The sequence below is a fragment of the Myxococcus sp. XM-1-1-1 genome (assembly GCF_020037095.1).
Lineage (GTDB): Bacteria > Myxococcota > Myxococcia > Myxococcales > Myxococcaceae > Myxococcus > Myxococcus fulvus.
This window is the reverse complement of the sequence record NZ_JAIQDH010000021.1, coordinates 1-56779: the sequence shown is the minus strand read 5'-3', so window position 1 is coordinate 56779 and position 56779 is coordinate 1. Positions and strand designations below refer to the sequence as shown.

53 protein-coding genes, 1 tRNA gene and 2 pseudogenes (1 of these 56 cut by a window edge) are annotated in these 56779 nt (G+C 68.5%); 29 read left to right on the top strand and 27 right to left on the bottom strand.

The features are described 5' to 3' along the window. The 10 genes from K8640_RS32005 to K8640_RS31960 form a co-directional block, all read left to right on the top strand. Positions 1-698, top strand: partial view of a tetratricopeptide repeat protein gene (locus K8640_RS32005; RefSeq protein WP_223750550.1) — the 3' portion only. It extends 784 nt beyond the left edge of the window; 698 of the gene's 1482 nt are visible here — the last part of the coding sequence; its start codon lies off the left edge, out of view; its stop codon occupies positions 696-698. 7 nt (positions 699-705) lie between these two features. Beyond that, complete coding sequence (locus tag K8640_RS32000; protein ID WP_074957907.1) at positions 706-1005, top strand: hypothetical protein; 300 nt, start codon at positions 706-708, stop codon at positions 1003-1005. Between the two features lie 3 nt (positions 1006-1008). Next, positions 1009-2349 carry an AgmX/PglI C-terminal domain-containing protein gene (locus K8640_RS31995; RefSeq protein WP_223750549.1) on the top strand — a complete coding sequence of 447 codons (1341 nt, stop codon included), beginning with the start codon at positions 1009-1011 and terminating at the stop codon, positions 2347-2349. Positions 2350-2383: 34 nt separating this feature from the next. Continuing rightward, on the top strand, positions 2384-2830 hold the full coding sequence (locus tag K8640_RS31990) for a cyclic nucleotide-binding domain-containing protein (protein WP_223750548.1): 447 nt from the start codon (positions 2384-2386) through the stop codon (positions 2828-2830). A gap of 87 nt (positions 2831-2917) precedes the next feature. After that, positions 2918-3478 (top strand): hypothetical protein, encoded by a 561-nt coding sequence (locus K8640_RS31985; RefSeq protein ID WP_141332047.1) that lies wholly within the window; start codon positions 2918-2920, stop codon positions 3476-3478. A gap of 115 nt (positions 3479-3593) precedes the next feature. Further along, a complete protein-coding gene (locus tag K8640_RS31980) occupies positions 3594-4859 on the top strand; it encodes a hypothetical protein (RefSeq protein ID WP_223750547.1) in 1266 nt (421 codons plus the stop codon). Positions 4860-4905: 46 nt separating this feature from the next. Beyond that, positions 4906-5520 (top strand): polysaccharide biosynthesis/export family protein, encoded by a 615-nt coding sequence (locus K8640_RS31975; RefSeq protein ID WP_141332045.1) that lies wholly within the window; start codon positions 4906-4908, stop codon positions 5518-5520. Positions 5521-5642: 122 nt separating this feature from the next. Further along, a complete protein-coding gene (locus K8640_RS31970; protein ID WP_223750546.1) occupies positions 5643-6488 on the top strand; it encodes a hypothetical protein in 846 nt (281 codons plus the stop codon). Continuing rightward, the gene (locus K8640_RS31965) at positions 6485-7429 is read left to right on the top strand and encodes a RimK family alpha-L-glutamate ligase (RefSeq protein WP_223750545.1); all 945 of its coding nucleotides are present in this window, start codon (positions 6485-6487) and stop codon (positions 7427-7429) included. The genes K8640_RS31970 and K8640_RS31965 overlap by 4 nt, the downstream gene beginning before the upstream one ends. Positions 7430-7486: 57 nt before the next feature. Further along, the gene (locus K8640_RS31960; RefSeq protein ID WP_223750544.1) at positions 7487-7876 is read left to right on the top strand and encodes a hypothetical protein; all 390 of its coding nucleotides are present in this window, start codon (positions 7487-7489) and stop codon (positions 7874-7876) included. Between the two features lie 3 nt (positions 7877-7879). On the opposite strand, the gene K8640_RS31955 is transcribed toward K8640_RS31960, so the two are convergent. The 6 genes from K8640_RS31955 to K8640_RS31930 all read right to left on the bottom strand — a co-directional run bounded on the left by K8640_RS31955 (position 7880) and on the right by K8640_RS31930 (position 13097). Further along, the gene (locus K8640_RS31955; RefSeq protein WP_223750543.1) at positions 7880-8698 is read right to left on the bottom strand and encodes an inositol monophosphatase family protein; all 819 of its coding nucleotides are present in this window, start codon (positions 8696-8698) and stop codon (positions 7880-7882) included. Between the two features lie 15 nt (positions 8699-8713). Continuing rightward, entirely contained in the window at positions 8714-9271 is a 558-nt protein-coding gene (locus K8640_RS31950; RefSeq protein ID WP_141332040.1) for a TlpA disulfide reductase family protein, read from the bottom strand. Between the two features lies 1 nt (position 9272). Continuing rightward, positions 9273-10745, bottom strand: coding sequence for a UDP-N-acetylmuramate:L-alanyl-gamma-D-glutamyl-meso-diaminopimelate ligase (gene mpl, locus K8640_RS31945; protein ID WP_223750542.1), 1473 nt, complete (start codon positions 10743-10745; stop codon positions 9273-9275). Beyond that, positions 10738-11928 carry a serine hydrolase gene (locus tag K8640_RS31940; protein WP_223750541.1) on the bottom strand — a complete coding sequence of 397 codons (1191 nt, stop codon included), beginning with the start codon at positions 11926-11928 and terminating at the stop codon, positions 10738-10740. Before K8640_RS31940 ends, mpl begins: the two co-directional genes overlap by 8 nt. Further along, positions 11925-12824, bottom strand: a complete 900-nt coding sequence (locus tag K8640_RS31935) for an LD-carboxypeptidase (RefSeq protein WP_223750540.1) — start codon at positions 12822-12824, stop codon at positions 11925-11927. Before K8640_RS31935 ends, K8640_RS31940 begins: the two co-directional genes overlap by 4 nt. Before the next feature lie 200 nt (positions 12825-13024). Continuing rightward, positions 13025-13097 (bottom strand) — tRNA-Asn (locus K8640_RS31930). A gap of 193 nt (positions 13098-13290) precedes the next feature. On the opposite strand from K8640_RS31930, the gene K8640_RS31925 reads away from it, so the two are divergent. Continuing rightward, entirely contained in the window at positions 13291-14439 is a 1149-nt protein-coding gene (locus K8640_RS31925; protein ID WP_370640421.1) for an RsmB/NOP family class I SAM-dependent RNA methyltransferase, read from the top strand. Between the two features lie 132 nt (positions 14440-14571). Further along, positions 14572-14961: a hypothetical protein gene (locus K8640_RS31920; protein ID WP_223750539.1), complete on the top strand. Its 390-nt coding sequence runs from the start codon at positions 14572-14574 to the stop codon at positions 14959-14961. Positions 14962-14983: 22 nt separating this feature from the next. On the opposite strand, the gene K8640_RS31915 is transcribed toward K8640_RS31920, so the two are convergent. Further along, positions 14984-15805, bottom strand: a complete 822-nt coding sequence (locus K8640_RS31915) for a transposase (RefSeq protein ID WP_223750639.1) — start codon at positions 15803-15805, stop codon at positions 14984-14986. Between the two features lie 64 nt (positions 15806-15869). Here K8640_RS31915 and K8640_RS31910 point away from each other — a divergent pair, with 64 nt between their 5' ends. From K8640_RS31910 to K8640_RS31890, 5 genes and pseudogenes are all read left to right on the top strand, one after another. Continuing rightward, positions 15870-16265 (top strand): hypothetical protein, encoded by a 396-nt coding sequence (locus K8640_RS31910; RefSeq protein ID WP_223750538.1) that lies wholly within the window; start codon positions 15870-15872, stop codon positions 16263-16265. 175 nt (positions 16266-16440) lie between these two features. Then, positions 16441-16629 (top strand): annotated as a pseudogene (locus K8640_RS43310) (hypothetical protein); the annotation flags it as partial. 174 nt (positions 16630-16803) lie between these two features. Then, entirely contained in the window at positions 16804-17202 is a 399-nt protein-coding gene (locus K8640_RS31900) for a hypothetical protein (protein WP_223750648.1), read from the top strand. Between the two features lie 148 nt (positions 17203-17350). Beyond that, positions 17351-17630, top strand: a pseudogene (locus K8640_RS31895) (DDE-type integrase/transposase/recombinase); the annotation flags it as partial. A 357-nt stretch (positions 17631-17987) separates the two neighbouring features. Beyond that, on the top strand, positions 17988-20903 hold the full coding sequence (locus K8640_RS31890; protein ID WP_223750537.1) for a cell wall anchor protein: 2916 nt from the start codon (positions 17988-17990) through the stop codon (positions 20901-20903). 639 nt (positions 20904-21542) lie between these two features. Here the strand turns inward: K8640_RS31890 and K8640_RS31885 are convergent. Next, entirely contained in the window at positions 21543-22289 is a 747-nt protein-coding gene (locus K8640_RS31885; RefSeq protein WP_223750638.1) for an SDR family oxidoreductase, read from the bottom strand. A gap of 41 nt (positions 22290-22330) precedes the next feature. After that, entirely contained in the window at positions 22331-22636 is a 306-nt protein-coding gene (locus tag K8640_RS31880; protein ID WP_223750536.1) for a nuclear transport factor 2 family protein, read from the bottom strand. Positions 22637-22722: 86 nt separating this feature from the next. On the opposite strand from K8640_RS31880, the gene K8640_RS31875 reads away from it, so the two are divergent. Both K8640_RS31875 and K8640_RS31870 read left to right on the top strand, forming a co-directional pair. Further along, the gene (locus K8640_RS31875) at positions 22723-23625 is read left to right on the top strand and encodes a LysR family transcriptional regulator (protein ID WP_223750535.1); all 903 of its coding nucleotides are present in this window, start codon (positions 22723-22725) and stop codon (positions 23623-23625) included. Positions 23626-23836: 211 nt separating this feature from the next. Continuing rightward, the gene (locus tag K8640_RS31870; RefSeq protein WP_223750534.1) at positions 23837-24745 is read left to right on the top strand and encodes a PHB depolymerase family esterase; all 909 of its coding nucleotides are present in this window, start codon (positions 23837-23839) and stop codon (positions 24743-24745) included. A 69-nt stretch (positions 24746-24814) separates the two neighbouring features. On the opposite strand, the gene K8640_RS31865 is transcribed toward K8640_RS31870, so the two are convergent. Together K8640_RS31865 and K8640_RS31860 are read right to left on the bottom strand one after the other, a co-directional pair. Further along, positions 24815-26071 carry a hypothetical protein gene (locus tag K8640_RS31865; RefSeq protein WP_223750533.1) on the bottom strand — a complete coding sequence of 419 codons (1257 nt, stop codon included), beginning with the start codon at positions 26069-26071 and terminating at the stop codon, positions 24815-24817. A 45-nt stretch (positions 26072-26116) separates the two neighbouring features. Continuing rightward, positions 26117-27160, bottom strand: coding sequence for a helix-turn-helix transcriptional regulator (locus tag K8640_RS31860; RefSeq protein WP_223750532.1), 1044 nt, complete (start codon positions 27158-27160; stop codon positions 26117-26119). A gap of 76 nt (positions 27161-27236) precedes the next feature. Here K8640_RS31860 and K8640_RS31855 point away from each other — a divergent pair, with 76 nt between their 5' ends. Further along, positions 27237-28373 (top strand): serine hydrolase, encoded by a 1137-nt coding sequence (locus tag K8640_RS31855; protein WP_223750531.1) that lies wholly within the window; start codon positions 27237-27239, stop codon positions 28371-28373. A gap of 699 nt (positions 28374-29072) precedes the next feature. On the opposite strand, the gene K8640_RS31850 is transcribed toward K8640_RS31855, so the two are convergent. The 6 genes from K8640_RS31850 to K8640_RS31825 all read right to left on the bottom strand — a co-directional run bounded on the left by K8640_RS31850 (position 29073) and on the right by K8640_RS31825 (position 33991). Beyond that, the gene (locus tag K8640_RS31850; RefSeq protein WP_223750530.1) at positions 29073-29630 is read right to left on the bottom strand and encodes a hypothetical protein; all 558 of its coding nucleotides are present in this window, start codon (positions 29628-29630) and stop codon (positions 29073-29075) included. 74 nt (positions 29631-29704) lie between these two features. After that, the gene (locus K8640_RS31845) at positions 29705-30076 is read right to left on the bottom strand and encodes a hypothetical protein (RefSeq protein ID WP_223750529.1); all 372 of its coding nucleotides are present in this window, start codon (positions 30074-30076) and stop codon (positions 29705-29707) included. 335 nt (positions 30077-30411) lie between these two features. After that, positions 30412-31314, bottom strand: a complete 903-nt coding sequence (locus tag K8640_RS31840; protein ID WP_223750528.1) for a hypothetical protein — start codon at positions 31312-31314, stop codon at positions 30412-30414. A gap of 11 nt (positions 31315-31325) precedes the next feature. Continuing rightward, on the bottom strand, positions 31326-32360 hold the full coding sequence (locus K8640_RS31835) for a DUF6345 domain-containing protein (RefSeq protein ID WP_223750527.1): 1035 nt from the start codon (positions 32358-32360) through the stop codon (positions 31326-31328). 722 nt (positions 32361-33082) lie between these two features. Continuing rightward, positions 33083-33418, bottom strand: a complete 336-nt coding sequence (locus tag K8640_RS31830) for a putative quinol monooxygenase (RefSeq protein ID WP_223750526.1) — start codon at positions 33416-33418, stop codon at positions 33083-33085. A 177-nt stretch (positions 33419-33595) separates the two neighbouring features. Beyond that, positions 33596-33991: a helix-turn-helix domain-containing protein gene (locus K8640_RS31825; RefSeq protein WP_223750525.1), complete on the bottom strand. Its 396-nt coding sequence runs from the start codon at positions 33989-33991 to the stop codon at positions 33596-33598. Between the two features lie 215 nt (positions 33992-34206). Between K8640_RS31825 and K8640_RS31820 the strand changes: the two genes are divergently transcribed. After that, entirely contained in the window at positions 34207-34947 is a 741-nt protein-coding gene (locus tag K8640_RS31820; RefSeq protein ID WP_223750524.1) for an SDR family NAD(P)-dependent oxidoreductase, read from the top strand. Positions 34948-34979: 32 nt separating this feature from the next. Here the strand turns inward: K8640_RS31820 and K8640_RS31815 are convergent, their stop codons facing one another. Both K8640_RS31815 and K8640_RS31810 read right to left on the bottom strand, forming a co-directional pair. Next, positions 34980-35534: a dihydrofolate reductase family protein gene (locus K8640_RS31815; protein WP_046712093.1), complete on the bottom strand. Its 555-nt coding sequence runs from the start codon at positions 35532-35534 to the stop codon at positions 34980-34982. A gap of 106 nt (positions 35535-35640) precedes the next feature. Further along, positions 35641-37065 (bottom strand): hypothetical protein, encoded by a 1425-nt coding sequence (locus K8640_RS31810; protein ID WP_223750523.1) that lies wholly within the window; start codon positions 37063-37065, stop codon positions 35641-35643. A gap of 56 nt (positions 37066-37121) precedes the next feature. Between K8640_RS31810 and K8640_RS31805 the strand changes: the two genes are divergently transcribed. The 6 genes from K8640_RS31805 (at position 37122) to K8640_RS31780 (ending at position 45519) form a co-directional block, all read left to right on the top strand. Beyond that, entirely contained in the window at positions 37122-37334 is a 213-nt protein-coding gene (locus K8640_RS31805; protein WP_223750522.1) for a hypothetical protein, read from the top strand. 241 nt (positions 37335-37575) lie between these two features. After that, positions 37576-38952, top strand: a complete 1377-nt coding sequence (locus K8640_RS31800) for a hypothetical protein (protein ID WP_223750521.1) — start codon at positions 37576-37578, stop codon at positions 38950-38952. A gap of 243 nt (positions 38953-39195) precedes the next feature. Continuing rightward, on the top strand, positions 39196-40896 hold the full coding sequence (locus K8640_RS31795) for a DUF1592 domain-containing protein (RefSeq protein WP_223750520.1): 1701 nt from the start codon (positions 39196-39198) through the stop codon (positions 40894-40896). Next, the gene (locus K8640_RS31790) at positions 40893-42317 is read left to right on the top strand and encodes a DUF1552 domain-containing protein (RefSeq protein WP_223750519.1); all 1425 of its coding nucleotides are present in this window, start codon (positions 40893-40895) and stop codon (positions 42315-42317) included. The genes K8640_RS31795 and K8640_RS31790 overlap by 4 nt, the downstream gene beginning before the upstream one ends. A gap of 1350 nt (positions 42318-43667) precedes the next feature. Next, a complete protein-coding gene (locus tag K8640_RS31785; RefSeq protein ID WP_223750518.1) occupies positions 43668-44813 on the top strand; it encodes an epoxide hydrolase family protein in 1146 nt (381 codons plus the stop codon). A gap of 13 nt (positions 44814-44826) precedes the next feature. Further along, the gene (locus K8640_RS31780; RefSeq protein WP_141332839.1) at positions 44827-45519 is read left to right on the top strand and encodes a YafY family protein; all 693 of its coding nucleotides are present in this window, start codon (positions 44827-44829) and stop codon (positions 45517-45519) included. A 114-nt stretch (positions 45520-45633) separates the two neighbouring features. Here the strand turns inward: K8640_RS31780 and K8640_RS31775 are convergent, their stop codons facing one another. The 3 genes from K8640_RS31775 to K8640_RS31765 form a co-directional block, all read right to left on the bottom strand. Further along, entirely contained in the window at positions 45634-46110 is a 477-nt protein-coding gene (locus K8640_RS31775) for an SgcJ/EcaC family oxidoreductase (protein WP_223750517.1), read from the bottom strand. Between the two features lie 41 nt (positions 46111-46151). Continuing rightward, positions 46152-46367, bottom strand: a complete 216-nt coding sequence (locus tag K8640_RS31770; RefSeq protein ID WP_223750516.1) for a hypothetical protein — start codon at positions 46365-46367, stop codon at positions 46152-46154. A gap of 65 nt (positions 46368-46432) precedes the next feature. Continuing rightward, positions 46433-47623, bottom strand: a complete 1191-nt coding sequence (locus tag K8640_RS31765) for a glycosyltransferase family 39 protein (protein WP_223750515.1) — start codon at positions 47621-47623, stop codon at positions 46433-46435. A 154-nt stretch (positions 47624-47777) separates the two neighbouring features. Here K8640_RS31765 and K8640_RS31760 point away from each other — a divergent pair, with 154 nt between their 5' ends. Next, entirely contained in the window at positions 47778-48107 is a 330-nt protein-coding gene (locus K8640_RS31760) for a hypothetical protein (protein ID WP_141332079.1), read from the top strand. Positions 48108-48137: 30 nt separating this feature from the next. Here the strand turns inward: K8640_RS31760 and K8640_RS31755 are convergent, their stop codons facing one another. Beyond that, entirely contained in the window at positions 48138-48788 is a 651-nt protein-coding gene (locus tag K8640_RS31755) for a TetR/AcrR family transcriptional regulator (protein WP_223750514.1), read from the bottom strand. Between the two features lie 335 nt (positions 48789-49123). Here K8640_RS31755 and K8640_RS31745 point away from each other — a divergent pair, with 335 nt between their 5' ends. After that, positions 49124-51055 carry a hypothetical protein gene (locus tag K8640_RS31745; RefSeq protein ID WP_223750513.1) on the top strand — a complete coding sequence of 644 codons (1932 nt, stop codon included), beginning with the start codon at positions 49124-49126 and terminating at the stop codon, positions 51053-51055. Between the two features lie 144 nt (positions 51056-51199). Here the strand turns inward: K8640_RS31745 and K8640_RS31740 are convergent, their stop codons facing one another. From K8640_RS31740 to K8640_RS31725, 4 genes are all read right to left on the bottom strand, one after another. Beyond that, positions 51200-52501 (bottom strand): DUF2254 domain-containing protein, encoded by a 1302-nt coding sequence (locus K8640_RS31740; RefSeq protein ID WP_223750512.1) that lies wholly within the window; start codon positions 52499-52501, stop codon positions 51200-51202. Between the two features lie 301 nt (positions 52502-52802). Beyond that, positions 52803-54203 carry a DUF1552 domain-containing protein gene (locus K8640_RS31735; RefSeq protein WP_223750511.1) on the bottom strand — a complete coding sequence of 467 codons (1401 nt, stop codon included), beginning with the start codon at positions 54201-54203 and terminating at the stop codon, positions 52803-52805. Between the two features lie 5 nt (positions 54204-54208). After that, on the bottom strand, positions 54209-56545 hold the full coding sequence (locus K8640_RS31730) for a DUF1588 domain-containing protein (RefSeq protein ID WP_223750510.1): 2337 nt from the start codon (positions 56543-56545) through the stop codon (positions 54209-54211). Positions 56546-56697: 152 nt separating this feature from the next. Further along, the coding region (locus K8640_RS31725) for a hypothetical protein (protein WP_223750637.1) at positions 56698-56779 on the bottom strand (82 nt) is incomplete at its 5' end.

Here is a 56779-nt window from a genome sequence, read left to right as displayed (position 1 = left end):
CGAAGCTGCGGCCCGACTTCGCCGAGGCTCGCAACAACTTCGGCGCGATGCTCAACGAGGCACAGGACTACGCCGCCGCCGTGACGGAGCTGGAGGCCGCCGTGAGGTCCGCGCCGGACTTCGCCGCCGCGCGCCTCAACCTGGGCAATGCCTACCGCGGCACCGGTGACTTCGAGCGCTCCAAGGCCGAGTACGAGCGCGTGCTCGAACTGCGCCCGCAGCAGCCCGACCCGCTGTTCAACCTCGCCATCCTGTACCTCGACGTGGAGCCACCAGGCGGCGACCCCGTCGGGCGCTACAAGACGGCGCTCACCTACTTCGAGCGCTACGAGGCCCAGGGCGGCAAGGACGACCGCATCCCCCAGTACACCAAGGACGCACGCAAGAGCATCGAGCGTGAAGAGCGGCGCCTCGAGCGCGAGCGCAAGGACCAGCTCCGCAAGGCCGCCGAGCTGGAGAAGGCCCAGAAGGAGGCCGCGAAGCAGGCCCCCGACGCCACCGTGTCGGCTCCGGCCTCGCCCCCGGCCGACCCACACGCCCCCACGGACACGTCCCGGTCACCCGTGACACCCGGAACCACCGCCCCCGGCGCGGTGTCCCAGCCTGGAACCCAGGCCGCCCCTCCTCCGGCCGAGAGCCCCCCTGCCCCCACGCCCGCGAAGGCCGGCTCGGGTAAGCTGGCCGACGACAGGAACTAGGACCTCCATGCGTGCCCCTCTCACCCTCTTCGTGCTGCTCGCCGCCGCGCCCGTGCTCGCGCAGGACAAGTCCACGTCCTCCGCCACGAGCACCGCCCAGCAGACCTCGGCCACCACCGAGGCCGCCGCCGCGAAGAAGGCACCTCGCAAGGTCATCCGCCTGGACGCGCTCACCGTCGAGGGACGCATCCAGAAGCCCCAGGCCTTCTACATCCTCCCCCGCTCCAACCTGAGCTTCGACGAGCTCAACCGCACGGAGAGCTTCGTGCCCAAGGTCGAGAAGAGCGTCGAGCAGGAGCCCTTCTAGTCCATGGCAGCCCCTTCGCCAGCCAAGCTGCTCCGCGTCGGCCTCATCCAGAACGGCCAGATCGTCGAGGAGCACCACGTCCGTCGTGAGACCGTCACCATCGGCCACGACGCGCGCAACACCATCGTCCTGCCCGCCTCGGACGACAGGCCCGCGCGCTTCAGCGTCTTCGAGAACCAGGGCCAGCAGTTCCAGCTCGTCATCAACGAGTCCATGAAGGGCCGCGTCAACCTGGGCTCGTCCGACGTGGACTTCGATGCGCTGCGCTCCCAGGGGCTCGCCTCGCGCCGTGGAGACCTCTACGTCCTGCCGCTGCAGGAGACCGCCCGCGGCAAGGTGGAGCTGGGCGACGCCACCCTCTTCTTCCAGTTCGTCGCGCCCCCCGCCGAGGAGGAGCGTCCGCTGCTCCCCTCGGACGTGCGCGTCAGCCGCTGGAAGACGATGGACCGCGTCTTCTTCGGCATCCTCGCCATCTCGCTCCTGGTCCACTTCTCCGGCGCCGCCATCATCCTCTCCGCCGAGGCCCCCAAGGAGCAGGAGCTGGCGTTGGATCAGCTCGATGACCGCTTCGTGCGCGCCATCATCCCCCAGCGCCCCATCGAGCCGCCCAAGCCCACCGCGCCCGGCCCCGCCGAGGCCACCAAGGAAGAGCCCAGGACGGCCGAGGCCGCCACCGACAAGCCCGCCGAAGCGAAGCCCGCCGCCCGCGCCGCCGCCGAGCGCCACGCGGAGATGGTGAAGAAGGTCTCCGACAAGGGCCTCTTGAAGATGCTCGGCTCGAAGGGCTCCGGCTCCGGCGCCTTCCAGGACGTGCTGGGCGGCGCCAGCGGCGGCAACGACATCGTCGCGGCCCTCCAGGGCGCCGGCGGCGTGGGCGTGGCCAACGAGGCCTCCGTGGGCAAGGGCAACGGCCCTCGCGGCGGCGGCACCGGCACCGTGACGGGCATCGGCGAATTGGGCACCCAGGGCGGCGGCAAGGTCGACCTGGGCACCAAGAAGGAAGTCGACGTGAAGGGCCGCGTGCAGGACGCCGCCCCGGAGGTCGACAGCTCCGAGGTGGACCGCGACGCGCTCGCCCGCTACGTGCGCGCGCGCAAGGGCGCCATCCAGAGCTGCTACGAGAAGGAGCTCAAGCGAAACCCCAGCCTCAAGGGCAAGGTGGTGGTGCGCTTCTCCATCACCCCCTCGGGGCGCGTGGGCGACTTCGACATCGACGAGAACACGCTCGGCAGCGAGGCCGTGGCCAGCTGCATCCGCGCCGCCATCCGCGCCTGGGTGTTCCCCTTCAAGCCCGACTCGGACGCCACCGTTTCCTACCCCTTCGTCTTCTCGCCGACGGGGTAGGCTGGCGCGTCCGAGCCCGGGCTCCGAGGGGACCATGGAGAAGCTGGCCGTCATCGCCGCCTCACCGCTGTTCGAGATGCTCGCCCCGGAGGAGCTGTCCCGCCTCGCCGAGCTGGCGCGGACGCTCCACTACACCGCCGGCGAGGTCATCTTCGAGGAGGGGGACCTGGGCGACAGCCTCTTCCTCCTCATCCGGGGTCAGGTGGAGGTCGCCCGCAGGGGCCCGGACGGGTCGCTGCATCCGCTCGCGCGGCTGTCTCCCCCCGAGTTCTTCGGGGAGATGGGCCTCATCGACAAGGACCACCGCTCCGCCACCGTGCGCGCGCACACGGACGCCCACCTGCTCCAGCTCACCGCCCAGGACCTGCGCGTCTTCCGCCAGAGCCACCCCGACGGGTTCACCTTCGTCGTCATCAACATCGCGCGAAGCCTGGCTGCCCGACTGCGGGACGCCAATGCCCGGCTCTCCGGTAACCACTGAATAACTGGGGGGTTGTTGGTTTGACACCCCCCTCCCCGCCTTCTACGCTTTGATCCAATGGCAAGGGCCGGGAGAGCCGTGAGGCGTATGCGCACTGTCGGAATGGTCGCCGTCGTCGTCGCCACAGGAGTGGCCGTCGCGCAGGGGCCGGTGCCGTCTCCCCGAGCCCCCGCCGCCACCGCCACGCTCGAGAAGGCCAGCGAGGTGCCGGACGCGCAGAAGCTGGAGCGCAGCACCCAGGCCCTCGGCGTCATGCGGGACGTGCTCCGCCAGGTCATCGGCAAGGTGGAGGAGGCGCGCCGCACCAAGGACGTGGTGAAGCTCAACTGCGCCAACGAGAAGCTGACCCAAATCAAGGGACTGCTGCGCATCTCCGAGCAGGCCGACGTGTCGCTCCAGGAGTCGCTCACCCGGCGCGAGGTCTCCACCAGCGAGCATGAATTCACCAAGGTGATGATCGCCCGGCAGAAGGTCGGTCAGCTGCGCTCGGAGGCCGAGGAGTGTATCGGCCAGCTCGCCTTCCGCACCGACGAGAACCTCTTCATCGAGGTCGAGGAGCCGGAGAACCTGCCGGGTGGAGACCCCACCCGCCCGCCGCCTCCGGACGTCGTGCTCGTCCGTCCGCCACCAGCCAGCCCCGTCAATTAGCCCCCGTGTGCCCTCTGGCTCATCGGACGAGTGCCCGTCCTTTGTCGAACAATTCTTCGGACCCTGAAAACGCGCGTGCTATGACGCCCCGAGTCGCGGGAAGCCAATCCAAGTCATGACGCTGCGAGGGACATTCTGGGGCACGGTCTGCGGGCTGGCGCTGACAGCGCACGCCGGCGTGGCCTCCGCCCAGGAAGCGCTCTCCGCGCCCGCCACGGGCGGCAATGGCATCAAGGTGGGCAACGGCCGGCTGCACCCGTACTTCGAGCTGGAGACGCGGGTGGACAGCGGCGTGGGCTACTTCGGCCGCACGCAAGGCGAGAACTATCCCGGCGGCGTGTCCCCCGACTTGTCCGGTGAGGTGGCGCTGCGCTTCCGGCCGGGCTTCAAGCTGGACATCCCGTCGCAGAAGCTCGCGTTCAACCTGAACGCCAACCTGGACTACGTGCTCTTCACCGGCTTGATGACGCCGGGCTCGAAGGCGGCCTCTCACATGGAGGGCGCGGCGGACCTGTCGGCGCGCCTCAACCCGGAGGCTCCGCTGTCGCTGGAGCTGTCGGACCAGTTCGTGCGCTCGGACCGCACGCGCACGGCGGCCATCGCGGCGGGAATCCTGAGCCTCTACAACGAGGCGCGCGTGAAGATGCCGTGGAAGCCGGGCGGCGGCGCGGTGGAGGTGACGCCCAACGTCGCCTACGCGGTGGAGTTCTTCGAGCCCCTGGCCGCCCAGGCCCCGGTGGACTGCGGCGACGGCGTCTGCGACCCCGTGCGCGCGGACCAATTCGACTACGGCAACCTGCACCTGGGGCTGGAGAGCCGCTGGCGCTTCCTGCCGAAGACGGCCTTCGTGCTCGACACGGGCGTGGACGTGCGCCGCTACTTCAACGACGGCGGGCCGGACGCCCAGGTGCTGCGCGCGATGGTGGGCGTGGCGGGCCTGGTCTCTCCCAAGGTCGCGGTGACGGCGAAGGCGGGCTGGGCGCAGACCTTCGGTGACGTGAGCGGCGGGACGGTGATTGCCCAGCTGGAGGGCACGTACCTGTACAGCCAGACGTTGACCTTCAAGGGCGGCTACCTGCGCATGCTGGAGCCGGTGGCGGCGTACGGCACGTTCCGGGACGACCGGGGCTACGCCGAGGCGCGGGCCCTGTGGGGCGGCAAGCTGACCGTGCGCGTGGCGGGCATGGTGGACTTCCTGAGCTTCGAGGGCAGCCGTGGGGACACGGTGGTGACGGTGGACGCGGGGCCCGAGTACCAGTTCCGTCCGTGGCTCACCGGCGCCTTCGGCTACACGCTGAGCAAGCGCTCCTCCAACGTGGAGGGCGGCGGCCTGAACTACACGCGGCACGAGGGGTATGCTCGCCTCGCCGTGACGTACTGAGCGCCCGAGCCACCGGGCACCCTCCCCTACCTGGGTCTCCTCCCGGATGAGAACGCTCCGCCTGTCCCTCGTCGTGCTGCTGTCCGGCGTGCTGTCCGCGTGCTTCGGCTCCGCGCAGCGCCCTCCTCCGCCCGTGCCCACGCCCGCCGCGGAGGCCGGTGAGGCCCGAACGGGAGGCGGCACGCTGGGGCCTGGTGACGTGGTGGAGGTGCGCGTGTTCCAGGAGCCCGAGCACTCGGGCACCTGGCGCCTGTCCCCCGAGGGCACCATCGACTATCCGCTGTGCGGCAAGGTGCCGCTGCGCGGGAAGACGCCCAGCACCGCGGCGGACGCGCTGCGCGAGTGCCTGTCGCGCTACGTGCGCAGGCCGCAGGTGTCGGTGCTGATCCGCGAGTACAACTCGCAGAAGGTGTTCGTCTTCGGCGAGGTGCAGAAGCCCGGCACCTTCCCCGTGGATGGTGAGATGTCCATCGTCCAGGCGATTACCCTCGCGGGTGGCTTCACCAAGCTGGCGGCGAAGAACAACACGCTGGTGACGCGCGTGGTGGATGGGCAGGAGCGCAAGATTCGCGTGCCCGTCGAGGACATCGGCGTGGGGCGGGAGAAGAACTTCATGCTCCAGCCCGGCGACATCGTCTTCGTGCCGGAGAGCTTCTTCTAGGCGGGGCTCGCCCCACCGCGGTCGCGTTCAAGGAACTCGGCTCCGAGTTCCCGCGGACCTGCTCAGGTCGCTTCGCACCCGTCTCGTCGCGGTGTGCTCGCGCGGTGCAGACTGCGAGGTGCATGCGCCACCTCGTGCTCATCGGCTCCGAGTCGTTTCCCTTCGTGCGTGACGTGCTCCGCGCACAGGCCACTCACGCGGACGTGCGTGTCGTCGAAGTGTCGCTGGAGGAATGGGGCGGCGCTGTCACGCCGTGGGTGGAGGTGGTCGGCGGACGCTTCCACGCGGGGCTCATCGGCCCGTGGGGTGAGCTGGAGCTGGGGCCCGAGGATGTCCTCTGGTGCCTGTCCGAGGGCGCGCTGCCGCCAGCGGAGAGCGACTACCTGCGCTCGGAGCACGAGGCCCTGCGCGACGGCTTCCACACATGCTGTCCCGCGCGGGTCATCAACCGACGCGGTCTGCTCTCACCGCTGTGGACGACGGCGATGTGGCGGGTGATTGCACAGAAGCTGCCGTTGCCCGACGCCACGAGTGTCCTCGCGCCACCCCACTTCCACCTGGGCACACCGCCCGAGGACGGACAGCGGTGGACCCGCTGGCCCGAGGAGGTGGGGACGCGGCAGGGTGAAGTGTGGTGGACGGTGCCCGAGCCCGGCCCGCTGAGGCAGGCCCTGGTGATGGGCTCGCACGTCACGCTCTGGCCGCTAGAGTTCGAGGAGTCGCCGCCCGTCCTCCCTCCCTCGCTGGAAGCGGATCTCACGCGACTGGCCGCGGACTGCGGCGCGGAGGTCCTCGAGGTCCTCCTGGTGACGTCGGGCACACCGGAGGCTCCGCGCTGGACGGCCCTCCAGTTGGGCACGTCGCCCGAGAGCCTGGAGCGCCTGCTGGCGCAGGAGGACGCCGCGGCCCTGGCGCAGGTGGAGCGCTTCCTCGCCGAGCGGCTCACGAGCACGGAGGTCGCGCGATGATCCTCGTCATGGGGCCCGTGGACGAGCTGCTCACGGCGTTCTTCTTGAAGCACCTCACCGACACCGGACGCGAGTACCTCTTCGTGGACGAGCGCCACCTGGGCGTCGACGTTCGCCTCGAGCTGGAGCTGCCGCAGGGACCTCCGGGACTGGGCCGTCTGCGCGGCGCGGTGTGCTTCCCCACGTGGCGTGTCGGGCTGGAGCGCATCTCCGGCATCTACTCGCGGCTAGGGACGGGCAACCTCGAGCAGGCGCCCACGCCCCAAGTCCGCGCCGAGCAGGCCCACGCCGCGGCGCTCCTGGACCTGTTCCCCGGGCCCGTGGCCAACCGCGCCACCGCGATGCTCTCCAATGGCAGCAAGCCGTGTCAGTACGCCGCCATCCTCGCCTCGGGCCTGCGCGTGCCGGACACCCTGGCCGGAGGCACCTGGGAGCGCTGGGAGCACTTCGCGCGAGGACTGGACGGAGACCCCGTCATCAAGTCCGTCAGCGACGAGCGCTCCCTCGTGAAGCAGGTGTCGTGGGAGGCCACCCGCGCCTCGGCCCGACCCGGCAAGCCGCTGGCGCCGCACCAGTTCCAACAGCGCATCCCCGGCAACAATGTCCGCGCCCACGTCATCGGCGCCCACCACGTGCTGGCCTGCCGCGCGGTGACGCAGGCCCTGGACTACCGCCACCCCGACATGACGGGCCACGCGGTGAGCCTGGACGTGGTGGAGCTGCCCGAGCCCGTCGCCCAGGCCTGCCGCCAGCTGTCCCGCGCGCTCGGCCTGGACCTGGCCGGCATCGACCTCATCGAGCCTCCGGGTGGCTCCTCTCGACCCGAGGACTGGGTCTGCCTGGAGGTGAATACCTGCCCGGGCTTCATGTGGTTCGAGCAGAACACGGGCCTGCCCATCTCCCGGCGACTTGCGGATTTCCTGGACGCCCCGTTAACCTGATGACGCTGTAATTTTCCTGGGTCATGGGAAACCCGGGAAGCAGCGAGGGGGCATCACATGTCGAAGCTGTCGACCGAGGCAGGGCTGATTTCGTCGAGCGATCTTCCGAAGCTGGCCGAGGCGGGCCACGTCGCGGCGCCCACGGTGGGCCACAGCGCGGAGGAGCTGCGCCAGGCGGTGCGGGCGTCGCTCGCGGAGCAGTGGTCGCTGATGGGCGTGGTGGATTCGGCGAAGAAGGCGTCCGACTTGGGCAAGAAGGCGGCGGACGCGCTCACCGACAAGGGCAAGGACATCGAGGACAAGGCCACGCAGCAGGAGAAGGCCGCCCGCGATGAGGCCCACCGCAAGATGAACAACGACAAGTCGAAGAAGCACGGCAAGGAAGTGGGGGCGCAGGGGGCCACCACGAGCGCCTTCGCGCGGGCGCTGTCCGAGCTGCGCGGCTGAGCCTCAGGGGCGGGGCGTCCAGCCCAGCTCGTCGATGAAGTGCCTGGCCTCGGAGAGCAGCTCCGGGGCCAGGGCGGGCGCGGAGGCGATGACGTCTCCGCGCATCACGCTGAAGGGAGCCCCCGTGACGTGGCGGATGACGCCTCCGGACTCCTCCACCAGCAGCGAGCCCGCGGCGATGTCCCAGGGCTTGAGCCCGAACTCGAAGAACCCGTCGAAGCGGCCCGCGGCCACGTAGGCCAGGTCCATGGCGGCGCTGCCCGTGCGGCGCATGCCCTGGGCGCGCAGCACGAAGCGGGTGAAGAGCCCCACGGGGCCCTCGGGGTTCTCGCGCACGTCGTAGGGAAAGCCCGTGCACAACAGCGCGCGGTCCAACCGGTCCACGGCGCTGGCGCGCAGGGGACGTCCGTTGAGCGTGGCGCCCTGCCCTCTCGCGGCGGAGAAGAGCTCGTCCAGCATCGGGTCGTACACGGCGCCCGCCACGACGCCGTCCTTCGACTCCACGGCGACGCTGACGCAGAAGTGCGGCACGCGGTGGGCGTAGTTGGTGGTGCCGTCGAGCGGGTCCACCAGCCACCGCAGTCCGTCCGAGCCCGCCGACGCGCCGCTCTCCTCCGCGAGGATGGCGTGCGTGGGGTGTCGCTCACGGATGAACGCGAGCAGCGCCTCCTCGGAGGCACGGTCCGCGTCCGTCACCAGGTCGATGCCACCCTTGAGCTCGATGACGCGCTCGCCGAGGAAGCGGTCGGCGAGGATTCGACCGGCGAGACGCGCCCCCTCCTCCGCGGTGCGGCGCAGCTCGGCGGGGCTGTCGTCAGACATTCGGACTCCCACGGCTCACGGCGCGGGCTCGGCGAGCAGCGCCTCGAGCTCCGACTGGTACTTGGTGAGGAACTCCTCGTTGAAGCCCTCGTGGACATGACGGACGACGCCGCGCCGGTCGATGAAGTACGTCGTGGGCATGCCGCGCACCTTGAGGGTGCGCTCGGCCACCTGGGCGTTCTCGTCGAGGAGGATGGGCAGGCCCACCTTCACCTCTTTCAGGAACGCGGGGATGGCGCGCGAGTCCTCGTCGATGTTGAGCGCGTAGACCTTGAGGCCCTTGTTCGCGTACTCGCGCTGGAGGTTCTCGTAGAAGGGCAGCGCGTCCTTGCAGGGCTCGCACCACGTGGCCCACACGTCGAGCAGCACCACGCTGCCCTTGTCGCTGGCCAGGTCATACGGCTCGCCGCCCGGGTAGCGCTTCACCTGGAAGACGAGCGGCGCGTTGCGGTCCTCCGCGCCCTTCGCGTCGACGCCCGAGGGCGCCGGCTGCGTGAGGGGCGGCATCGACGGAGCACGGGCACAGCCGGCGAGCGACAGGGCACCGAGGACGACGGGCAGGCACAGGCGCATGTCAGGTCACCTCCCCGAAGCGGGCCTTCAAAGCCACGAGCAGCTTCTCGATGAAGCCACCGAAGGCGCCGTTGCTCATGACCAGGAGGATGTCCCCGGGCTGCGACTCGCGGGCGACCAGGTCGACCATGGCCTGCACGTCGGTGGAGCCCTCGGCGGCGATGCCTTGCGCCTGCAGGTCCGCGACGAGCTTGCGCACGTCGAGCTCCTCGCCCACGGGCACCTTGTCGTGGCGCTCGGGCACCTTGAGGCTGGCGCGGGCCGCGCCGGTGAAGGCGTGGGCGTAGTCCTCCTGGTGGATGTTGCGGCGGCTGGTGTTGGAGCGGGGCTCGAAGATGGCCCACAGCCGGCGCGTGGGGTAGCGGTGGTGGATGGCGGCGATGGTCTCGCGCACGGCCGTCGGGTGGTGCGCGAAGTCGTCCACCACCAGGATTCCACCGGGCTCGCCGCGAGGCTCCTGCCGGCGCTTCACGCCGCGGAACGTGGCCAGGCCGCTGGCGATTTCTTCGAAGGACAGGCCCAGCCCCCGCGCGGCGGCGATGACGCTGAGCGCGTTCTCCACGTTGTGCAGTCCCCCCATGGGCAGCGTCACGGTGCCGAGCACGGCGCCGCGCTCGACCACGTCGAACCGCGCGCCCTCGGGGCCGAAGGTGACGCTCTTGGGGATGTAGTCCGCGTCCGCGCCCTCCTTGGCGATGTACGTGACGACGCGACCCTTGCAGCCCTCGCGCGAGAGCTTCACGGCGTTGGGGTACGCGGCGCAGACGACGAGCTGACCGTCCTCGGGGATGAGGCGCACGAACTTCTCGAACGTGGCCTCGTAGTGGGGCAAGTCCCTGAAGATGTCCGCGTGGTCGAACTCCACGCTGGTGAGGATGGCGGTGCGCGGGCGGTAGTGGAGGAACTTGGAGCCCTTGTCCCAGTAGGCGGTGTCGTACTCGTCGCCCTCGACGACGAAGTGCGCGCCCTTCCCCACCCGGTAGTTGCCCGCGTAGTTCTGGGTGACGCCGCCGACGAGGAAGGACGGGTCCTTCCCCGCCTCGACGAGCACGTGGGCCATGAGGGACGACGTGGTGGTCTTCCCGTGGGTGCCGGCGACGACGATGGAGTGCGAGCGCTCGAGGAAGAGCGAGCCCAGCGCGGCGGGGAAGCTCATCTGCTTGAGGCCGCGCTCGCGGACGGCGGTGGCCTCGGGATTCACGCGGCGGATGACGTTGCCGATGATGACGAGGTCGGGGTTCGCCGCGTCCAGGTTCTCCGGACGGTAGGGCGAGGCGGCGGGGATGCCCCACGCCTTGAGCATGTCGCTCATGGGTGGGTAGACATTCTCGTCGCTGCCGGTGACTTCGTAGCCGGCGGCCTTGAGCATGCCGGCGAAGGAGCCCATGCCGGTGCCCGCCACGCCCACCAGGTGGACGCGGCGCACACTGCCGGGCTCGAGGGTGTCGAGGACGTTACCGTTGTCGTCAGCCATGCGTTCCCTGCGAGATGGCGGTGAGGCCGAGCGCCTCCACGACGAAGTCATGGAAGACGGGTCGGAAGTCGCGGATGCGCAGCTCCTGGCGGCCATTCGCCACGCGGTTGGTGACCAGCGCCACCACCAGCGAGCGGCGCAGGTCCACCCAGAGGCTCGTTCCAGTGAAGCCCAGGTGCCCGACGGCCCCCGGAGGTGAGTCGCCCACGAAGCGGCCCGCGCTGGAGCCCACTTGGGACGGCGAGTCGAAGCCCATCGAGCGCGTGCTGCCCGCCACCAGCGGGTCCGTGGCGAGCACGCGGTGCCACAAGGGCCCGGGAGCAATCACGGGGCTCGTCCCCGCGCAGCCCTCGAGCACCGCCTGGCCGAAGCGCGCCACGTCCACCGCGGTGCCGAACAGGCCCGCGTGTCCGGCGACGCCGTCCATCACCCAGGCGTTGTCGTCGTCCACTTCACCCAGGCGCGTGGGCGCGGAGGGCACGTCCTTCCACAGCGTCTCCTGTCCCGGCGCGGGCTCGCGGGGGCGCGTCGCGCCCGTGGGGGCCGGGGTGGAGTCCGCGGGGAAGTCGGTGAGTCGGTGGAAGCGGGCCTGGAGGCCGAGGGGCTCGGCGACGTGGCGGGAGAAGAGCGTGTCGAGCGGGGCGTTGGCCGCGCGCGAGAGGATTTCGCCGAGGAGGATGAAGCCCACGTCGCTGTAGGCCGTGCGCGTGCGAGGCGGCGCGGCGAGCGGCGTGGCGGCGGCGGCCCGGAGGACCTCGTCACGCACCTGGGCGCGGGTGGCCGAGGGGCAGGCGGCGTCGAGCAGCTCGGGGTGCTGGGTGAGGGCCTGGGCGAAGAACGGGACGAAGGGGGGCAGGCCGGAGCGGTGGTAGAGCAGGTCCGAGACGGTGGCGCCCGCGTCGCCCACGGGGGAGCCTGGGAAGAAGCGGGACACGAGGGTGTCGGGGCCCACCTTGCCTTCGGTCCACAGGCGCAGGAACAGGGCGGTGGTGCTGACGACCTTGGTGAGCGAGGCGAGGTCGAAGCGGGTGTCGCCCGAGGCCTTGCCGGCGACGCCACCGAAGACCTGGACGCCGCGGTGGAGGACAACGGCCTGGGCGGCGGGGAAGACGCCGATGCCCACGGCCTCGTCGAGCAGCGTCTGGAGGACGGCGACAGGGTGTTGTTCGGGAGGGGCGCTCATGGGCGCACGGCTCCTTCGAGGAAGGTGAGGCGCGCGGCGTCAGCGTCCAGGCGGACCTGGGTGCCGAGGGCCACGGGGTAGTTGAGGGTGCCGTGGCCGATGGGGAAGCCCGCGGCGCAGGGCAGACCGGATTCCTGGGCGAGTCCCCGGAGGACGTCGGCGCTGGAGTACTCCGCGTTGCGCTCCTCGCAGGCGGTGAAATCCCCGAGGACGATGCCGCGCACGCGGGAGAAGACGCCGGCGAGGCGCAGCTGGGTCCACATGCGGTCGAGGCGGTAGGGGCGCTCGGTGACATCCTCGAGGAGGAGCACGGCGCCGTCGAGGGGCGGCAGGTACGGGGTGCCCAGGAGGCAGGCGAGGACGGAGAGGTTGCCGCCGACGAGGTGGCCCTCGGCGGAGCCGGGGACGTAGGTGGCCGAGCCCGAGAGGGGTGGCGGGGGCTCGGGGGACTCGAGGAGGCGGAAGTAGTACTCGCGGACCTCGGGGGGCTGCTTGCCGAGCTGGGTGAGGACGGGCCCGTGGATGGAGACGCGGCCGAGGGCCTGGAGGGCGCCGTGGACGGAGGTCAGGTCCGAGAAGCCGGTGAAGAGGCTGGGGGCGGCGTCGGCGAGGTTCAGGTGCGGCAGGAGGCGGGCGCTGCCGTAGCCGCCGCGGGCGCAGAAGATGGCGCGGGCGGAGGGGTCCGTCAGGGCGTGGCCGAGCTCCTGGGCGCGGCGGGCGTCGTCACCGGCGAGGTAGCGGTGGACGGAGGAGATGTCGGGGCGGAGGGAGGGGGTGTAGCGCTCGGCGATGAAGGCGAGGCCGGCCTCGAACAGCGGGCGGTCGAAGGGGCCTGCGGGGGCGACGACGTGAACGGTGTCGCGGGGGCGGAGCGGGAGGGGCTTGAGCCAACGCACGGGCGCTTCATACCACCCGGGACACGGGGGGCCTTGGGATTCGAGTCCAGGTGTCCGTCGGAGCACGGCTCCCTGGTCGCTCGCGGCGCCCCTCCTCCGACCCAGCAACCGCCCGGCGCCAGGCCCCAGGCCCGTGGCTCGACGCGTGATGCTGGAAAGAAAAAAGGGCCCTATCGGAATCGATAGGACCCTTCGTTCAGCTCCCTGACGTGGACTCGAACCACGGACCTAGTGATTAACAGTCACCCGCTCTACCGGCTGAGCTATCAGGGAATATGTCCTCGCCGTGGTAACCGCGCCGCAGCGATGACGCGCTTTCTAGAGAACGGAGCCGCCCCTGTCAACAGTCCCGTTTGATCCGCTCTCCCGGCTCCAGGTCCAACCCTGGTCCGCGCTGGCGGGGCTTGCCTCGATTTCCTCGGAGGCCATCTCCCTCGTGCTCGCTGGCTCTCCGGCCGAGCGAGTCGTGGACCGCACGCTCCGGACCCATCGCACCCTCTCCAGTCCCCAACGCCAGGCGCTCAAGGAGGTCATCTACAACGTCGCCCTCTGGCGCCGCCGCCTCGACTTCCTCCTGGGCCACGCCAACGCGCCCCCGTCGCGCCTGCTCTTCGCATTCCTCCAGGGCCTCGCCCGGCGCCCAGCGTCCGAGGCAGCCGCCCTGGCTGGAATCGAGCCCGACCAGATTCCGCCGCTGAATCCGGCCCAGCCCCCTTCGCTCGCCCTCCGGCACTCCCTTCCGGATTGGCTCGCCGACCACTTCGCGCGGGAGCTGGGCCCGGAGGCAGACGACTTCTGCGCCCACCTCAACGTCCCAGGCCCCATCACCCTGCGTGTGAATCCGCTCCGCGACTCCCGGGAAGACCTGGCCATCCGCTTGCGCGCCGAGGGCCTTCCCACTCGCCCTGGAGCCTGGAGTCCACTGGCCCTCCATGTCGACGGGCCCCGTCCCAACCTCTATGCGTTGCCCTCCCTCCGAGAGGGCCGATTCGAGGTCCAGGACGAGGGCAGTCAGCTCCTGGGACTCCTCCTGGATGCCCGCCCCGGAGAGACCGTCCTCGACCTGTGCGCGGGGGCCGGAGGCAAGACGCTCCTGCTCGGCGCACAGATGCGCGACTCCGGTCGGCTCCTCGCCCATGACCCAGACCCCGAGCGACTGGACCGGCTCCTCCAACGTGTCTCCCGAGCGGGGCTCACGCGCGTCCAGGTCCTCAGGGCGCCACCCTCCCCGGGCCTCGACGCCGACCGCGTACTCGTGGACGCCCCCTGCTCCGAGCTCGGACCTCTTCGCCGCGGGCCGGATCAACGCTTCCGCGCCACCGCGAACGTCCTCACGCGCTTCCCACCGCTCCAGCTTGAACTGCTCCACCAAGCCGCGGCGCTGCTCCGCCCAGGAGGCCAGTTGGTCTATGCCACCTGCACCGTCAATCGTGCCGAGAACCAGGATGTCGTTACGGCCTTCCTGACCTCACGCCCTGATTTCCAACGCCTGCGCCCTGGCGAGGGCTGGCTCCCCGACGAGTGCATTCGCGATGACTTCCTCGTCGTCACGCCCCACCTGCACGGCACGGACGCCTTCTTCGCGGCGGTCCTGCAGCGCTCGACCGGGAAGTAGACGCACCTCACCGAACCTGAACTGTCTGACAAAGCCTCATGGGGTCTTGCCTTGGAAACGCCGTGACGAACAGAATCACTCTGTGGATTGAAGTCATGACGGTACTGGCCGGGGCATGTAAGGAGAACTGTCGTGGTCACCGTGGCTAAGCGTGCGCGAGAGAAGTGGTTTTCGGCCCACATCGTCTTGGTGATCATGCCGAAGGCGCGTGCCAATCGGGCGGCCGTGGATGTCTGGGAGAACATCGTCCTCATCAAGGCGGTGAACGCGGCCGCAGCCAAACGACAGGCCGCCAGCATGGGTCGGTTTCACGCCCGACAAAGCAAGACAGACGCCAACATCGAGTTTCGCGGCGTTCGAGCCGTTGTTGACGTCCTGCCCTCGCCCACCGGCAAAGCCACCTGGAATGAGATTCTTGAAAGCGGCGCGGAGGTCTCTTGCAACAAGCTGCAGTTCGCCTCACGGACGGAGCTCTCAAGATTCATGAAACTGCGAAAAGCCAAGGTCGAGTTGCTTTGGTAGGGAGGCCAGCCACCGCCCTGATTCACGCCTCGGCTGATTGACTCGGGCTCCAGCGAGAGCCGAGGAGACGGAGCACGGCTTGGGGCCGGGCGCGGAAATAGCCGAGCCCCGAGCGCAGAGCGTGCAGCAACTGCGTCAACTCGTCGAAGAGGACGTTGTGCGTGGCGAACTGGCGAAGAGGTCGCCACAGCCGCTCAATGGACTGAAGCTGAGGGCTGTAGGACGGCAGCCGGTACAACGTCTGGTGCGGGTAGCGTTGCAGGGCCCAGTCCACCGGACGTCCTCGGTGCCAAGGCGCATTGTCGATGATGATGACGACTGCTGCGTACACGTCGGCCGGGTAGGTCCGCGCCACGTCGAGCAGGTGGTGGGCAAATGCCACCTGCATCCGCTTCGTCTTGGACAGCCCGTCCTTCCGGCGCGTCCGGGTGCGGCTGCCATACAACCGGCTGGTGATTTCGCCCGTCACGGTGTTGACGGAGGCAATGGTATGCACCACGTCTTTGCAATCGCGGGTGCCGCTGAGGGGGCGCTCGCCCTTCAGTCCCAGGGCGGCCGTCAACGTGGGCACCATGGGAAAGCGTCCCTCGTCCTGGCTCGAATCAGGACTGCGCACGCAATGACGCGTTCGCTGAGGCGCACTTCTCGCTGGACTCGGATATTCCGGAGCCACACCTCTGATGGTGGAGGACCCACTGAAACCGGGACGCCGTGTGAAGGCCCCGCCGGCCTGTGTTCCAGGTGCTCTCCCATGTCCCTTGGAGTTGCGCGGGTCGCCCGGGTCTTCAGGCTTGAGTCCGTGGACTCGAACGCGGGCGAGGAACCCATTAGGGTGCGCCGCCATGCGATGCGACCACTGTTCCCGGTCCGAGACGACGGTCTTTGTTGAGCTGCACCACAACGTAGGCATGTTGTTCGCGCGGCGCTCCCATACGACGGCCGCCGACCTGTGCCGAGGGTGTCTGGGCAGGGCGTTCTGGCACCACACGCTGCGCAACGTCACCCTGGGCTGGTGGGGCACGATTTCCTTCTTCGTGACCTGGTACTACCTGCTGTCCAACATCGTCACCTACGTGCAGGCCCGCGCGGAGATGGGCCGCTCGCGCCGGCGCGCGGCGCCCGTCGTCAAGGAAGCCCGAGGCGCGGACGCGCTGCGAATCCTCCAGCCCTTCGAGCACAACATCCGCATGCATCTGCGCATGGGAGATGACCCCTCCGCCATCGCGCGCGACATGGCGCGACTGCATGGCGTGGAGGCCTCCGCCGCCCAGGCCTACGTGGAGCAGCTCCGCGGCTCCGCTTGAGGCACACCGCCAAGGGCGACGCCGCACACTCTTGAGTCAGCCCCCCTGTTGGCACAATCACTGCCTCGGAAGGACACGCCTGTCGGGTTCCAGACAGACGCCATGGGGAGGCCCAAGGCCCGGACGTGCCATTCATTAAGATGCAAATCCTTTACATGCCGACGGTCGGAACGGCATGCGAGGCACGCTGCTTTGCATGAAGTCAGTTCAGGCACGAGGCGGCCATTTCCGACAAGGCCTCGTCGAGTCGGAGAGGACTGGTATGCATCAATCAAACAGGCCTTCAATGAACAGGCGGAGCTTTCTTCGCGCGGGCGCGGTGTTAGGCATGGGCGCCGGCGGGGTGCTCCCCGTGCTGCCGTCCAAGGCATGGGCCGCAGAGGGGAGTGACCTCCCGGCCCCAACCGGGCCCTACGGTGTCCCCCCCTCGCCCGGGCGCGGCTATCAGACGCGCCCACGGATTGGTCCCAATCGGTTCAACACCGCATACGAGCCCCCAGGCATCATCCAGGGCGTTCCTACGGCGAGCCCAGACTTGATGACCCAGCCGCTGCTTGGGTCGTTGGATGGCGAAACCAAGGCAAGCAACCGGCAGGTGCGTTTCCGCAACACCTACGGTTCATTCATCTGGATTTGCATCGCGTTCCCCGCCACCGCCGCCTGTGGGGGCTCGCTGGGGGGGCACCTGACACGCGGGTGGTGGGGAATCGGCCTGAATCAGGAGGTCCATGTCCTCACGACGCAGGAATCGTGGGTCTACTTCATGGCCGAGGCCGATGATGGAGCAGGCTGGGGCGGGGACGCGCTCACCGCTTGTATCCCCGGGGACGGGAGCGCTTTCGACCACTGCAAGGAACAATGCCTGTTTGGCGACCGAAGGGTCGGGATGAGGGCGCGGACCTTCTCGTCCGACGTTGTCATCACCCTGAGCCGGTGATGGCGCACCACCGGGCATCCCGCGACAATCCATGGAGCTGCGGCGGGTTCGTTGAGTCCGCTCAACAACTTCCATACCCGCCGGAGCTCCGAGCGCGAATCGTCGAGTTGGCGAAGGCGGGACGGACGACGAGCAGCCTGGCCGAGGAGCGGGCTTTCTCTACCTGGCTGTCGTCATCGACGTGTGGAGTCGCAAGGTGGTGGGCTGGGCCATGGCCACCCACCTGAAGTCGGAGTGGGTCATCGCCGCGCTGGACATGGCCGTCGCCCAGCGCCAGCCCCGAGACGTCATCCATCATGACTCACGCAGAGGCCAGGATGGCTGTCGTCCAGTACATCGACGGCTGGTACAACCTGCGCCGGAGGCACTCCGCCCTCGGCGACCAGTCTCCCGCCAACGATGAGAAGAGGTACCGAACCGCGGCTTGACCCACCAAGTCGCCGGGACTCAACGAGACCGGTGTAACTCCACCGTTCTGCTGACGTCACGAGCCTGTCACAGCCACGCTCACGAGGCTTGCCTCAAGGCCCACCCTTCGGGGTGCTGACCGCCCTTCATCCCTTGGCACCGCGCGCAGATATCCCTGGGCTTCTCGTTCTCCAAGGACTCAGCGTGACCACATGGACAGAACTGCCACCTTCTTTCGATGACACCCGACAATCCCGACCATTTCACGGCAATTTTCCCGTGTCATGACAGTCGATTGCGCTTCGCACTTCAGGGTCCTTCACATGGCCGATTCCCGGACCTCCAGTCCGGTGCGTCGACACCCCGATTGAAACACCATGACTCCATTCCGAAGTCTGTGGCTCGCGGCCGCCCTGCTGATGGCCGCCTGCGAAACGACTGAGCTCGCGCAGCCCGACGACGTCCAGGATGCGACGACGGCCCAGGACCTCTCCACGCTCTCCGTGCGAGGAACCACCAGCGCGAGCGGCCTGGCCACCGCCACCCTCTCCATCCCCACCCCCGTCGGGACGGCCGCCGGAGATGTGCTGGTGGTGCAGTTGAGCAATCGCGAGGCCGTCACCGCCGTCGCCACCCCACCCGCTGGCTGGACGCTGCTGCGCTCCGAGCAAAGCGCCTCGGCCATCAAGTCCTGGCTCTTCCTCCGCGTGGCCAGCGCGGCCGAGCCGAGCAGTCACACCTTCACCCTCGACGTCGCCAGCGCCATGGCGGCCACCCTGGTCGCGGTGTCGGGCGCGGATCCGCTCCAGCCGATCGACGTGCACGTCGGCCAGAAGAATGGCAACAGCGCGAGCCTCGCGCTGCCCGTCGCCACCACGTCGTCCGCGAACGGCCTCGCGGTGTGGTTCTCGGCCCAGGTCTGGGGAGGCACCGCGTGCCCCGCGGTCCACACCCCTCCGACGGGCTTCACCGAGCAGCTCGACACCTGCCTCGTCTCGTCGACGCGCGGCGTGCTGCACAGCGCCGCCACCTCGCAGCTCGGGGCCGCCGGTGCCCAGCCCGCCTTCACCGGCAGCTCCACGCTCCCCAACACCAACATCACGCACGCGGTGGTGCTGCGTCCCCTCCAGCCGCCGGCCACTGCGGAGATCACCCTCGTCGGCACCGCGCACGCAAGCGGCAAGACGGTCACCAGCTTGACCCTCTCGACCCCCACGGGCGTCGCCGCCGGTCACGTGCTGCTGGCGCACCTTGCGAACCGTAACCAGATCGGCGCCGAGCTCACCCCTCCCGCGGGTTGGACGCTGGTGCGCACCGACATGAGCAGCTGGAGCATCCGCGGCTGGGTCTTCGTCCGCGTCGCCACCGCCAGCGAGCCCGCGAGCCACACGTTCCAGAGCTCCATCGCGAGCTACCTCGTCGGCAGCATCGTGGCGTATGCCGGCGTCAATCCGACCAACCCGATCGACACACACGCCGGCAAGAGCAACAGCGGCTCGACGACCTTCACGACGCCGCAGCTGAGCACCTCGACCGCGGGCGGGGCCGCCGTCTGGTTCGGCGCGCAGGCGTGGACCGGCGCCGCGTGTCCGACCTCGGCGATCGAGCCCCCCGCGGGCTTCACCGAGACCTACGACACCTGCCTGGTGTCCTCGTCCCAGGGCCTCGTCTTCAACGCCGCCTTCATGCCCCTCGCCGGTGCCGGCCTCCAGGGACCGTTCAATGGAAGCTCGACGTTCGCCGAGACCAACGTCGCCCAGGTCGTCGCCCTTCGCCGCGCCGAGGTCGCGCCGTCCTCGGGGGTCGCGTTGCGTGGGAGCTCGCGCAACAGCGGCCTGTCGCTCGCCTCGCTGTCGATTCCCAAGCCGTCGGGGACCCAAGCCAACGACGCGCTCATCGCGCGGGTGATTGTGCGCAACAACATCTCCGCGACCGTCACGCCGCCCGCCGGCTGGACGTTCCTGCGCTCGGAGCAGAGCGCCTTTGCCATCCGCACCTGGATCTTCTACCGCGTCGCGGGCGCCTCCGAGCCCACGAGCTACACGTTCGGACTGGACGCGACCACCCACATGGCGGGGAGCGTGGAGGCCTTCAGCGGCGTCGATCCGGTCCAGCCCATCGACGTGCACGCGGGCCAGAAGAACGGCGACTCCGCGTCGTTCACCGTGCCCGACGTGGTGACCGGCAGCGCGGGTGGGCTCGCCGTCTGGTACGGCTCACAGGTCTGGCCGGACGCCACCTGCCCCGCCACCGGCATCGAGCCGCCGCTCGGCTTCACCGAGGCCTTCGACGCGTGCCTGGGTCACGCCAACGGACTGCTCTTCAATGCGGCCTACCGGTCGCTCACCGCGCCGGGCCTCCAGACGGGCCTCTCCGGCAGCTCCGCGTTCGTGCAGACCAACACCGCGCACGTCGTCGTCCTGCGCGCCGCCAACGCCCCCACCTGCGTGGTCGGCGACACGTACGCGACCACCTTCACGCTCCAGGGCACCGTGACCGCGCCGGAGATCGTGGAGCCCTCGGGCCTGGCCGCGAGCCGCGTGGTCGGCAACGCGCTCTACGTGCACAACGAGGACACCACCGCCATCGTCGCGATCAACACCCTCAACGCGAGCACCATCGGCACGTTCAACGTGACCAACGTGACGCCGGCCGACTGGGAGGACCTCGCGACCGGGCCCTGCCCGAGCGGCTCGTGCATCTTCATCGGTGACATCGGGAAGTGGAGCGCCAACTTCCCTCCGGGTGGCACCCCCACGTCGTTCACCATCTACCGCGTGCCCGAGCCGGATCTCGCCAACGGCCAGACCTCGGGGGGGCTCGTCGCCGAGGCCTTCCCGTTCGTCTATCCGGACGGCGCGAAGGACGCGGAGTCGCTGATGGTGCACCCCACCACCGGGGACATCTACGTCGTCACCAAGGACGGAGGCACGGGGAAGAGCGGCGTGTACAAGTTCCCCCGGCCGCTGACCCCGGGCGTGCAGGCCACGCTGATCCACGTCCACACCATCCAGCTGCCGCTGAACGGAGACGCCAACTTCTCGGCCGCGACCGCGGCGGCGATCCACCCCTGCGCGGATCGCTTCCTCCTTCGCACCTACCGCACCGTCTACGAGTTCCGTGCGACGCCGGGACTTGGCTTCGAGTCGGCCATCTTCGCGACGCCCGTCACGCTGACCGACACCGCCGAGGGCCAGGGTGAGGCGATGGAGTACGAGGCCAACGGCGCGAGCTACTTCACGATGAGCGAGAGCCCCTCGCCCTTCAGGCTCAAGCGCGTGCCCCTGCGGTAGGACCGCGTCGAACGCCGAGGAAACAAGGCCGGTCGTGGGGCTCGCCCCCATGGCCGGCCTTGTTGTTCCGAGCTGGGAGCTCGCGCTCGGCGCCGCCGTTCACACGGCATCCCTCCTGAAGCCCAGACCCACCTGCGGACCGGAGCATGAGCGGTGCGCATCAAGGCAGATGTCGCGTGAGAAGGCTCATCTGATGCGCTTCATCTCCTGCACGGTCGAGGTGAGGTTCGGAGCGGGGCCGAGACGGACGAGGCCTGCCGGCGTCCAGTTGCGCGTGACGCGGCTCCATCGTTTGGGGATGACGGGCTCGGGCTCTCGGGTATACCCGGTGGCGTCGAGCAAGGAGTGCAGCCTCGCGACCAGAGTGCCTGTCGTCGGGCGTGCCGAAGCGACTGGCGGAGTGTCCGTGCCCGGTGTTGTACCAGTCCACGAAGCACTGCACGTCATCCCCGGCATCCTCTGCGCGCCAGCCTCGACTCCGGGTCGGTCGTTGAGGCATGCGCGGCGTTGCTTCTCTTCTCGCCGTGGAAGTCGACGGTGGAGTTGCCCTTGTCGTCCCGAGGCTCCTGATTCACCGGGTCAGGAGACCCTGCTCCGGTGCGAGAGGTCGTCCCCGCACCGGAGGCATCCAGCAGCCTGCTAGCTCACGGGCACCGTCCCGCCGTCGATGACGTACTCCGCTCCGGTGATCGCGCTCGCTCGGTCCGAGACGAGAAACCCGATCAGCTCGGCGACCTCGGCCGGACGCGCGGGGCGCCCGAGAGGAATTCCGCCGAGCGAGCGCATCACGAGCTCCCTCGCGCCCGCTTCGTCGGTGCCGTTCTTCGCCGCGATCTCGCTCATGAACCCGACGGAGGCCTCGGTCTCGACCCAGCCCGGTGACACTCGATTCACGCGCACGCCCTGCGGCGCGACCTCCTTCGAGAGCGCCTTGCTGTAGTTCGAGAGCGCGGCCTTGGCCGAGGCGTACGCGGTCGTCGCTTCATGAAGCGGCAGCTGCCGCTGGATCGACGTCACGTGCACGACCGCGCCGGTCCGGCGCTCGCGCATTCCGGGGACCAGCGCCCGGTCGAGACGCACCGCCGCCATCAGGTTCAGGTCGATCGTCTTCTGCCACGCGTCGTCGTCGAGGACGGAGAAGCCTCCCGCCGGCGCCGACGTTCCCCCCACGACGTGGACCAGGATGTCCACGGCTCCGGCGGCCTTCACGACGCGCGCGCAGCCCTCCGCCGTGGAGACATCGGCGGCGATGAAGCCCTCGCCCGCTCCCTCCCGCGCGGTCGTCAGCACCGTCGCGCCGGCCTCGCGCAGCCATGCGACCACCGCCTTGCCGATGCCCTTCGTTCCGCCCGTCACGAGCGCACGCCTACCCTCTAGCCCTCTCATCACGTCATCTCCTTCCACTGGGTTGAAATGGGCATCACGGCTCACGCGCCGATGCTCAAAGCGGCGATCCGATCGCCCTTCGTCCGGAACACAAAGGTGAGCGTGATGGGACTGCCGGGAAACCGACCCGTCACTTTCGCGCGAACCTCGCAGGCATCGTCCTTCGCGTTCACCTCGAGCGGCTGCGCGACGGCCTGATACTTCACCTGGGAGTCGCGCCACCATTCGTCGATGGCCGCATGCCCGACATGCCGATGTCCCTCATCCTCGACAACGGCATCGGGCGCGAAGGCGTGGAGCGGCGTGGCACTGCCCGCGTCGAAATAGGCTCGAATGGATGGGTGCATGGTCATGACCCAAGAAGTAAGCCCGCACGATTGCCCACTCAATGGGGACAAAATAGGATGCGGCATCCCGAAACACAGGACTATCGATGTATCAACCCGGACTGAATGATCTCGATGCCGTCCTCGCCGTCGCTCGCAGGAGCTCGTTTCGCGGCGCGGCGCTCGATCTCGGGATGTCGACGACGGCGATGAGCAGCGCGATCGCGAAGCTCGAAGCCCATCTTGGCGTGCGCCTCTTCAACCGCACGACGCGCAGCGTCTCACTGACCGACGCCGGCAGGGCGTTCGTCGAACAGGTGGCTCCGGGACTCGCGGACATCCGCGGCGCGATGGACGCGGCTCGCTCCCAACAGGCAAAGCCGTCCGGCATGCTGCGCATCAACACCTTTGCGACCGCGGCGCGTGAGCTCCTCGCGCCCCTGGTGCTGGAGTACCTCCGCCGCCATCCAGACGTGCATGTCGACGTCGTGACCGAAGGCCGGCTGGTCGACGTCGTCGCCGAAGGGTTCGACTTCGGCGTGCGGATGGCGAACCTCGTGCCCACCGACATGATTGCCATTCCGCTGGGAGAGCCCCAACGCCACGCCATCGTCGCTTCGCCGGCGTATGTGAAGAAGCACGGTCGGCCACGCGTCCCATCGGACCTCTTCCGTCATCGGTGTATCCGGGTGCGCTTGCCGAACGGCAGCCTCTTCCGGTGGGAGCTCCGTAAGCGGGGGCAGACGGCCCTGATCGATGTGACGGGGCCCATCACGCTGGACGAGGCCAGCCTCTCGCGAATCGCGGTCCTGGAGGGCATCGGACTCGGCTTCTTCATGGAGCCGGACGTGCGCGGCGACATCGAAGCGGGACGCCTCGTTCGCGTGCTCGAGGACTGGACACCGGAGCTCGCTCCGCTCTGCCTCTACTACCCTGGCCGGCGCAACGCCTCGGCCGCGCACACGGCGTTCGTCGCACTGGCCCGCGAAGTCACGGCAGCTCGCAAATGAGCGCCGCGATGGCGGCCGCTGGCGAAGCGCTCGGGTCCGTCCACGCTCGTCCCGCTTCGCGACGAAGGTGGAGCGCCTGCACGCCGGACTTGAACCGCTGCGTCGATGGTCCTGCAGTGGAGCTGCACCAGCCTCACGTCTAGCTCGACTTTCCTATTTTCACAGGAAAACGCAGACTCTCGGTGAATCAACCACGGACCGGGAGGACACCATGCGGACACAATGGATTGCGTTGACCCTCGTGATGGGCGCCGTCGCCTGCGGGGGCGGTTTCGAGGAGGCAGACGCCCAGGCGTGGGGTGAATCCAAGGCAGGGCTCACCCCCACCACCGAGGACCAGGTGGTGGCCCGACTGCCCGCGAGCACCGGGGCGGTCTTCGCCTATGGAGAATACCTGCCGCCCGGCTACCTGACGTCCACCACGAACTACCCGGTCATCGTCCACCTGAACGGGATGGGGGAGTTCGGGACCTCGACGACGGAGGCGGACCTGCTGAACGTGGTGACCCGGCACGGGGCGCTGAGGAACATCCACTTCACGAGCCAGGGCAAGGCGTACTTCGGACAGCGACAGGTGATGGTCTTCACGCCGCGCGCCCCGACGAGCTGGCCGGCGGCGGACATCGAGGCGTTCATCAACTTCCTCGTGGCCAACTACCGCGTGGACACGACGCGCATCTATCTGACGGGCATCAGCGCCGGAGGCCACGGGGCCTGGCGGTACGCGTATACCTACGGCAGCCGGCTGGCCGCGCTGGCACCCATGGCCACCAGCATCGGCGCGCCGGGCCCCACCATCACCCAACTGAAGAACGTGCCGGTGTGGGCGGTGCATTCGTACGGGGACAGCCTCTCGTACACCGCCGACCGCTCCTGGTTGACGGGCGTGACCAAGAACTACGGGCTGAGTCAATCGCTCCAGGTGCCAGCGCCGTCACAGACAGTGACGTACCTCTTCCCGGGCGCCAGCAGCCCCGCTTGGACGTCACAGCCCGGCGTGGTGGCCACCGGGAACGCCATCGCGCGCTTCACCGTGCTGCCCGGCACCGCGCACGACTGCTGGACCCAGCAGTATGACAACTACGCGTTCTGGGACTGGCTGCTCGCGCAGCATCGTTGACGCGGGGCGCAGTTCCCGCCGGGATGAGTCGGCTGCGCGCCTGTCTCATCGCGGCGCGCGCCCGAGGGCCTATTCCTTCAACGCCTTCACGGGATAGCTGCCGATGTAGGAACGGAATCGCTGCTCCAGCGTCCCGGGCACGAGCACGCCCGTGTCGAACAGCTTCAGCAGGAAGTCCTCGTACGTCGTCCACTGGGAGAAGTCCGCGCGCCGGAGTTCCTCGTAGAGCACGTAGGCCAGCACGTGCATTCCATCGTCGTGGTCGCGGAAGAAGGCCGCGCCCGTGAGCGGCTTGCCATCCTTCGCGCGGAGCAGGCCCTGGCGCTCGCTGACGAAGACGTCGATGGCCTCGGCGCAGTCCTCCTCCGTCAGCCCCTTGGCGGTGGTGTAGCCGAACGCGGGGTCGTGCTCGCGCACCAGTCGCTGGAAGTAGGGGTCCGCCTCCAGGGCCGTCAACCGCGCGTCGATGGCGCCCTCGCGCTTGAACGGCGGGTGGAGCAGTTCGTGGACGGCGGTCTTCACCGTGACGCTCAGCGGGTAGGTCAGGTCGGTGAGGAAGTTCCAGCCCGTCACCCGGATGCCGTGGGGCTTGGCGAACTTCAGCACGTGGGCGTTGAGCTCCTCCACGTGGAGCGCCCGGCCGAGGACGTCTTCGTCCCAGCCCACCACGTCATGGGGCGCCACCTGGACGCCGAGGCGCGCGATGGCCTGCTCGACCTGGGGCAGGTATTCCGCGCGCCAGATGCGCGAGAAGCCGATGCGCTGGAGAAAGGCGAACAGCACGCCCAGGTCCTGGCGCACGTCCTCCATCTCGGTGAAGTCGGAGTCCTCGGCGTAGCTCGTCGCCTCGAAGTCCCGGCGCATCGCTATCCAGGCGGCATCGTCCGACACCGTCCTGGCCAGGTCTTCCACGGTGGTGGCGCCCGTGACGGAGAAGACGAGCGTCAGGTAGGGCCCCACCATCTTCCCGGCCTGCTTTCCCATCCGCTCGGTGAGGTGCGCGAGCGCGGCCTTCTCCCCGGGCTCGAGCAGGGCGGAGAAGCGCTGAAACTCCTCGGGGTAGAACCGCGTGTAGAACGCGTCGCCACGGAGCAGGTTCAGCAGGCAGAGGGCGTCGTAGGCCTCGGAGGGACGCAGCACCCAGTGCGTGCGTCCGGCCTCCACGCGGGTGACGGCCGGCGCGGGAGCTGTCGGGACCACCTGCCGTGATGCGCAGCCGGATGAGGCCAGCCACAGCGTGGCGACGAGGGCCACGGCGGGCAGGCCCCGGCGGGAGTCGAAGGTCGTCGGAGCGGGGACGGGGGAAGCGAGCGGGTCCGGAGTCATGGCGCCGAAGCTGCCCCGTCCGCGCGAGGACGTCTTGGACGGAACTCATCCCGTTGGACGAAACGAGCGGCCCGCGAGCAGCCGCCGGTACTCGGCCGGGGTCAGGTGGAGGCGGCGGCTGAACTCGCGCGTCATGTGACTCTGGTCGCAGTAGCCCGCCTCCAGCGCGATGACGCTGAGGGGCCGCGCCGTCTCTCGCAGTGCCCGGCTGGCGCGCTCCAGCCGGGAGCGGCGCAGGTGGTCGGCGGGAGTGCACAGGAAGAACTGGCGGAAGCCTCGGCCGAGCTGCGTGGGGCTCACCCCCGCTTCACGAGCCAGCTGCGCGAGCGTGGGAGGCGGCCCCCGGACCGTATCCAGCAACTCCCGCACCCGTGCGAGCCACGCGGGAGGGGCCGACACCTTCGGGGGCATCGTGGCGCGCACGGCTTCGGCCAGCAGCTCCAACGCCAGCCCTTCGATGGCCAGCGCCGCCAGGTCATCCCCACGGCGGAATTCCTGATAGAGGCGCGCGGTCAACGAGAACAGTCGCGCCGACGCCAGCTCCCTCCGGCTGTCCAGCCGGGAGACGAGGGGGTAGCGCGACCGCCAGACCGACTCGGAGAAGTCGACGTTGAAGGTGCGGGTGAGCCGACCGGAGATGCGCTGCTCGTGGGCGACCTCGGGTTCCTGGAAGGCCACCGACCTGGGAGGACATTCCCGGGCACGTCCTTCCAACACGTCGGTGAAGCCGCCTTCCAGCGTGAGCCGGAAGCCCGCGTGACGGTGCCGGTGGAGGGGAAGGACGACGTCGGGAGCATAGGTGCTCTCCGTCAGGACGAGCCCTGCCACCTCCAGGCGCTGGAGCGGTGTGCCGAGATAGCGACCAAATCCAAGGACGGGTGCGGAGGACACGAAGTCCCTATGTACAGCCCGCGAGTCGATTGCAATCGCCAGGCTTCCTCCAGGAGCCCAGTTCCAGCGCGCCGCGCGAACCTGCTTTCGGGCGACAACCTGGTGCGGCAGGCCCGACAACGCCATGAGAGGCCGCGGACGTGGGCCCGGCCGGCGGTCCTCCAGTCCGTGTCCCCGCTTGCCCAGCGGCTCGTTCAAGTCCCCTCCCCCCGGCCAGCTGGCTCCACCCCGGGGGGCATGCGAGAGTGCCCACCCCCTCTTGACGATGCGCCTGATGAACAAACTCTCCGTAGCCATTGCTGGAATGATGTGGGTGCTGGCCGCTTGCAAGACGACGGGCCCTGCACCCGCCCGCGATATCCCCACGGCAATGAACCAGGCCGCGACGACCCTGCTGCAGTCGCGACTGCTGCACGCAACGTCGATCGCGGTGGTCTATCGCGGCGAGGAGTTCATCCTGCATCGGGGTGAGCTGGAGACCGGCAAGTCCAATCCGCCCGATGATTCGACCCTCTATGAGATCGGCTCGGTGAGCAAGACCTTCGCCGGCCTGCTGCTGGCGAACGCTGTCCTCGAAGGCAAGGCGACCCTCGACGACCCGATACAAAAGTATCTGCCGTCCGCCTATCCGAACCTGCAGTCAGACGGCGAGCCCATCCGTCTGCGCCATCTGGTCACCCACACCAGCGGCATGCCGGGGATGCTGCCACTGCAAGTGAATGACGTATTGCGGGACTTCACCGCGCATGCCACCCCGGCAAAGCTCAATGCCGCCTATGAGGACTACGGGCAGCCGCGGTTCTGGCAGGACCTGCACACCGTCAGCATCAAGGGGCCGCTCGGAAAGGACTATGCCTACTCGAGCGCCGGCACCGAGCTGGTCGCGCACACCCTCGAGAAGATCTACGGGGCGCCCTACGAGTCGTTGCTCGCGGAGTTCCTGGCGCGGGAAGCCGGCATGCACGACACGTGGCTGCGGCTGCGTGCCCAGGACGCCCGCCGTCTGGCGCCTGGCTACCACAGCGACAACCCGGTCGGCACCACGCCGATGCCGCAGCTGCCCTGGGGCGCGGCGGGGGCCTTGAAGGCGACGATGCCGGAGATGGTCAAGTACCTGCGATTGCAGCTGAGCAGCCTTCCCGCGGTGACGGAGTCACACAAGCCGCTGGTGCGCTTCGCGGAGGACTTCAGCATCGGCTATTTCTGGAACATCGGCCAGAGCAGCCAGTTGGGCACCCACTACGTGCATCATGGCGGCGTGCCTCGCGCGCAATGCTACCTCTACCTCGTGCCGAAGTATCAGCTGGGGGTGTTCATCATCACCAACCAGAGCGGCGATGCGACCGCCAACGCCATGGAACGCGCGCTGGCGCCCCTCTTCGACAGGGTCGAATCCATGCAGGGTCGCTAGCACGGCGAACAACAGGGGGAGTGCGCGTCGAGCCCCCGCAGACGTCTCTCCGTTCGACAAGTCGTCGGAGAGCATGAAGCGCGTGGCCAAGCCCACAGCCAACACAGCCCGACAATGTCTCCCGCCACGTCGCTCGCCGGACGGTTACCACTGGCTTGCAACGTGCCCGATGTCGCGTGCACTCATTAGTTGATGTTGTGATGAATGAACGGCTCGGTGAGCGTTTCGAGCCTGTCGTAACGGAACCCCGTGAGGGATTCACAGACATCGACGAGGATCCCGAAACTGATGGGGTTGGAATCATCGTCGGGGGGCTGGGCGGCGAGTCGATTCTGGCGGATGGCCGCGAAGCACTCCGGCGGTGTTCCACTGACCCGGACTTCTTCGTCGGAGTCAGGCCGGAGCTCCCAGCGCTTCGTGCCCGCATGGAATCCCTGGGCCAGGGGAAAGCCCCCTCAGCCGAGACAAGGAATCTCACGACGTCTCCCTCGGAGGAGAGCTCGGCGAACCATTCCTCGTTCGTAGGGAATACCACGTCATGCACGATGATGACGAGGTACCACCCGGATGGGAGCCTCGCGCATGAGATGTCAAATGCGTCAATGGCCTCCCAGTCCGCGCGCCCCGGGCCCACCCGCAGCTTCTTCATCAAATCCCGAGGGTGGACGCCCTTCGCGGCGATCCAGCCAGGGCTCTCCGTCATGACTTCCTCATCGTGGGAATGAGGGTGAGGCATGGATCGATAAGCTCAGGGATCATGTTGTAGCTGAAGCCCGAGAGGGCCACGCAGACCTCGATGGGGACGGAGAAGACCGTGTCCACATCGAACGAGTTCTGGCGATGGTAGGCATGGAGCTTCTCGAGGTTCGCCCGGAGAATGGCTGGGAGGCACTCCGGGGGAGTACCGTCCACCTCGAGGTGCTCACGACCTTCGGAAGGGTCGTGCCAGAGGGTCCAGAGCTGCTCGCCTCCGGAGAAGCCCCAAGCCTGCGAGTACATCGTGTGCTCTTCGACGAAGCAGCTCACGATGAGTTCCGCATGCGAGGAGGCCTCCGCCAGTATCTCCTCGTCCGAGACCTGGTAAGGGTGGTTCCGGAAGTAGATGATGAACCACCCGGAATCGAGTCGCGCGGCGGTGATGCCGGCCTCCTGGGTGTCGAGTTCCCAGGACATACCACTCAACGACAACCCCAGTTCCTCGAGCAGCTTTCGGGTGGAGATTCCCTTCGCTGCGAGCCAGCTGCGACTGACGCTCATCAACGCTTCCTCGTGATGTATCCAGCCCCGGAACGCCCAGAGGCATCGCTCCCGACTCGCCCGGGGTCACGTCCTCACGACATCGAACGTACCTGCCGGGAAGATGTCGCAAACGAACGCTCTGTTCCAGCCAGGTTGTCGGCGGCAGCCCCCATCATCCGCTGGAGCAGTTCGGGCCGGTTCCGCGTCTGCGCGAGGCACTGAGCGATGCCGATGAGCCCCTGGCCATAGCGCTGGAGTTGTGTGGGCTCCTTGCGGACGCTCTCGGGAACCGTCAACCACGCTGGGAAGTGCTCGAGGACCAGGGCTTCGTGCTCGGCACAGAGCCGGATGAGCGCGGTGTCATCCTGTGATTGCACAGCCTCGAGGAGGAGGTCGCGCACAGCCTCGGGCGAGGAGGCTGCCGGCCTGCCCACGCGACCGAAGAGACGATTGAAGAGGCCCATCAAGCAAGCATATGCGAGCGAGACCGCTTCCCGACACTCCGATGCACTTCTTTCCGACCCGTGCCACCCCCACCTCAGCCGCTGCGTCCCGAGCAGCTGTGCGTCAGTGCGAGTGAGCGCGCCACGGCCTTCTCCAGGCTCTGCTCCGCGAGGATGCCCTGACAGCACCTGACGAAAGTCAGGGTTGGACAGAAGGGGCATGGTCCCCGAACCCGCCCCGACGCCTGCCTGGGAACCGGTGGCTCCCCGCGGCGAGCCGTACCTCGAAGCCCCACAGGCCGAGCACCACGAGCATCTTCACTCGTGGCACCTCACGGCTCGCGGCCTTTGCCTCGTCACTTCAGCGAATCGGTGGTCGTCGCCCGCTCTTCGGACATCGTCACAGCGGCGCCCGTGTCATCGAATCGGAGGATGCGGAACTTGCCCCCGTTCGGGCCACGCACCGCCACGGAGTACACCGCCTTCACCTCGAAACCACCGTGGTACCCGGCCGAGGTGTGGACGATCTTGACCTCACCCGCAGCCTCTCGCACGCCGGCTTCGCCGGCCCCCACACGCGCCAGGAATTCGGCGCGGTCGTTCGGCGAGGCCAATCGGCGTTGGAGTGCCTGGGCTCCCCGCACCACGTCCACGGGAATATCCGGCCAGTAGACGCCCTCGCTGATCACCCGGCGCGCATTGTCCAGCGCGGCATAGGCGAAGGAGCCCTCCACCGGGATGCCTCCCACCGAGCGCTCCAGATGGGTCGTGTACCAGAGGAGCTTTGATTGGGCTGGCGACACGCCGCCGCTCACCGGACCGCTCCCCGCCATCGTGGTCGTCACGTGGGTGCCACTCACCTGGGCCACCGGGACTCCCGCCTCCAGGAAGTACGCCTTGACCACCGCCGAGTGCTCCGCCGGATTCTCGGTCAGCGGCCGAGGGTACTCGACGCCCAGTGTCCCCTTCGGGAGCCCCGGGGCCCCGAACGTCGGAACGACCATCGTCGCGCGGGTGACCGTATCGACGAAGAAGACGCCCCTGCCTCCGACAACCCGCTCGTAGCTGCCTCCGGCCTCACGCCGCACACCGGCTCCCGCGTCGAAGCGGGACCTCGCGAGCGCGTGCTGATAACCTGCGCCCTCCTCGTTGACCGTTGGCGCCACCGACTGCGGTTGCTTCGCCAAGGACGGCTCCTGCTCCGAGGAGCAGGCAGCCAGGACCAGGAACAAACCAAGACTCATCGTTCGCGGATTCATGGCAGACCTCGCTACGGGAGAATGAAGGGGTGGCTGTTGCAGTCGTAATTGCAGGTGAAGATCCAAGCCATCCATTGGTTTCCGAAGCTGTCGTTCCCGGGGTCCCGGAGCTGTCCCCAGTTCTCGGTCCGGTTCGCCCATTCCGCCCGTGCCTGGTTGATTTCAACCGAGAGGGCGATGTTGGCGCCGCAGCCGACGATGCCGTGGCCGCCTCCGCCAAACGCACAGCTGGTCCCGCCCGTCACCGAGTTGATGGATTCGGCCCAGGACGGGGCGACAGCCGAGTTGGGATTCGCGACGTAGCGGTCGGCGAAGGCCTGGCCGCGATTGGCCACGTCGGCGGTGTCGTCTCCCACGCGCGTCGGCATGATGAGCGCAACCGTGGAGACTCCCGCGAAGGACCCCAGCACATTGGGGAAGAACAGGTCCGGCGTGATGCCACAACTGTTGTCGATGACGGCGAGGTTGATTCCTCCATTCGTGCCGGCGCCGGCCCATCCACCCGCCGTGGGGCTCTCGCCCCAGGCCACCGGGCCACTGGAGTAGTTGACGGACTGGCAGGCACTACCAGTCCGGTCGACGACGATGCTTCGCGGGCGCGAATACACACAGCGCCCGGCCAGCGGGTTCTCGGAGAACCGCAGGCAACGCTTGTCGGTCCCCGCGACATCCGGGCAGGACGCTCTCGAGGTGCAAGGGGTGTTGCTGTGATCGTCGCAGGTGCCGTGCCCGCTGAAATAGGAGATGGCGTCACCGGAACGGTCGAAGTAGAGGGTGTCGGACCCTCCGCTCACGCGTTGTGGGTCGGTGAAGTCGGTGGGCCATACCAGGCCATCCGTGTACCGGAGGCCGGCCGTGTAACCCGGTATCGACAGCATCCGGTTGCGAAAGTTGTCGACGTTCGCGATGTTGTTGAAGAGTGTTCCGCACGAGTATCGATTGACCGCCTCGATGGTGATCCCCGTCTGCGCGTGGGCGGAAAAGAGACTGAGGCACAGGGTAGCGGCAACAATGAATCGTCCGACGGTGGTTCTCGGCAACCTCATGGTCATCCTCCTCTTGGGTTGATACAGGCGGTCTTGGTTCTCTCTTGCTCGTCACAGCGCCATGTCCCGCCATCACAGACACACGTCCACCGGATCGCCGGACCGGGAGAGGCCGTCCCCGGACAAGAATCCTTCGTCCACACCGTGCACGCGGCCCGGGTCGAGCACGGGCCGTGCGGCAAATCACGCAGCTGGTAGTGGTCCCACGACCCCTTCGGGCTGGAGATCACACACATCGTTCGCGCCGGAGCCGTCTCGAGGGGCTCCGGCCTGGTCTCCTTGTCACGCGTGCATCCCAGACACACGAGCGTCGCGGCAACGAGGGCCCGCGCCCGCAAGCATTTGTCTGGAGCCGTGGACGGGCCGGAAATCCCAAGACCGATAGACAAGCAGGTCCAAACACTAACATTCGGACTCAATAAACAGGTATCGCGCCTCAGGGAGCGCGGGTGTCTGCTCTTTCACAGAAGCCCTGCCCTACGAGCGCAGCTTCGCCCGCATCCGCCCCGCGACTGGGGACAGGCAATGACGGGCATCCGTTGCTCGAGTGCTCCGTCGCTGGGAGCCCCGCACCCCCAAGAGGAGCGCGTGGTCCAGCCCCTCACGCAGCGCCCCTGGACCTCGTCGACGGCGCCGAGAACGGCCTGTCGTGGAGGAGCGCCGCTCCGAGGGTTCGTCGACTTCATCCGGGCCTCAGCGGAGCAGGCCGGCCCCCAGCAACCTCACAACGCGACGTTGACCGCGACACCCTCGCGCCCGGTCGCCCACTCGCGCAAGTACGCGTTGAGCTCCCCGAAGAACGATATCGACACCAGGTCTGACACCGCGAAGAGCTCCCGGAGCAGCGCGCCCACGTGGTTGTTATGCGTTTCGGCCGCGTCAGCGTCCACGTACTCCTCGATGATCGAATAGTGACCGGGCTTCTGCGTGGTGAACCACTGGTAGCGCAGCGTCCCCGGCTCGGTCGCGGCGACGGTGGCCAATGCCCGCGCCGCTCGGAGGAACTCCGTCTCCCCTCCGGTCCGTGTCTTGAACTCACAAATCACCAGAAGGCTCATTCGACGCTCCTGCACAGGCTGCGGTTCGAGGGATGGCGCTCGTCGTACCATCCGACCGGCTCGAAGTCGTCAACGAACGCAGGGTGGAACCAGGTCATGTGCGAGCGCGAGATGCGGCACGCCCAAGCAGGTACTCCTCGCGCTTCCCCTCCGGGCACGCCGAACCGTGACGCGGGCTCAGTCGGGACGGCGGGTCGTGGTCTGCGCATCGCGGTCGTAGGACTCCTGGTGCTTGTGGATCGTGTCGATGTGCTCGAGGGTCCAATCGTACAGGGCCGCGAACGGCTCCTGGAGCGACCTGCCAAGAGGGGTGATGGAGTACTCGACGCCCGGCGGTGAGCCGCCGATGACGCGTCGGACAACCATCCCATTGCGTTCAAGCTTTCGCAGCGTCTGCGTCAGCACGCGCTGGGTGATGCCCTCGAGCTGTCGCTTGATGCCATTGAACCGCTTCGGCGAGGCCCGCAGCACGGCAAGCACCATCATCGACCACTTGTCGCCAATCTGGTCGAGGATGGTGCGGGTGGGACAGTCAGCTCGGTAGATGGGCTCGTCTTCAGTATCTCTCGGCATACCAAGGATGCTCCAGGTACGTTCTTGACCCTAGGTATGCAACATATACCTTCGTGACGTGACGACTTCGCCTCTCGCCACAGCGAGCGGCGCTGGGTCTGCGGCCACTCAGGCGAGCAGCCCGTTCAAGCGAAGGAAGCGTGACTCTGGCCGGACAGCAATCCCTGGCCAGCGACTCGTCACGACATGAACTGCCCATGTAGGAGAGAAAACGTATGAATCGTTTCAAGGACAAGGTCGTGGTCATCACCGGTGCAAGTGAGGGTATCGGGCTCGCGACGGCCAAGGCCTTTGCCGCCGAGGGCGCCAACGTCTACGTCACCGGGCGCAGGCAGGAGAGGCTCGACGCGGCGGTGCGCGAGATTGGCGGCGCCACCGTCGGCATCCAGGGAGACGTTGGCAATCTCTCCGACCTCGACCGCCTCTACGCGCGGATCCAGCGCGACCACGGGAGGGTCGATGTCGTGTTCGCCAACGCGGGTATCTCCGAAACGTCGGCGCTGGGTGAGATTGACGAGGCGCACTTCGACCGCGTGTTCGGCACGAACGTCAAGGGCATGGTCTTCAGCGTGCAGAAGGCGCTGCCGCTCATGACCCGCGGAGGTACGGTCATCCTCGCGGGCTCGGCCAGCGGCAGCAAAGGGTTCCCCGGGCTCTCGGTCTACAACGCGACCAAGGCCGCGATTCGCTCACTCGCTCGAACCTGGACGACGGACCTGAAGAGCCGAGGCATTCGCGTCAATGTGATTTCACCGGGGATGATTGAAACGCCCGCGATGCAGACGTACCTCCAGAACAACGCGGGGTTCGAGGACGTGCTGAAGCAGATGACGCCGCTCGGGCGAATCGGTCAGGCGGAGGACGTCGCGAACGCGGTGTTGTTCCTCGCAGCCAACGAGAGCAGCTTCGTCGCGGGCGTCGAGTTCTTCGTGGATGGAGGCATCATGGCGGTCTAGCCAGCCGCCCCCCCCCGATGGCGATACCGCGCTCAGCCCGCTTTGCGGCGGAAGTGGAGCGCCTGCGCGCCGGACTTGAACCGCTGCGTCGAGAGGAGTTCGAGCTGCCGCGGACTCGACAGGCCCTGAAACAACGTCGGCCCGTGGCCGCTGATGATGGGATGAACGACGATGCGGTACTCGTCGATGAGCCCCCACTCCTCGAGCGACGCCGCGAGCTTGGGCGCTCCGACCAGGACACCCTGCTCGGTCTTCGCCTTCAGCGCCGAGATGGCCTCGCGAAGTTCACCCTCCACCCTGACCGTGTTCTGCCATGGGAAGTCGCTCCGCGAGTTCGACACGACGTACTTCACCTTCGCCTCGAGCTTCTGCGCCCACTCGCGCATCGCGCGCGGCGCATTCTCGTCGCGCGCCACCGCGGGCCAGGCGCCCTCCATCAGCTCGTAGGTGTTGCGCCCGAAGAGCATCGCCCCGCTCTGCTCCATGCGCTCCCTCCAATAGTCGTGCAGCTCGTCGTCCGCGATTCCCTGGGTGTGGTCGATGCACCCGTCCAGCGTCACATTGAGACCGAAGGTGAGGAGGCCCATGGCGCGGGACTCTACGAGAAGCGCCCCCCGTGCGCAGCACACCTCGCCATCGACGCAATGCCCCATCTCCGGCGGGCCCCACCGCCACCCGAGGTCGCGACATGCATCAATCCCCGCCGCCCGGCCGCGACGACAACAGGCCCTTGAGGCCATCGAGGATGCTCCACGCGCTGAGCGCGCCTTCGACCCGCTCCCCGACACTGTCGGGCTCACTGTCGAAGCCGAGGTCGCGCTCGGAGCCCTCGATGCCGATACAGCCCTCGACGACCAGGTCGGTTCCGTTGAAGACCTGCACGGCATGGGCCCTCTTCGAGGGCAAAGGCTGGGTGAGGTCGTACGACCAGAGGCGCCTGCTGAGCTCCCATGCGAGGAAGGACGGGTGGGCGGCCGCACCTCCTGCCTGAGCGCCCAGGGGCATGATGACCGAGTCCGTGCGGGCATCGCCTTCAGCCGTTTCCAGGTCGCCATTCGCATGCACCCGGAGCCACAGTCCGGGCCGCTTCTGCAGCCGCAGCAGGAGCGGACTGCCGCTGCGTGAGCGCTTGGGAATGTCCGGCACCGCCAAATCACTTTCGAGGTCCGTGTCGCCGAGATCGTGGACGACCAGCTCACCCTTCGAGGTGCCCACCGCGACGAAGCGGTCATTCGGAGACACACTCAGGCACGTGACGTCCCACGGGGACATCTCGCATGGCAGCACCCCGAGCACCCGCCCGCTGCGACTCGAAATGAGGGTCACGCCCTCCGGGCCGCAGGCCGCGAGCCAGCGCGTGCTCCGGGCCATCGCCAGCAGCGTTTCCTGCCCATGCCCATACCCCAGGATCTCCGAACTCCAGTCCGCCCCACCGGTCTCGTGGTCCCACCTGTAGAGGCGCGGCCGGACCGCGTCGTCATCCCGGTTGAGGCGTGACTTCACGCCCACCACGCGAGGCCCGGTCGGCAACACGAAGCCCGGCCCGATGGCCTCGTCCCGCGCGCCCTTGAACCGGGAGAGTTCCTGCCCTGTCCGCGCATCGAGCACCACGAGGTCCCACTCGAAGAAGCACCACAGCTTCGTCCCGTCGTCGGAGAGCGCCAGGCCACAGGTGGGCGCGAAGGTGTGGATGTCCTTCAGGAGCGGCTTCGGGGTCGAGCCCGGCGTCCACGACCAGACCCTGTCGCCCTGGGAAGCGTGGCCCGCCCAGTACACGGCGCCGTCCGCGGAGACCACCAGCGCCCTGGGACGCGTCGCAAGGGGAGCGCTCTCCAGCATCCTGCCGGAACCCAGCGCATACACCCGGGCGACCTGGTCCTCGAAGGTCGCGGCCAGCACGTCACCGGTCGGGAACAGCCGGACCTTGTTGAGCCCCTCGGCGACCGTGAGCGTCGACACGGTCCGCGGGGCCGCGACGTCCCACACGCGAACCGTGGAGTCTCCCTCCGCCGCCGAGACGAGCCGGGACGAGTCCGGGAGCCAGTCCGCGGCGAGGATGGGTGTGGAGTGGCCCTCGAGTCTCTTGCTCGACCTGCGAAGGTGTCTGTCCTGCTTCACGGTGTGCCTGCCTCCACCCTCTCCACATACCCCGTGGGAGGGCTCTCCGCCCCGCCGTGGGGGGCCACGACAAGAACAAGCTCCCCGTCCTGGGGAAGGTCAAGCGCATCCGCCTCGAGCGCTTCGTCGCCCCCGACCGCGGACGCAGGGCGGACTCCGTCTGGAACCATCCCAACGAAATCCAAGCGGCCTGCAAGAACGCATGCATCGAGCAGCAGCAGAACCGCACGGACGAGGATGCGAAGCACGACAAGCCGAGCGCATCCTGATTCGACGCTCGAGGGACATTCCTTCGCGTGAGTCCGCGAAGACCGCCTTCGCGCTCGGCATCATCATCTGGTTCCACGCGCGCCCGCCGAGATAAGCTCCGGGATGTTGGCCCCTCGATTGCTTAGGGCCGAGCAGCCCCCGACTCGACACTGGAAGCCGAGCCCCCATGCGTTCCCGTCACTTCGTCCCCGCCCTCCCCGCCGCTTCCACCTCGTCTGTCCGCTCCCAGGAGGTGGCCCCGTGAGCCGCGTCGCGGGATGGGTGGTGCTGATGCTGGCGCTGGTCGTGTCGTACCACCCGGCCGAGGCCGCGCAGGCGAAGAAGGCTCCAGCGAAGAAGACCACGGTGGCGGTGCTGCGCCCCGAGGGCAGCCAGGCGGAGGCCCTGCGCAAGGTGCTGGCCGCGGAGCTGGGCAAGAAGGGCCGCGGGCGCGTGGTGCTGCCCGCGAAGAAGGTGGATGCCCAGGTGAAGCTCCTCCGCGGGGGGCCGAAGACGGAGGAGCAGCGGCAGGCGCTGGCGAAGAAGCTCGGCGCGGACATCCTCATCCTCTCCTCGGTCAAGGGCACGAAGCGCTGGGACGTGCAGGTCCGCGCATACTCCGGCCAGGACGGCTCCCTCATCGCGGAGGAAGCGTGGGACGTCCGCACGAACCGCGCCTTCCCCGACGTGCGGCGCGAGCTCGAGCCCAAGCTGGGCGCGGCCCTGAAGGAAGGCCCGCCGCAGAGCCTCCCGCCCACCGCCGTCACGCCTCCGACGCCTGTCGTCTCCGAGCCGGAGGTCGCGCCCCCGGCCCCCATCGCGGAGGCACCTCGCCAGGCGGTCGTGAAGCCTCCTCCGCCCACGGTGACGAAGAAGGAGGAGCCGCCCGCGCAGCCCGAGCCCAAGGCCGCCGGCCCTCGCGACCTGGACGGCCCCACCCTGGAGGCGCTGCTCTCCGGCCAGGGCCTCTTCCGTCGCTTCAACTTCTCCGGCAGCAACGCCAGCCAGCTGCCCGACTACAGCCTCAACAGCGCCGCGGCGGCGAGCCTCGCGGTGAGCTACTTCCCCCTCTCCCACTTCACGGATGGGATGGTGCACAACCTGGGGCTCGTCGCGCGGGGCTCACGCTCCTTCGGGCTGTCCACGCGGCTCCCGGATGGCTCCAGTCACCCCACCACCGCGCAGCTCATCGAGGGCGGCCTGCGCTTCCGGCTGCCGCTGCGGTGGCTGGAGCTCTCCGTGGGCGCGCTGTACGGCACCCACTCCTTCGCGGTGGAGCTCCCGCCGGAGAGCACCTTCGCCCTGCCCGACGTGGACTACCGCTTCGCGCACGTGGAGCTGGGCCTGCGCAAGGCGCTCAACGAGCGCTGGGCCATCGCCGCGCGCGTGGGCTACCAGCACGTGCTGAGCGGCGGCGAGCTGTCCTCGGACGACTACCTCCCCGAGCTGAGCGGCTCCGGCATCGATGGCGAGCTCGCCGTGGAGTTCGCCCTCACGCGCGTCCTCGGTCTGCGCGTGGGCGGAGAGGTGCGCAGCTACTCCTTCACCGCCGGCGCCGCGGAGGGCACCCCGGTCTTCGCCGGCGGCGCCAAGGACCTGTACTTCAGCGGCCAGCTCGGCCTGTACGTCAGGCTGTAGCACCCGCGCATTGAGGGGGTCTGTCCCCCACGCCTGTGGCGCCTCCTCCACACTTTCGCCCGAGGCCCGCATGGAAGATGAAACGCGCATGCATGCGTGACACGAGTTTTTCAGTATCCGTGTCACCGGGCCATCCGACCGATGCGTGCGCGTCGCGGCTACATTGACAGGACCGCGTCATCCAGCCGATTGGTATGTCTCCCAATGATGGAGGCGCTCGTGCCGAGGATGCGGTCACAACGGTTGTCACGAGAGCCAGCGGAGCGGGGACGGTGGTGGCGCCCGGTGGTGCTCGGGTTGCTCTTGAGCGGGGCTGCTGGCTGCGAAGGAACCCTCTCCAACCCGGAGGGCCCCGGTGGAGGACCCGGTCCCGGCAATCCCCCGCCCCCCGCCGTCGAGAAGCCCGCTCCTTCCGTGCGGATGGCGCGCCTGACGCACGTGCAGTGGACCCACAGCGTGCAGGAGCTGCTCCGTCTGGACGCGCCGCCCACGACGCTCGCGGGCACCTTCCGCGCGGACCCCGCCCAGAGCGGCTTCCTCTTCGACAACGATGCGCGCGCCCTCTCCGTCGACGAGGCCCTCTGGGGCGCCTACCAGCGCGCCGCCGCGGAGCTCGCCGGACAGGTGACGACGGACGCGGCGAAGCTCGCGCGCCTGGTGCCCGCGTCGACCGCCACCGGTGAAGCGCGCGCCCGCGCCTTCGTGGAGTCCTTCGGCCTGCGCGCGCACCGGCGCCCGCTGACGCCCGATGAGGTGGAGAGCTACCTCGAGCTGTACCGCAAGGGGCCCCAGGCCTACGCGGACATGGCGGCCTTCGAGGGGGGCCTCCGGCTGGTCATCGAGGCCTTCCTCCAGTCGCCCCACTTCCTCTACCGCGTGGAGCGCAGCACCCAGGCCGTGCAGGACCGGGTGCCGCTCGACGACTACGAGGTGGCCTCGCGGCTGAGCTATGGCCTGTGGAACGCCATGCCGGACGACGCCCTGTTCGCCGCCGCGAGCGAGGGCACCCTGCACTCGCGCGAGGGCGTCGCCACCCAGGCCAGGCGCATGCTCCAGGACGCGCGCTCGAACAAGGTGGTGGAGGCCTTCCACCGCACCCTCTTCGACGTGCCCCGCTATGCCGCCATCCGGCCCTCGCTCACGCGCTATCCCCAGGTGACCGAGCGGCTCGGCGAGTACGCGGCCCGGGAGACCAGCCTCTTCGTCCAGGACGTCGTCTTCTCCCGCAAGGGCGGCTACAGCGACCTGCTCACCTCGCCGTCCACCTTCGTCAACGACGAGCTGGCGCGCGTCTACGGGCTGAGCGGCGCGTTCACCGCCGACTTCGTCCCCGTGACGCTCGACTCGCGCGAGCGCAAGGGCGTGCTCACCCAGGTGGGCTTCCTGGCCTCGCACGCGACGTCGGTGGACCCGGACCCCATCCACCGCGGCGTCTTCGTCTCCGAGCGCATCATCTGCCGGAAGATTGGCGCGCCGCCGGCCAACATCCCGCCGCTCCCCGCCCCCCAGGGCCGCACCAATCGCGAGGTCGTCGCCTCGCACACCGAGGCGCCGGGGAGCGCGTGCGCCAGCTGCCACTCGCACCTCATCAACCCGCTCGGCTTCCCGTTCGAGAACTTCGACGCCATCGGCGGCTTCCGCACCACGGACAACGGGCATCCGGTGGACGCCAGCTCGACGCCCAACATCAACGGGGAGACGGTGCCGGTGCGCGACGCGCTGGATTTGGCGGACGCGCTCGCGGCCAATGAGTCGGTGCACGCGTGCTACGCGAAGCACTGGGTGGAGTACCTCCACGGGCGCCCGTCCGCCCACGAGGACGCGCCGCTGGTGGAGCGGCTCGGGAAGCTGTCGAAGGCGGGCAACCTGTCCATCGTCGACCTCGTCGTGGAGGTCGTCACCAGCGAGGGCTTCGTGAATCGCCACCCGGAGGAGCTGCCATGAAGCTGAGTCGCCGGATGGTGTTGAAGGGCCTGGGCGGGACGATGCTGAGCCTGCCGTTCCTCGAGGGGTTGATGCCGAGGACCGCCCTCGCGGCGGACCCGGTGGTGCGGCCGTACGCCATCTTCTTCCGCCAGGCCAACGGCGTCGCCTCGGCCCAGACGACGTCGGAGCTGGGCGCGGAGCCGGAGCGCTTCTGGCCGCGCACCCTGGGGGCGCTCACCGCGGACAGCATGGCCGGGCGGGCCGTGGGCGTGCTCGAGGCCCACCGCGCGCACCTGCTGCTCGTGCGCAACGTCAACATGCGGGACTACAACTACGGGGACGGCCACGCCCGCGGCGCCATGCAGGGGCTGACGGCGCGGGGCCCCGTGGTGGAGGGCGCGGGCGGCGGCTCCGAGTCCGCGGGCGAGTCCATCGACCACCGCATCGGGCGCGAGCTCAACCCGCAGCAGCGTGACTCGCTCGTCTTCTACGCGGGCCGGCGGGGCGGCTGGCTCGGAGGACCCTGCCTGTCCTACCGGAGCAGCAACGTGCGCCGGGCCGCGCTGCATGACCCGTGGAACGCGTACCAGACGATGATTGGCGGCCCGGGGGGACTGACGCCCGAGGCTCGTGAGCAGCTCCTCGTGCGGCAGCGCAGCGTGAATGACCTGGTGAAGGCCCAGCTCCAGTCGCTCAAGCAGCGGCCCGAGCTGAGCGCGTCCGACCATGAGCGCGTGGACCTGCACCTGTCGAACGTCCGGGACCTGGAGGTCGCCCTGAGCTGCCGCATGCGCGCGGACCAGGAGCTCATCCTCCAGCAGCAGGCCCCCGGCTACGACAGCACGGACGGCACCGAGGTGCTCGCCACCGCCCGGCTGCACATGGACATCGCGGTGATGGCGATGGCGTGCGGCACCAACCGCGCGGCCGTCATCCAGGTGGGCAACGGCAACGACGGCGACACGCGCTACCGCAACCCGGAGACGGGGCAGTTGATGGAGAACTTCCATTACGTGTCCCACCGGCGCACGTCGCACGACGCCAGCGGCGGCATCATCACGGGCTCGGACCTGCTGCACCACCACGTGGACGTGCAGTTCGCGAGCACCTTCAAGCACCTGCTGGACAAGCTGGCGGCCTACCAGATGCCGGACGGCAAGCGGCTCATCGAGCACGGCGTGTCGGTCTGGTACAACGACCTGGGCAACGGGCCGGCCCACTCGGCGCGCAATGTGCCCTTCGTCCTGGCGGGCAGCTGCAATGGCTTCCTCAAGCAGGGCGTCTACGTCGAGGCGTCGGGCGGCGGCAATCCCAACCACAACCGGATGCTGAACACGATTGGCTCCGCCGTGGGGTTGAGGAACGCGTCCGGCGGGAACCTGGACGACTTCGGCGACCCGGCGCTCACCAAGGGCGTGCTCTCCGAGCTCATCGCCTGAGTGGATGTTGGCGACCTGCTCTCGTGCTTCGCGCTGGAGCAGGTCGTTCAGACAGGATGCGTACGCTGCCCGCGGAGCGCGAGCGAACGACTGAAACGCGAAGGCTGGCAGCGAAGTCAACCTGCTCACTGGGGCGGGCGGTGGTCACGCCGAACGCGAGACACCAGGCGCACATGGCGTTGAAGATAGAGCCGCGCCACCGGTGCTCCGCCAAGAGCCGATTGCACGACTCAAACCGGGAGAGCAGGCGCGCTGGCAAGGGCCGCCAGAATGCCCTCGGGCGTCGCTGCCTCGCCTGAAGCATGAGTCGACGCGGCAACGGCGAACGGCAGCGCCCCCCCCTCTCTGTTGCGCTGCGTCGGCCAGTCCGAGCGCCTCGGGCGGGTAGCACCGCGCGACGACAGGCGTGCCGCCCACGTCCTGTCTGTCATCCTGCTCGGCACGATTCTCCTCGGCCTGCTTTCTCACAGGCCGGCTGCAATGACCTCCAGCCCGCTCACATCCCTTGTCAAGAGTTTGGCGAGTGAGGCCAATGAGAATGAGCAGCAACGGAGTTGCCGCCCGAAACCAAGGCAGCCATTTCACATCGAGTGAAGCCAACTCCACAAGCCCATCTCATGGCAAACACGAGCGCCCGCCAATGTTGCTTGCCATTCATCGCAAAAACCTGAAGAGTGGCAAACGCCTCAAACCCATCACCCAAGGCACTTCATCCAATGATCAGACAAGCAACGCTCGTAGCCCTCGCGCACCTCTTCCTTACGGCCTGTGGCGGCGCAATGAATGAGCATACGGATTTGTCGTCCCAGACGGCGGCCGTCCTCTCCTCGACGGATCCATTGGTTGGGACTTGGTGCCACCCGAGCTGGCCTGGCTGCTTCAGCATCAACAGCGGTGGCTCCGCATTCATGACGAACAACGGAGATGGCTGCTGGCTGACGGGAGATGAGGTGTTCTCGGGGCTTACCCCAGGCGCGACTGCTGGGACCTACACTGGGACGCGCATCCACCGCGGGAGCGGAGTCTGCGCAGACCCTGCGCCGTATCCTCTGCCGACGTCTACGACCATCACGATGACGGGGCCTGATTCATTCACGGAGGTCTCCGGGAGCTTCTCGACAGGCTGGGTCCGCTCGCCCTGAGCCTCAACGAAGCCGGATGGGCATGACCCATGCGGTCGAGGGGCAAGATTGCCTTGCCCCTTTGCACTCGAGCCTCTGCTGCCCGGTCTCTGTATCCGTCGGGCACGCACCTCATGCTCCTTCAAATCTTTACGCCACGTCGCTGGACGTGCGTGTGACCGAACACTGCTGACACACCCTGTCAGCACCCCTCGGGCACAACCTGGGGATGCACGCACCCAAGCGACGTACGACCCGCCCATTCACCCTCTCCATTTCCGACGCCGAGCTGGATGACCTCCGCGCGCGGCTGAAGGCCACCCGCTTCCCCGCGACGGTCGAAGGCGTCGGCTGGGACGATGGCACCGATACCGAACTGCTCCGGCGGTTCGTCACCCACTGGGCGGAGCGGTTCGACTGGCGCGGCGCCGAGCAGCGCCTCAACGCGGTTCCTCAATTCATCGAGGAGATCGACGGCGAGCGGCTCCATTTCGTCCATGCGCCCGGTCAGGGCGGGACGCGCGTCCCCATCGTCCTCGCCAATGGCTGGCCCTCGAACTTCGTCGAGTTCCTGCCGCTCATCCCGCTGCTCACCGCCGAGCGCAACGGGGTGTCGTTCGACGTCATCATCCCCTCGCTGCAGGGCTTCGGCTTCTCGGGCCGGCCGACGAAGCGGGGAATGAACATGAGCCGCATGGGTCATCTCTGGGCGGAGCTGATGACCCGGCTGGGCTACGAGAAGTTCCTCGTGGCGTGCTCGGACCTGGGCTCCGGGGTCTGCTTCAGCCTGGTCCGCAACCACCCCGGCCGACTCCTGGGCGCGCACTACCTCAACGTCTTCTCGGGGTACCCGCGGCCCCAGGCGCCGACGCCCGAGGAGGTGGACTACTTCCGGCGCGTCGACCTGTGGACCGCCACGCAGAGCGCCTACGTCATGATTCACGGCACCAAGCCGCAGACACTCGCCGTCGGCCTCAACGACTCACCTGCGGGCCTGGCGTCGTGGATCCTCGAGAAGTTCCACGGCTGCAGCCACCTGCGGGACGGCCGCCTCGAGTCGGTCTACTCCCTCGACGACCTGTGCACCCTGCTCTCCGTCTACTGGTTCACCCAGACGATTGGCTCATCGGTCCGGCTGTACAAGGAGGCCTTCGCCGACCAGGAGCTGCTGGCGCCGATGCCCCGCCATGACGTGAAGCAGGGCGTCCTGGTGCCCGCCGACGTCGACAACCCCGCGCCGCGCGCCTGGGGCGAACGGCACCTGCAGAACCTCGTCCACTGGACCGAGGCGCGGCTGGCCGGGCACTTCCCGGCGCTCGAGGCTCCGGAGCACTACGCGGCCGACCTCCGCGCGTTCCATGGCACCATCCGGTGAGCCCCGGGCGCGCATGGACAAGACCGAACGCCTCTTCGCAGTCATGGACGCACTTCGCCGGCACCGCCGCCCCGTCACCGCGGCGGCGCTGGCCGAGGAGCAGGGGGTGTCCCTGCGCACGCTCTATCGCGACGTGCGGACGCTCATCGGTCTTGGCGCGCCCATCGTGGGCGAGGCGGGCGTGGGCTACATGCTGAAGCCGGGCTTCTTCCTGCCGCCGCTGATGTTCACGGCCGAGGAGCTGGAGGCGCTGGTGCTCGGCTCCCGCTGGGTGGAGGCCCAGCCGGATGCCGGCCTCGCCGGGGCGGCGCGCAATGCCCTGGCCAAGATCGCCACCGCCTCGCCCGAGGACTTGCGCGACCGGATGAACGACACCGGGCTCTGGCCCATCCTGATGCGCGGCGGGGCCGCGCCCGTCCCGGTGCTCGGCCTGGTGCGCCGGGCCATTCGCGAGGAGAAGGCGCTCCTCATCGTGTATGCCGACGAGAAGGGCCAGCCGAGCCAGCGCGACATCTGGCCCGTACAGCTCGCGTTCCACGAGGGCAAACAGCTCGTCGCCGCCTGGTGCTGCCTGCGCCAGGCCTTCCGCCACTTCCGCGTCGACCGCATCACCGCGGCCTCGGCGACGGAGGCCCGCTACGGCCGCCCCCGGTCCACACTGGCGCGGGAATGGCGGGAGGAATGGAAGCGCCTGTATCCCGATTGAGCGCGGCCACCTGCGTGAGGCGCGGTTCCTTGCGCCTCCCTGGGGGAAAGAACCACCAGACGCGACTGCGGACACGCCCCCGGGTCCCGCCCCTCTGCCGAGGGCGGCGTGGAGCTACCGCTTTCGTGGCGGCGCGTTCGCGTTGTCCATGTCCGAGACGATCAGCCACGGCCCACCGGGTGCACGACGCAGGGTGAGGGTGAACTTCCCCGTGTCGTCGGCTTTGTTGCCGTAGCCGTATGCGCCGATGATGTAGCCACTCGTCTCTTCAGCGGCAAACGCGAGCGCGCGCAGTTGCAATGGCCCGCCGGCTTGCCCCTCATAGGCGGCTCGAATGGCCGCACGACCACGGACAGGCGGGCGATTGCTCTGCAGTACGAACCCGTCCTCCGCGAACAGCGAGGCAAGCGCAGCCGCGTCGCCCGCGCGCCATGCACGCTCATAGTCGCGCAGCACGCGGTCCAACGCAGGTGGCAGTGCGACCTCGGGGAGGCGCACGGCCGCGGCGGGAGCAGGAGCGCTCTGAGCCAGGATGGGCTCGGTCACCAGCATCGAGCCAAGGACGACCCACGGAAGACGATAGCGGCTCATGGACCTCGGGCACCGGTGGATGTCGAGCTGGGGAGACGCCCTTACTTCGGCGCCACCGTCTTGGTCGCCGTCTTCACCGTCGTCACGGTCTTTGTCGTCGCCTTCGTCGCCTTCGTCGTCGACGTCTTCGTGACTATCGTTGTCGCCTTCGAGGCCGCCGCCGCCTCGGCCGTCGACACCACGCCATTCGAATCAAAGCCCTTCATGAAGAGCGCGACGACCGCAAGAACAGACAAGACACCTGCCAGTTGTTTCATACGACCTCCTGTCGACAGCGTGTCATGTGGAACCCGGGAAATCAAGGAGAGGAGCCGTCCGAAACCTACTCCCAAGGCGCAAGCGGATTGCGTGGGAACCAATAGAAGAACCACGCCAGGACGCCTGCGCAGAATGTCAACGTGGCCCCGCGCGGCAGTTTCGAGAGCGCCAGCGCCGACAGGATGCATTGGCTTGGGACAAACAGCAGCATGTAGAACGGATAGGTGACGCGCACGTGCGCGACCAGGAGGAAGAGCAGGTACGGGACCCCCACCAGCAGCGAGGAGAGGAGCGCCAGCGGCTGTCGCGCCCGGATGTCCGGCCACACGAGCGGAATGGCGAGCCAGATGAACAGCAGAATGACCAGGTTGGGCTGGTCCATGTACTGCAGGACATCTCGAGGGATGCTGCCGTCCTCGGCCTGGATGGACGTGACGAAATACGGCGAGTTCGGGAACCCCGAGAACCAACGCAGCGGATGCACGCTGTCGCTCATTCCCGGCGAACCGATGGTCTGATGATAGCTCGCCATGCTGGCGAGGTGATGCAGCGGGCTCGGAAAGGCTTGATACACGAGGTCGTAGAGCCCCAGTCCCGCGACAAAGGTCAGGGCCGCGGGGATGCCGACGCTGAGACCGACCCGTGTCGTGACCGCCAGCGCGGCCTTGGAGTACCACCGCTCCTGGCTGAGCAAGGCGTAGAGGACCAGCGCGATGAACACCATCGCCACCACGCCCTTGGCCAGCATGCCAACGCCGAGCGCGAGTCCAGCGAGCCACCATCTCTGTCCCGTGAACAAGTAGACGCCCAGCATCGCGAAGAAGAACGCCGGGATGTCGAGCATGGCGATCGACGAGTGGACGAACCAGAGGTTCTCGAAGCCGAGCAGGAAGGCGGCGAGGAGCGCGACACGGCCGTCCGTGAGCCTCCGCGCGAGGAGGTAGAGCAGCACCAGCGTGAAGCTGCCTGCGAAGACGGAGGGCAGGCGCCAGCCGAATCCCCGGTCACCGAACGCCTGGATGCTGAGTGCGATGAGAACCTTGGCCAGAGGTGGGTGCTCCTCGTTGCATCCCGTCCCGGCCATCAGACACCTGGCCGCCGGTACGTAGTGGGCCTCGTCGAAGACATAGGACAGGGTCGGCTGATCGATGATGAGCAGGTGAAGCAGCAGGACCCCCGCCACGAGCGCCACGAGTGCCCAGCCCTCGCTGGACGTCGAGGGCTTCGGCGGCGTCGAGCCATCCCACCGACGCATCTTGAGACTCCATCGAGAAGGTGCGTCCATGATTGATGGCCGGAGGATACTCACGGACCTGTCTGAAGCGAGCACGAAGGACGGCTCCCTCGGGCCCTGAGACACGGCTCGAAATGGACTCTTCCCCGAGTATCGGAGGAGCTATCCTGGCGCGATGCGAAGCACCGACCTCGACCTCTACGCTCCGATTCCGCGCGGGCATCGCGTCCGCCTGATGGGCCTGAAACGCCCAGGCAGCTTCCTGGTGGGCCCCGTCGACGTCACCCTCGTCATCGACCTCACCACCGGCACGTACTACATCCCCCACGCGCTGTTCCCCGACTTCCAGACCTGCACCTCGCCGGAGATGCTCGACGCGCTGATCCACTCGGGCAAATGGGGCATCACCTACACCTACGAAGGGGAAGTGCTCACCTCGGCGGTGACCCTCAAGGAAGCAGGCAAGTACAACTACGCCGTGACCCGGCTGTTCGTCTCCCCGTGAGCTCCTTGGAAGACCTCGCGGGGGCCTGACTCAGCGCAGCGGCAATCCCAGCCGCATGGCCAGGAAGGACTGCATCACGTCGGCCGCGGCCTGGGTGTACTCGTCCGTCATGCGGCCATGAAGGTAGAAGGACATCCGGAGGCTCGCGGTGCCGAACTCCACCGCCAGCGCCGCGATGTCCGGCGCCCCCCGCGGGATGTCGATGCCGTGCGTCGCGAGCAGGTTGCGCGCGAGCGTGCCGAGCCGCGCGATGGTGGACTCGAACGCGCGAAAGCTCACATCCGAGACCGGCCCGCTCAGCAGGACCACCTGCGCCGCCGGATGCGCGCGGTAGAAGTCCGCCGCCGCATGCACCATGCGCGTCATCGGCTCCTGCCAGTCCTTGGCCCCCAGCAGGCTCTGGGCATAGCGCGTCAGGTGCGCCTCCAGCGCCGCCAGCTGGCGCTCCGCCAGCTCGTTGAGCAGGGCCTGGGGGGTCGGAAAGAACTTGTAGATGGTCGACCGCGGGTACTCCAGACGCTCCGCCAGCGTCGGAATCGAGAACGCCGAGAGCCCTGATTCGAGCAGCAGCCCCTCCGCCGCCTGGAGCACGGCATCGACCCGGACCTTGGCGCGCTGCTGCTGCGGCTTGCGCGCCACGAAGTCGGGGTGGGGGGCGGATTGACGCGCATCGTCAGCCATGGCTCGTGACTCCATTGCGTTCGTCGCGGACGCGAAGTCGGCACCGCGGGTTCTTCCACGCCGGGGTTCGCTCGACAACCCAGCGGTGGCGGCCAGGACATGCCTCGGACTGGATGCCCGCACGGGCCCCACCTGGCTCCGGTGTCCCCCAAAACGTCAATAAGCAGCAAAAGTCGCCCAAGGCACTTTCGCGACAAATGTCCCTTATTGGCGACAAATGTGAACTAGTCTCATACCGAGCGTGCGCCCTGAAACGGACGTCTTCGAGCGCATGCCCACCGGTCGGACCGCGACCCCATCCGACCGACCCACAGGCAGACAGGAGGAGGGACGTCATGGCGGCACGTCTGATTCGAAGCGGTCTCGTCGCGATGTGTTTCGTATTTGCCGGCAGTACACCGGCGGCAGCGCAATCCGACCTGCTCGGCAGCAAGCGCGGCGGGCACTATTGGTTCGAGTTCTGTACTGGCAAGTCGGATGCGACGCCCCTGCCGGCGGATCCACGCTCACTCGTGACGCCGACGTCGAACAAGAACGTCGTGTTCAACGTGGGATGGAACTCGTGCATGAACCGCACGCCGCAGACGTGCGGCGAGCTGCGGTCGGTCAACGCGGCGGGAGGGCGGCTGCTCGGGGGGAATGGAGACCCCGACGCCGGCTGGGAGTTCAGCGGCCACTCCGCGTGGAGTCTCTGGTCGATGTCCGCGGCCCAGTACAACGCGCTGTGGCTCAGGTGGGGCCTGCCGTTCCGCCCTTCCGACTTCGACAACCTCGTCGCCGAGCGTTACGGCGTCCCGCTCAGTCAGCAGCGCAATCCGTATCCCCTCCCCTTCGAGGACCCGAACCGCACGAACGGTGGCTCCGGCCAGTTGCCCATGGCGCTGACACAGACACGCAACGCCGACGGCTCGTGGAGCGGACAGATTGGCGTCACGTGCTCGGTCTGCCACAGCGGCCAGATTGGCAAGCCGAGCGACGGCGCGGGCCTGGGGGCGCTGCACGGGACCAACGGCCTCACCGACGCGACGCTGTTCCTGGGCGAGCTGGGAGGCCTCAACCCCGCCTTCACCATCGCCTCCCTGAACCGCATCCGCGGCACGGGCAACATCACCAACTTCCAGCTCTTCGCCCTGCTCACCCTCTTCGACCCCGACGGGACCATCCCCGGCGTCATCCTCAATCCGAGCATCTGGGCGGCCGGCTCGACGGGCACGGAGGACCCGCCGAACTGGTGGAACCTCGGGCACCGGCCGGTGAAGTTCTACGACGCCGGGATGAGCAGCGACGCCACGCGCATCGAGCTCTCCTGGTACATGCCGGGCGCCGCGCTGCCGACCTACCAGGGCGGCTACGAGTGGATCCTCGAGAATGAGTACCAGGCGAACACCTGGATGCTCGGGCTGAAGTCGCCGGCCTACCCGCTGCCGGTCAACACGGCGCTCGCGCAGCAGGGGGCGGTCCTGTTCCACACGCTCGACTTGTGGGCGCCGAGCCGAAACAACCCGGTCGCGAAGCCGCAGCAGGCCGGCAACGGCTCGTGTGCGAGCTGCCACGGCGCCTATGCGCCCCGCTACGTGAACGACCCGAGCTTCCTCGCCACTCCGTTGTTCGAGGGCATGGCGGCCAACGTCACGCCCATCGACATCATCGACACCGATGACGCCCGGATGCTCGCCAACGACGGCGCCGTCGAGACCCAGGCGAAGTACAGCTTCTTCGGCTACAACGGGCAGGAGGGCTGCGCCGAGAAGTACAACATGATCGGCTATCTCGCGCAGCCGCTCTACGGCATCTGGGCGTCCGGCCCGTACTTCCACAACGGCTCGGTGCCCGACCTCTGGAGCCTGCTCAAGTCGTCGGACCGACCGCGCATCTGGCGTCGCAAGTCGAAGCCGGCGAGGTTCGGCGTGGTGATGGGCTTCGAGACCGACCTGGCGAAGGGCTATGACCAGGGCAAGGTCGGGTGGAAGTACGACACGATTCCGTGCAGCTACCTGACCTTCTCGCCGTTCAACCACTGCAACCCGTGGGACCCGAACGAGACGCCGCTCATCGAGGGCGGGCTGTCGCTGCTGTACGGCAACGGCGCGCTGGCCTGGAACCTCCTGGGCAGCATCGTGGCCCCGAGCTTCACGAACTCGGACATCGAGGACCGGAAGATCTACAACACCCGGATGTTCAGCCAGTCGAACTCGGGCCACACGTTCACCGACGTGCTGACGGACGCGGAGCGCACCGCGCTCATCGAGTACATGAAGACGCTGTGAGCCGTCCGCTGGAGCGTGGCGGGGATTCGCTCGCCACGCTCCGGCACGCTCCGTGGAGTGGCCCCCGCGGCGCTCCCCTTCGAGGCCCCGCGAGCGCATCCGTTCAGGGGTCCGGGCCAAGGCGAGGCCCATGGTCGTGGCGCCTCAGGAGGGGCCGCTCCCCTGGGGGCTGGCGCGACGGGCCATGGCGGCTTCACGCGCGTCCGGGAAGGCACGCTCGATGCTGGCGTCCAGCAGCGAGAGCTGTCGCTCCAGCTCGGCGCGCCGGAAGGGGGGCGCCACGCGCAGCAGGTCCTCCAGCAGGAAGCGCAGGCGCCGGACGACCTGGACGGAGCGCTCGCCATACTGGCGAAGCTCGTCGATGGCGAGCCGGAGGTAGGCGCTCCAGTCCGGGCGCGGGCAGAGCAGTCGGAGCGCGCCCTCCTCGTCTTTGCGTGACGGGGCGGGAAAGCGCCGATGGACCATGCGCCGCAGCAGGTCATGGAGCTGGTCGATGGCCTGCACGGCCGTGGTGGGGTCATTGATGCCCGGAGAGAGGGCCCGCTCCGCGACGTCGACGAGTTGGCGGAAGCCGAACGCGGTGTCCTGCTGGAGCGTCCGCTCGGGGCCGACGACCACGGCCTCCGTCAAGGCCTTCACGTCGAGCTTCGCGGCGTCTCCCCACACCTCGAAGAGCGGGCCGCCGTGGGGGATGAAGTCACCCATCATCGGCAGCAGGGCCAGCAGGACGTCGGCCTCCCGGGCACAGGCCAGCAGACGTGACTCGTCGATGACGACGAGGACCCCGGACGGCCCGTCATGGGGGACGAGGAGTGATGCGGGCGCCACGGGTCGCTCCAGGCGCCCCTCCTCCGCGTCCTGGCCGATGCCCTCCGGGTACATCCGCTCCAGGGTGCGGCAGGTCTCCTGACGGATGCGCTCGAGGATGACCACGGCGCGGATGGACTGGGCGACATGGTGGATGAAGTAGATGAACGTCGCCACGCAGAGCAGCGCGAGGACGACGGCGAGCCAGACCGAGAGCGAGGGCACGTAGCCCTCGTTGCCCCGCCATTCCGTCGCGCCTCGGACGCCTCGCAGCGTCAGCAGGGCGTAGACGAACGTCCCCACGAAGATGCCGAGGGCGAGCTGACTCCGCCGGTCCCCCAGGAAGGTGCGCATCACGCGCGGAGAGAACTGATTGCTGGCCTGCTGGAGGACGAGGATGGTGACGGAGAACACGAGGCCCGCGAACGTCATCATCGAGGAGGCCACCGCGGTGAGGACCGAGCGGGCGCCCTCCGGCCCGCCTCGAAAGAGGTACCAGGCGTGCTCCGTCTGCTCCAGTCGCGAGTCGATGGCCTGGGCGAGGTAGGAGAGGCCGATGGTTCCCACGACACACAGCGCGGGCACCAGCCAATAGCTCATGTTCAGCCGCTCGGTGAGGCGCGCGAATCGAGGCGTCATGATGGTCGCGACGAGCACCGGGCCGCGGACGCGGCGCCGCGAGCCCGGCTGGCGGGAGGAGGCTCGGCCTTCCTGCTCGACTCAGGCAATACTGGGCACGCCGCATCCGGACGGAAGGGACCGCGGCACGGCCAGACAGGAGGAGACAGGGCTCCGTCGGGGTACCGCCAGGCGACCATGCGTCAGGCCTGTCGGCGCGGGTGTGCCCCTGAGCCGCGGAACGCTCCTTGACCCGCCGAGGGGTCAGAAGAGGCTGACCTGCTGATACATCAGGCCCGAGAACCCAGCCCGAGCCCACGGCTCAGCCATACAGCTCGCTCAGCGGCCCCGGCGCGATGCGCGTACTGCCCTCCTGCCCGAAGGTGTTGAAGTCCGCGTCCCCGAACGCGTGGCCGAGCGTGTTGAAGAGGTTGGAGACCTGCCGGTTCCGGGCCGCGTCGAACTTCGGGTACACGACGGTGCGCCCGTCGGTCTTCAGGCCCAGCGCGTTGCCGCCGACCACGAGCTTGGGCCACTCCCGCGAGGTCGAGTGGTGCTGCTCGCCGTTGTCGGACATGAAGACGATGGCGGTGTGGTCCAGCATCGAGCCGCTCGCGCCAATCTCCGGCGTGGCGGCCAGCGTCCTCGCCAGGTTCGCCACCAGCTGCACGTGGCGGCGGGTGACCTCGGCGACGCGGTCCCAGTTCTGCCCCGCGTCCAGGCCGTGCTGCAGGTTGTGTCGCGCGACGTCGGCCACGTCCGCGCCGTAGGCCACGTCGAAGCCCGAGCTTCCCGTCGCCAGCACCACCGTGTTCGTCAATCCACCCAGCAGCGACGCCGTGGCAATCTGGAACTGCGCCTCGAACCACTTCAGCGAGTCGGGCGGTGAGCCCGCGCCGGTGATGAGCGGGTTGTCCTTCGGCGCCGGCGGCAGGTACGGCCGCACGCGGTCCGCCATGCCCGCGAGCTGGTCCTCGCGCGTGCGCAGCGACTCGAGCGAGGAGAGGTAGCGCTCCAGCTTCAGCCGCTCGTTGGAGTTGCCCTTGAACTCCGCCAGCGCCTTTCGCGAGTCGGCCAGCGCGAAGTCGAAGAGCATCTTCCTGTCCCGCCCGTTCGTCGAGCCACCGAGCAGCGAGCCGAAGGTGCTGTCGAACGCGAGCGACGGGTTCACGATGATGCCCGCGGGCTTGCGAGGCCCCAGCGCGCACGTCTCGTACACAATCGACACGCGCGCGGAGCTGGTGCCCAGGCGCAGCACGTCGAACGGGGCCCCCCGGCGCAGGCGAGGCGCGATCACCGCGTCGAAGGTCGCGCCCGCGCCGTTCACCGCGCAGCTCAGCGCCCCCGTCCCGCTGGAGTGCCCACCGCCCGCGATGAGGCTGGAGAGCCCCAGCAGCACGGCGGAGCGGTTTACCAAATCAATGTTGCCGGAGGACGCCGCCAGCGGTCCGAGACAGGTCGCGGTGGCGAGATTGTCGCCTTCACGCACCAGCGCCGTGTCCTTGTACGCGTCCCAGAAGATGCGGTCGGTGGTGTTGGCGCGCCCTCCCAGCGCCGCGCGGGTGCCCGCGCTCAGGAGCGCGCGGGGATAGACGCCGTTGCACTCGAGCACCAGCACCAGGCGCGCCGGCGGCTTCGACGACGACTGGGCGTAGACGTCGTGGAAGTAGGGCGCGAAGAGGCCGGCGGCCATGCCCTTCAGGACGGTTCGTCGCGAGAACATGGCGGTCACTCTCCAGCCCGCGGCACGCGCCGCGTCTTCCAGGTGTCACTGGTCATCAGCGTGGTCAGCATCTTGGAGAACGAGCCGTTGTTCTGGTCATAGGCCTGCTCCATCTGCGTCAGCGTGCAGGCGTCGCTCGGGTTCTCCGGGCGCCCCATGAAGTAGCGGAAGGTCTGTCGCAGGAAGCAGCGCTTCACGTGCCGCGAGGTCGCCAGGCGCTCGCTCAGCTCCACCGCGTCGCGCACCGGGCCGTCCAGCGCGGGGTCCGGCATCGACGTGAGCGTCGAGCTGCCGTCCGGCGTCGTCCACCCTCCGCTCGTCGAATGGTCCCGCGCGCGCAGGAAGCCCGCGTGGTTGTAGATTTCGAACGGCAGGCCGAGCGGCTCCATCAGGCGGTGACAGCCCTGGCACTGCGCGCCGGCGGTCGCCTCCTGGAGGCGGCGGCGCGCGTTCTTGTCGGGAGCGTGGGCGCCGACCTGGGCCGCCACCTGCACGGTGCTCAGCGGAGGGACGAAGCCACACAGGAGGTTCTCCCGCACCCACTTGCCGCGGTGGACGATGGACGGGTCGTCCTCGAAGTTGCCGCCGTGCGCGGCCAGCCACACCGGGTGGGTCAGCACGCCCGCGCGCTCGGTGGCGGGCAGCGTCTTCCAGCGGCCCGCGACGGTCGCCGGGAGGATCTCACTGACGTTGTAGGGATGCGACAGGCCCTTGTGCGAGTCATAGGCCGCGTTCTGCATGGAGGGCACGTAGAAGGTGCGCGTGGTGAGCAGGTTCGCCAGCACGTCCTTGTCCTCGACGACCACCCGGGCAATCAGGTCGTCGAACTGCTGGATGAAGGTCGGCTCCAGCGGATGGAAGTTGGTGAGCAGGTTGTCGTAGGAGACGGAGCTGATGTAGCCGAGCCCCTCGATTTCGAAGCGCGAGGTCGCCGCCGGGGACTCCTTGAACACCCCCGCCACGTGCCCGTAGCCGAGCCACTCGCGGAAGAAGCCCGCGACGCCGTCCCCCAGCCAGTACTGTCCACGCTTGGCGCGCTGCTCCTCGTTGTAGTCCTGCACCAGGTCGAAGCGCGGGGTCCCGTTCTGGTTGGCGTCGACGCCGCCCAGGTACTTCTGGATGAGCGCGGTGGTCGTCGCGTCCTGCGTGAGCGAGCCATCCTTCGCGGCCGTGGCCACGTCCGCCAGGTGCCCTTCCAGGGGCGCGGAGTAGTGCGGCCACACGAAGCTCGGCGTGGCCGAGGGGGCGCGCCCTCCCAGGGCGTAGGCCAGCTGAGAGCCCAGCTCGAGGCCGGTCAGCTCCACGCGGCCGTCCACCGGCTCGCCGCCCATCTCGCGGCGGAACAGGGCGCCGGTCATCATCCACGCGGCGTTGGAGATGCGCGTGATGGAGTCCGCCCGGATTTGCGCGGACTTGCTCGGCTCCTGCGCGATGACCTCGGTCGCGAAGGCGGTGAGGCGGGTGAGCTCATCCTCGGTGGGCGGGCGGAAGAAGACGCCGAACTCGAGCATCTGGCCCAGGTGGAAGCGCTTGCAGGTGTCGCTCGGGTTCGCGTCGTTGAACATGCAGCTGAAGCGGCTGTTGGTGAAGACGCGCTCCATCCGGTTGCCGTCCGGGTAGTTCATCGTCCACGGCGAGGCGGCCTCGCCGACGACCGGCAGGAACAGCTCCACCGTGGCTTCGTCCAGCGTCTCGTCCGTGGCCCAGGAGCTGTACTGCTCGATGGCGCTGGGGTCGAGCGGGTTGTCGTAGAAGCTGAACCCCGTCCAGCTGCGCTCGACCGAGCCACCGACGTTGCGGGTGAACTCGCGCCGGTTCATGCGGCGGATGCGCGTCGGCGCATCCGAGCGCACGCCCGCGGTGCAGCTGAAGAGCGTGGACTGGTCGAGCAGGTTGGGCTCGGCCACCTCCGTCACGGGCGGGCCCCCCGTGCCATTGCAGAGAGGCATCCCCTCCCCTATCCAGGTCTCGAGCGCGGTGAGCTCGGCGGTGCTCGCGCGCGCATGCGGCGCCGGCGGCATCGGAGACGCGTTGTCACGCATGCGAATGAGCGCTCGTTCGGCGTTGCTGAGCCGCCCGTCCATCGACGAGCTCACCCGCATGTCGTGCAGGGTGCGCAGCGGCATCGTCGCCCCCTGGCTCGGCATCGCGCCGTGACAGCTGGCGCAGCGCTCGGCGAGCACCGTCTGCACCACGCACGCGGCGGCCTGGTTCCCTCCGGGCCCACCAGCAGAATCACCTGGGTTGTGGGGGCCTGCGTCGGGGGTGTCGTTGGGCCCGTTGGAAGAGCCCTTGCACGCAACGAGGCTCAACAGTCCGGCCAGCAAGAGGACGCGGTTCATGCGGCCAGACTGGCACGGACGGCGGGTGGGATAGCAAGCAAGCTCTGCAAAGCAGGCTCAGCTCCGTGAAGCGGCTCGCGTCCAACGCGACGGGCCCGGCGCGAGGAAACGCACCGGGCCCGCCGTCATGTTTCACGATGTGGCGAGGTGCTTCAGGCGCCGAGCGCCACGTTCTCCAGCACGCCCAGCGCGTCGGGGACGAGCACGGCGGCGGAGTAGTAGGTGCTCACCAGG

Coding starts and splice junctions, on each gene's coding strand:
- K8640_RS32000 (WP_074957907.1), top strand. CDS start 706: ATGCGTGCCCCTCTCACCCTCTTCGTGCTGCTCGCCGCCGCGCCCGTG.
- K8640_RS31995 (WP_223750549.1), top strand. CDS start 1,009: ATGGCAGCCCCTTCGCCAGCCAAGCTGCTCCGCGTCGGCCTCATCCAG.
- K8640_RS31990 (WP_223750548.1), top strand. CDS start 2,384: ATGGAGAAGCTGGCCGTCATCGCCGCCTCACCGCTGTTCGAGATGCTC.
- K8640_RS31985 (WP_141332047.1), top strand. CDS start 2,918: ATGCGCACTGTCGGAATGGTCGCCGTCGTCGTCGCCACAGGAGTGGCC.
- K8640_RS31980 (WP_223750547.1), top strand. CDS start 3,594: ATGACGCTGCGAGGGACATTCTGGGGCACGGTCTGCGGGCTGGCGCTG.
- K8640_RS31975 (WP_141332045.1), top strand. CDS start 4,906: ATGAGAACGCTCCGCCTGTCCCTCGTCGTGCTGCTGTCCGGCGTGCTG.
- K8640_RS31970 (WP_223750546.1), top strand. CDS start 5,643: ATGCGCCACCTCGTGCTCATCGGCTCCGAGTCGTTTCCCTTCGTGCGT.
- K8640_RS31965 (WP_223750545.1), top strand. CDS start 6,485: ATGATCCTCGTCATGGGGCCCGTGGACGAGCTGCTCACGGCGTTCTTC.
- K8640_RS31960 (WP_223750544.1), top strand. CDS start 7,487: ATGTCGAAGCTGTCGACCGAGGCAGGGCTGATTTCGTCGAGCGATCTT.
- K8640_RS31955 (WP_223750543.1), bottom strand. CDS start 8,698: ATGTCTGACGACAGCCCCGCCGAGCTGCGCCGCACCGCGGAGGAGGGG.
- K8640_RS31950 (WP_141332040.1), bottom strand. CDS start 9,271: ATGCGCCTGTGCCTGCCCGTCGTCCTCGGTGCCCTGTCGCTCGCCGGC.
- mpl (WP_223750542.1), bottom strand. CDS start 10,745: ATGGCTGACGACAACGGTAACGTCCTCGACACCCTCGAGCCCGGCAGT.
- K8640_RS31940 (WP_223750541.1), bottom strand. CDS start 11,928: ATGAGCGCCCCTCCCGAACAACACCCTGTCGCCGTCCTCCAGACGCTG.
- K8640_RS31915 (WP_223750639.1), bottom strand. CDS start 15,805: ATGGCGGCGCACCCTAATGGGTTCCTCGCCCGCGTTCGAGTCCACGGA.
- K8640_RS31910 (WP_223750538.1), top strand. CDS start 15,870: ATGTTGTTCGCGCGGCGCTCCCATACGACGGCCGCCGACCTGTGCCGA.
- K8640_RS31900 (WP_223750648.1), top strand. CDS start 16,804: ATGACCCAGCCGCTGCTTGGGTCGTTGGATGGCGAAACCAAGGCAAGC.
- K8640_RS31890 (WP_223750537.1), top strand. CDS start 17,988: ATGACTCCATTCCGAAGTCTGTGGCTCGCGGCCGCCCTGCTGATGGCC.
- K8640_RS31885 (WP_223750638.1), bottom strand. CDS start 22,289: ATGAGAGGGCTAGAGGGTAGGCGTGCGCTCGTGACGGGCGGAACGAAG.
- K8640_RS31880 (WP_223750536.1), bottom strand. CDS start 22,636: ATGCACCCATCCATTCGAGCCTATTTCGACGCGGGCAGTGCCACGCCG.
- K8640_RS31875 (WP_223750535.1), top strand. CDS start 22,723: ATGTATCAACCCGGACTGAATGATCTCGATGCCGTCCTCGCCGTCGCT.
- K8640_RS31870 (WP_223750534.1), top strand. CDS start 23,837: ATGCGGACACAATGGATTGCGTTGACCCTCGTGATGGGCGCCGTCGCC.
- K8640_RS31865 (WP_223750533.1), bottom strand. CDS start 26,071: ATGACTCCGGACCCGCTCGCTTCCCCCGTCCCCGCTCCGACGACCTTC.
- K8640_RS31855 (WP_223750531.1), top strand. CDS start 27,237: ATGAACAAACTCTCCGTAGCCATTGCTGGAATGATGTGGGTGCTGGCC.
- K8640_RS31850 (WP_223750530.1), bottom strand. CDS start 29,630: ATGAGCGTCAGTCGCAGCTGGCTCGCAGCGAAGGGAATCTCCACCCGA.
- K8640_RS31845 (WP_223750529.1), bottom strand. CDS start 30,076: ATGGGCCTCTTCAATCGTCTCTTCGGTCGCGTGGGCAGGCCGGCAGCC.
- K8640_RS31840 (WP_223750528.1), bottom strand. CDS start 31,314: ATGAATCCGCGAACGATGAGTCTTGGTTTGTTCCTGGTCCTGGCTGCC.
- K8640_RS31835 (WP_223750527.1), bottom strand. CDS start 32,360: ATGAGGTTGCCGAGAACCACCGTCGGACGATTCATTGTTGCCGCTACC.
- K8640_RS31830 (WP_223750526.1), bottom strand. CDS start 33,418: ATGAGCCTTCTGGTGATTTGTGAGTTCAAGACACGGACCGGAGGGGAG.
- K8640_RS31825 (WP_223750525.1), bottom strand. CDS start 33,991: ATGCCGAGAGATACTGAAGACGAGCCCATCTACCGAGCTGACTGTCCC.
- K8640_RS31820 (WP_223750524.1), top strand. CDS start 34,207: ATGAATCGTTTCAAGGACAAGGTCGTGGTCATCACCGGTGCAAGTGAG.
- K8640_RS31815 (WP_046712093.1), bottom strand. CDS start 35,534: ATGGGCCTCCTCACCTTCGGTCTCAATGTGACGCTGGACGGGTGCATC.
- K8640_RS31790 (WP_223750519.1), top strand. CDS start 40,893: ATGAAGCTGAGTCGCCGGATGGTGTTGAAGGGCCTGGGCGGGACGATG.
- K8640_RS31785 (WP_223750518.1), top strand. CDS start 43,668: ATGCACGCACCCAAGCGACGTACGACCCGCCCATTCACCCTCTCCATT.
- K8640_RS31780 (WP_141332839.1), top strand. CDS start 44,827: ATGGACAAGACCGAACGCCTCTTCGCAGTCATGGACGCACTTCGCCGG.
- K8640_RS31775 (WP_223750517.1), bottom strand. CDS start 46,110: ATGAGCCGCTATCGTCTTCCGTGGGTCGTCCTTGGCTCGATGCTGGTG.
- K8640_RS31770 (WP_223750516.1), bottom strand. CDS start 46,367: ATGAAACAACTGGCAGGTGTCTTGTCTGTTCTTGCGGTCGTCGCGCTC.
- K8640_RS31765 (WP_223750515.1), bottom strand. CDS start 47,623: ATGCGTCGGTGGGATGGCTCGACGCCGCCGAAGCCCTCGACGTCCAGC.
- K8640_RS31760 (WP_141332079.1), top strand. CDS start 47,778: ATGCGAAGCACCGACCTCGACCTCTACGCTCCGATTCCGCGCGGGCAT.
- K8640_RS31755 (WP_223750514.1), bottom strand. CDS start 48,788: ATGGCTGACGATGCGCGTCAATCCGCCCCCCACCCCGACTTCGTGGCG.
- K8640_RS31745 (WP_223750513.1), top strand. CDS start 49,124: ATGGCGGCACGTCTGATTCGAAGCGGTCTCGTCGCGATGTGTTTCGTA.
- K8640_RS31740 (WP_223750512.1), bottom strand. CDS start 52,501: ATGACGCCTCGATTCGCGCGCCTCACCGAGCGGCTGAACATGAGCTAT.
- K8640_RS31735 (WP_223750511.1), bottom strand. CDS start 54,203: ATGTTCTCGCGACGAACCGTCCTGAAGGGCATGGCCGCCGGCCTCTTC.
- K8640_RS31730 (WP_223750510.1), bottom strand. CDS start 56,545: ATGAACCGCGTCCTCTTGCTGGCCGGACTGTTGAGCCTCGTTGCGTGC.